Genomic DNA, 57,671 nt, shown 5'->3' with positions numbered 1-57,671 from the left:
AGAGTGTCAAAAGCTTTTTCCTGTATTTGCAAACGAAAATCAGGTGGTAGAGGATGAGAAACTTGCCATGGTTTTGTGTGTCATAATCCATGAGGAACGAGCACTCACTCTCTTCATCTTGTCAAACTTCGGAATGGGTTTTAAATCTACTTTGTTGCCAGAAACATCCATCAAGATGGCATAACCGGTGGACATTCTTCCCTTAATAAAGTAGTCCTGACCTTCGTAATGCACTTTGTCGAACTTCCGAAATCCTCTGATCTTGCCGGTATTGATTCGCTGCTCACTGCGAACTCCCTTCGTTTGCTGATAATCACCATCAGCCACACAACGCTTGGAAAGCACCATGCTCGTGCGAAAGATGGGGGTGATCCCTCGTGTCGCAATCATTGTTGCATCAAAGACATGTTCTTTGGGCAGTCCTGCGAGCAGACGATGTTCCTTCGTGACGAATCCAAACGTTTCTTCTGCCTCTATACACTTGAACAATTGCACGCGAATGCTATTCATCTGAGTCGCATGAAGCAAATTCCCTTTGCGCTTGCCGGTGCGCCTGAGCGTGATGGTTCCGGCATGGAGTCCATCATGGCAAGTTTTGCACAAGGTTAACAAATTGGTTTCCTCATCGCTTCCCTGTTCACGCCGGAAAATGATATGATGCACCTCCAATCGGTTGTCCTTTGATTTGCCTTGACAGTGCTGGCAGGCGTAGCCATCTCGCGTGAGTACATAGGCTTTTGTATTCGCATACCCGTAGTTAATCCCTTTTTGGTACAGTTTTTTGTTTTGAAGCACGTCAGGATTTTTGAGGGCATGTGGATCGAAAGTCCCTGTTTCCACCACAACGGAGGTAATAGGTAGCAATGACTTCACAAAGCGTATTTCTCGCAGATGTGCCTCGATCTTGCTTCTCATGGTCGGCGAGAAACGCCCCGTTTTGATCGAGTTCTTTCGGTTCAACCAGCGAGCAAGACGATATCTCGTTTTTCGATTGCGACGATTTCGACGAGAGGTCGCTCGTTCCTTCATCGTTTTGGCAATATCATTGCGGATTTCTACTTCTGAGAGATACAGAACATTTCCACACTCATCAGAAACGGCTGAGCCTATCGTCGCACTACCGGTATCGACGCCAAGCGTTAACGGTTGCATGTGGGCATCCTCTGGTTGTGCGTAGAGTTTGATGGTAAAAGGAGTCCGACGCACCACCTTTGCTTTTCCATCCTTGAGTAGTAAACGAGCAATCGCACAGCTACAGGGCATGAGCGGTTCCCTATCTGGTGAAAGCACATAGACAACGTTCATAAAGAATTCCTTTCGGAAAAATGCTCCGGCAAGCGCCGGGTGGTGCGTATCTCTTCGCTGTGACCACGAAAAGAATCCGACGTCATCTCGACAAAGTTCAAAAGGCTTGTTGAGCCTGGATCACCGGACCTTTCCTCAGTCCTACTTAAACCCAGGCGACAGAGCAGCGGTCTGATGCGTCAACCGCAGGTGTCCTGGCCTCTCGAACGCTGTTCCCATTTCTGAAACCAGTCTGGTGAACTCAGGCTTCCAAAGAAGCCACGAGGTCTTCAGCCTCGTGGTAGTTCACTTGCTGTATCCCGTTAATTCAATATAGCCCTGGCCTGAGACGGCCTGGGCGTTCAACTGGCCCTGGATATCAACGGCTCCCTCCCAATAGACGTTTCCGGTGGATGCCAGAGCAACGAGCTCCTGATCTTTGAGTAATGGTTGGATCAGGAGGCTCCCTTTGACGTGGCTATCATTGAGCTCTAATCGCCATCCCGATGGATAGGTAATACCAGTTTTGGGGCTCGTCCAATGATCGAGAGCTGTTGAATGAAGAGCTTCTTCTGGTAGCACAATGCCTTGAGAGGCTGGATCAATATATTCAGCATAGGTTGAAATGACTTTTCCAGTGGCATCGTGAATAAAGTATAACATGAGCTCAACATTATTCGTCAACTGGAGGCTATACCAATCCCAACCACCAATTCCGGTCGCCAGAAAATCTCCCCACTGATGATCCATCCAGGCTATTCCACCTGTAATCTGTAATGTCTGCTGATGATCTTGCAGGGTTCCGGCAATGGCCATCCGCGAGCGGGAATAATAATAGGAGAAGCCGCCAGTGCCATAGGTTATCAGACCATTTCCATTATGTTGCACGACCGGTTTCTGACCCGTAAGCGTCAGGTTGATGGCATAATCCTGCATGGTGGCTTTAAGCTGATCTTGACCATTCAACCCATGGATCTGCCAATCGCCCACCTGTTCGTCGATCCCATTGACGGATCTTCCATCAGGCAGCGCCTTTGAGAGTGCGGCTATACGGCGCTGATCATAGTGGAACTCATTTCGATTCAGATCACTGATCGCAAAGTGGGAGGCGTAGTAGGGTGGAAGATCGCCACGCAATGCTTGAAAGATGACGAACTCAAAACCATAATGAGCTGTCTTCCCTGTCGCATCTACGGCATCCAGATGTCCAGTATAGTACCACCATTCGGTCAGGTTTCCATGCCCTCCTTCATCCTGCGGAAAATGGATTGGTGGAAGCTGTGCCGGGGTGGTTGTTGCTTTGACCTCAGGGAGCTGCTCAGAGGTTGATACAATACCAGGAAAACTGCACGATGAGAGCCCTAAAGTGAGAAACAGGCACAGACTTATCAGCCAGGCATGAGCGCGATGGAAAGTTCTCATCGTTTTCCTCCCATCTGCACATCTGATGCATCCTGTGTAGAAACCTCCGAACGTTCTGGAGCTGCGGAAAATTCTGCAAGTCCATGAGGATGTCGCTGAATACCTGAAAAGGGGAGCCACCAGTTCCAATCCCCCAATAAACGCATTGTCGCAGGCACCAGCAGGCCGCGCACAAGGGTTGCATCAATAATCACAGCCAGGGCCATGCCTAACCCCAATGCCTTTACAATCAACATATCCGCAGTCGCAAAACAGGCACAGACGACAATCACAATGACAGCCGCGCTGGTGATAATACCACCACTACGCTGAAGGCCAATCGCAACTGATCGCGTATTATCTCCTGTCTGCCAGAAGGCTTCTTGAATACGCGACAAGAGAAAGACTTCATAATCCATGGAGAGACCAAACAGGGAACAAAAGAGCAGGATAGGGCTCGAGGCTTCAACAAATCCTAGTGGAGTAAAGCCCAGCAATTGATGCAGGAAACCTTGCTGGAAGATGACGACCAGCGCTCCATAGCTTGCCAGAATTGAGAGCGTATTCATAATAATGGCCTTTAAGGGGAGGACCAGAGAACGGAAGAGGAGGAAGAGCACAATATACGTTGTCAGGGATACGATCAGGAGCGCCAGAGGAAAATCTGTGTAGAGAGAGTTCACATAATCGATATTTCCGGCTGTGCCACCATCAACGAGAACAGAGATGCCATGGCCTGGATCAGTATTGCGAATGGCCTGGACTAAGGTCTGTGAGTGGGGGTCAACCATTCCATATTTACTGACTACTTCCACAAACAGTGTATTGCCAGCCACAGATGACTTCAAGAAGGCGCTGAGATAGGGATCACTGATAAATTGTGGATGACTATACAAGGACTGATACTGCTCCAGGGTAAAGCGTGGATCTGCACTGACGATGCTATCGACACGCTCAACATAGGGATGAGCCTTAATGCGCTGGACATAGTCATAGAGATATTTGATATTCTCTGCGCTAAGAGCATCTCCTTTTGTCTGCACTGCCATGATAATAGGTGTCGTCTCACGCTGGTTAAAGCGCTCTTGTAAGACGGTATAGGCCTGCCGTGAGGGGACATTCGCAGGCAGAATCGAGGCGTCAGGGGCTGAGAAACGTACCCAGAGAAAAGGGAGCCCGAAGCCAATTAAGAGCAGTAAGACGGGAAAGAAGACGCGCAATGGGTAACGCATCACTACGTGAGAGAGCCGGTACCAGAAACCATGATGCAATTCATCCTCATTGACAACGCTAAGCCCATTCACGGACTTGTTTTTACTGAAACGAGGGAACCGGACCGGAAGGGCATTGACTTTCAGACCGATCATTGCCAGCAATGCCGGTAACAGTGTCAAGGCTGCGATAACAGCCAGCAGCACGACCATTATTCCCCCTATGCCCACTGAGTGGAGCATATTAATGTGAAAAAAGGTCAGACCAAAGAGGCCTATTGAGACGGTTAAGCCTGAAAAAGCCACAGCCCGTCCAGCGGTCGCTACCGTGACGGCTACGGCCTCATCAATACTCCGCCCATGTGCAACCTCTTCACGAAAACGACTGACCATAAAGAGCGAGTAATCCACTCCTAATCCTAATCCAAACAGGGTTGTAATATTCAGGACGAAGATGGATAGCTCGGTAACGTGCCCCAGGGCAAAAACTAAGGCCAGCGCCACGACGACCGCACACCCTCCTACGACTGCTGGTAGAATGGCCGCAATCACTGAACGAAAGACGAAGAGCAGCGCAAAAATTGCAAAGGGGAAGGCCAGGAACTCTGCTCGGCGCAGATCACTTTCGCTGACTGCCTGGATATCTTCATAAAAGACGGGACCACCGCCCACCATGCTCTGTACATCGGGCATCTTATGCAGACGACGTTGAAATTCGGGCAGCACCAGGGACGACGAATTCGGATCTGAGGTCAGAGCAACATTTACATAGGCTGCGTGAAGATCTGTTGAGATCTGGCGTGGGTTATCGGTAAACGAGGTGATCTGCCCTACCTCTTTCCAACCACGCAGACCTGCGAGTGCCGCCTGGGTCTGCTGCAAAAATTGTGGATCTTCAACGGTATATTTCTTGCTCTCAAAAATAATCTGTACAATATTGGTATTGACATGCAATTTCTCGGATAAGACATTAATTGCCTGTTGCGACTCAGCATCGGGACTCACAAAACCGCCCGAACGTAGGACCTGACTGGCCTGAGGAGCAAAAGGCAGGGCAATCACCGCCGCCACCATCCACAACCCCACAATCAACCAGCGATGGCGGGTGGCAAATCTGCCAAGATGGTAAAACATAACACAGAAGACCTTTCTTTAAATACTGTAGACAGCACACAACCAGAAAGCATAGGTCAGACTCTCAACTTCTTTCTTCTCAATCTTCATGTCTAGGACGACAGCCTCTACCTCAAGGGGTCATTCTCTCCCAGGATCTGGAAGTAGAGCCAGTAAGTGCTTCTGAATAGTTCGCTGGAGTTTCAGTGAACGTTTTCAATACAACGAACGCGCACAAAAATTCACCTATAAAAACACAAAAATCTCTCTATAATACATAGGAGTATTTTTCACTTGATGCAACCTTTGATTGGACTCCGGTCAAAGACGATACCAGGGCTTTGCAGATGAAAGCTATAGAGTCGACGCATCACGACAGTTGTTGTATGATAAAGCCAACCGTCAGGCGTATACTTTTTAGCATGCCCTGTACCATCTCACCACACCTGCTTTGCAGTGTTCCTGCTGCCCCTGGTTGGCACTTATCCTGCTGGATATGAGGCTTTTACGCAGCAGATCTACGTCCTTTCATCAAACGAAGGAGTTTTCTCATGGCTAAACAAACAGCCAGAACAACGACAAAAAAAGAGCAACCCATCACTCAGGTGCCGATTAAAGTCATCAGTGTGAATCGCCAGGCTTATCATGATTATGAGGTTGAGCGCACCATTGAAGCGGGCATCTCGCTTGTGGGAACGGAGATTAAATCAATTCGTGAAGGCCGAGTACAGTTGCGCGGAGCCTATGCTCTCGCTCGCAAAGGCGAGATCTGGCTCGAAAATGCCCATATCTCTCCCTATGAGCATGGCAATCGCTTCAACCACGAGCCGATGCGCAATCGAAAATTGCTTTTGCATAAGAAAGAGATCGATCAATTGCTCACGAAGGTTGCTACGAAGGGCCTTACCTTAATTCCTCTGAAGCTCTATCTCAAAGGCGGGAAAGCTAAGATCGAGCTCGGGCTCTGCCGTGGTAAGAAGCTCTATGATAAGCGTGCCTCGATCGCCGAACGAGATGTCAAACGCGATATTGAGCGGATCGTTCGCGGCAGATAAATACCCATGCCCCATCAACCATGAACAGATGATGGTTTTCAGAAGAATCAGTACGAAACAGGCAGGTCAGGAGTACGATGAGCACGATTAGAGGAATACATCACGTTCAGATTACCATTCCACGCGGAAGTGAGGAGCTCGCTCGCACCTTCTATTGTGAGCTCCTTGGTCTGCAAGAGGTTGAAAAGCCAGTATCACTGCAAGGGCGCGGTGGCTTCTGGCTGCAAAGCGGGAGCCAGCAGATTCATGTAGGAACAGAGGATGGAGTCGAAAGACTTGCAACAAAGGCGCATATTGCCTATGCAGTTGACGATATCGAAACATGGAAACAGAGACTGGCTGAGCAGGGTTTTGCGATTCTGGATGGCATTCCGATTCCTGGTTATACACGCTTTGAGACTCGTGATCCCTTCGGCAATCGGATGGAATTCATTCAGGCTCTTTAAAGCTAAAGATCAAGCTTCGTTCCTTATATTCCTGGTCGCTACATTCCTGGTCGCTCTTGATCTCAGCTATTCTTCTTCAAGAAGATGTTCAGGATGTTGACTCTCTGCACTATCCAGAGCGTATAGAGTCAACAAGGCGATAGCTGCCCCCACAAGTATGAGCAGGACAGCGACCAGTAAAAGGATAATTAACACGATGTGCAAACAAATATCTCCCCAACATGAAAGATGAAACCCATAAAGCGATCCTTCTCATTCTCAATTCTTAGAGCATAACTATGTTATAGGACCGTATCTCCATAAAAATGGTAACAGAATAGGCCTCTTTTCTAACTATTTGTCTGCATATTTGCATACGCTAACTTCAGAGCCACAGGAGTAGAGAGAGCAGCTATTGAGGAAATAAATGATGGCTATTGACTAATTCATTCGCTTGATTATAAAGATAGACATGAAAGGGCAAAACAACTTTCTGCTCTGTCAGAAACAAAACCAACCCATCTTTGACCCTATCTTCCATCACTACACCATTGGCAGAGACCAGGCGAAGACGCTGAACGGTCTGCTGGCTATCATCTAAGACATACCCCCCAGCGAAAAACTGATTGGGCCATCCACTACCAGTCAGATTTGCCCATGGCTGCTTTCTTTCAATCGTTCTTTGTGGTTGAGAGAGTCCTAGACTGTCTTGAATGTGCCACTTACCGTTCACATCTTTTGTGAGGTCACAAAGAAAGCATGCCTCATAGAATTCATTTTCTTGCATGGTGACAGCAAAAACTTGACGCTTAGCTTGATGTTGATCTTTGAGAAAATGAAACGTTTTTCGAGCTTTACTTGCAGTAGAATCTACAGACCTGCTGCCATCTGATCCATTTGGGGCGATTCGAACAGCGCTCAGATGCGCAATAATCTCTTCCTTCGGATCGGTATGTGCCATATTTTCCTTTCATTGTCATCACTATTTTCGTGACTGATCTTACATACATATACGTTTGCCATCAGGCAAATACGTAAAAGGAACTACTCATTAGTATACATTATACTAGCAGTAGTTCCTTTGTGAAATGTTACTAATATTTAGAAAGTGACTACTTTATATTCTTCGGTACATTCTGTGCCAGTTGTAAAAACAACACAAATTTCTGATCGAAACCGCCAAACCTGATTTTTCCCTGTAGTTTTGTAAAATGTACCACAGAATAAATCAGTAGTATAATCCATACTACATTGAGAATATGAGGCTTTGTTATCCCAACTTCCCCAACACACTCCCCATGCCCAAGCAGTACAATAATCTGCATAACTATTTACCGTTACTTCTAGAGGTTCGCTACAAATAACTTCAGTATTTCCCTCTAGCATGGTAGGATTATTTTGATCTGCATTAAGGCTAGCTGAACATACTGCAATGAGATCATTAGGAGAATATTTACCTGTGGTATATTTTTCTAGTGGTGAAATTTTTGCATATGTTTTATTGGGTTGCGAAACATCTGGAGAAGTAACTGATTGAGCGAAAGTGGAAATTGAAAAAGTAAAAAAAAGAACGATAGCCAACACAGAAGCGACAAATAATTTCTTACTTAGCATGGAATTTTTCTCCTAATCCGTTATTCTCTACATTAACACTGTAGGACCCCAACTAAGATGGTATTGGTTAATCCTAAAGATGAAAACATTACAATGTGTCTAGTACCTTGTTCCTTTCTTTTGAAATGCCTATATAGGCAGATGACCAAGATACAAGGGGTATTTATAACCCACTTAGCCTTTTCATATGGCCAGTAACAGAGTACTAGTTACATAATTTAATTTTGTTCTTCCATTTTTGAGCTCTTCGCTACTTCATGGAGCTCTACTATTGACATAGAATTTACATTTTTCGCTTATTTTAAGTATACATGAATGTATACACAAAAATGAATATCATTTTTATCATTTTTAATATCATTTCTTTATGCACCTAGTAAGTAAATTATTTAAAAAATCATTTTTACAAACTCAAAGATTCAAACATAAAAAAAAGAGTAAAAGCTTATAAATCTATAATAGGCCTTTACTCTTATCGTTAGGGAGACACTATCAAACAAATAGGCAACTTCTTATGCTAACAGCTCTTCACATTCGAAGTGCTTCTTCATCTGAGCCACCGGCTCACGAATGATTTTTTCATACAGACCATATTGACGAGCCGAATAGATGCCAGTCTGCCGGCGTACAACGGAATCACCTTGAAGATTTGTTGTCTCAATGACCAGATCGACCATCTGTCTATTCGATGATGAAAAACGTTCTTGCTGCTGTGCATTATGCTCAAAGAGCAGTCTCCAGAAAGTATGGGTCAGCAGATACCCCTGATGCTCAAAGAGGTCAATAATCGACTGATCCTGTACAGGAAGCGCGATACTTAAAACTACACGGAGCCGATCCGAAAACTCTTCCAGAATCTGACGGGCTCGCTCCTCAATTAACCAGATCAACAATGTTTCAATACCACGGTGTCTATAGGCGGGGTGTACACGTAAAAAAATTTCAAATTCCAGTGTCTGTCCATCAAGTTTGCTATGAATATCCGCATAGCTAATAATGTCATTGGTATGAGTGATGATTGTCCAGGCATCTGTCGCCAATTGAAAACCCGGAGCAAACCAACGTCGATTTATATCTTCCTCTACCACCTCTGCCAGACCAGTCAGAGGGAGATCACAGCGAGCCACCAGAGCAGTGACGGATGAAAGATCGTCCAGTACCGGAGGGCGGGTCGATAGATTACTCAGGCGTATAATCATCACAATGTGCTCCATTCTTGCAAGAGAGATCCCTCTCCCTTTGAATTTATAGCAGAATGAGCCGGGCAGTCTTAAAGCTGACTTTAGACGTTGAGGGTCAGAATTCGTAACTCTTTCCCCGCGCGCAGCTCCTTCTCGTAACGATGTATTTGTCGGTCAACATGCATTCCAGCACGAGTATACAAATGGGTCGCATCCGTCAGACTTAAGGCATCCACGCTCAGATACACCTGCTTGATGCCACGTCGATAAAATTCTTCGAAGGCATGGTGGAGCAAGGAGAGGCCAACCTTGTTGCGCCGCCAGGGCCTGCGAACACCCAGAACACGGACCCAACCACCATTCTCTTTCCCATCTTTACAGAGCGCGATGCCAGCAATCTCATCCCCGGCCATTGCTAAAAACCAGAATGAGGAATCAACTCCTGGTTGTGGAAGGGAGTGGTTAGACCACTCTTCATATGTAGCTGGCAGGTGGCCCCAGTGATCCCGGAAGATCTCTTCATCAGCCTCATAGACGGCACGCTCCATTCCAGGCTGCATACGCTGGACATGAAGACCTTCGGCCCACTGCGCCTGCGGAGGTGCTTCATGAAGCTCAATGTTCATCCGCCAGAAGCTGCGTACATGTAAGAATCCCTGGTGCTCGAAAAAGGCCATTGAGTCATGATCGTGATCACTACATCCAGCTATCAGGCTCACACGCACCTCTGGATCAGCCTCTCGAATATATGCCTGTGCTCTCTGTTCACTATGCTCTAACAGATGCTCCTCTATACCCTGCCAGCGATAGGATGGTGACACATAACAATGAAAGAAGAGAATCGCATGCTTGCGATGTTCTATACGAGCATAAGCAACCAGTTTACCGGTGGACTCAGAGACAGCCCAGGTCTCAGTCTCGGGATCAAAATCAGACCTGCTCCAGAGCGCCTGCATACTTTCCAGGGTTGTCTCTGCTTGCCCATCAAACTCAGCCTCGCAGAAACGAACCAGCTCAACAATGGCTGGTAGATCGGCAACGCCGGCAGGGCGCACCATCAAATCTTGTGGATAAGTGACTCTTTGCATTGTGCACATATCTTTCTAGCTATCGAGATAGCACATTCTTTTCATACAGCATAAAAAAAAGGTGGCCAATAACTGTCTAATGATGACAAAGATCTATACTTCAAGCATCTCGGTACTGAGCTCTATGCCAGCCCGAAGCTCTTTGATATAACGATTGGTGACTCGGAAGACATGCATACCGGCCTTCTCGTACAGCCTCGTGGCACCCGTTAGACTCTCCGCATCAACGTATAGATACACGTCTTTGATGCCACGACGATAGAATTCGCCAAACGCATGGTGAAGGAGAGCCAGAGCCAGACCATGACGACGCCACGGACGCCGAATTGCCAGTTCATTCACCCAACCATTGCCCTCATCAAGACTACACAGGGCAAGACCAGCGATCTCCTCACCAGATGTCGGCAGATACCATAACGTTGGATCAAACGTTGGATTCTTCGTCAGCCAATGCTGCCATTGCTCAAAAGACTGAGGCAGATGCCCCCAGTGGTCTTGAAAAGCCTCTTCAGCAACATCAAAAACGATCCGCTCCATCTCCCAGGTAAAAGGCCGCAGCTCCATATTGGGAGGCCATTGTGGGGCTGGTGGGGCCTCATTAAGCTCGATCTTCATGCGCCAGAAATGTCGCGTGAGATTATATCCGTGACGTATCAACAATTGCTGCTTCGCAACATGGTTCTCGTTAGCTCCGATCCGAAGGGTAACCCTTGCTTCAGGAGGCGCCAGAGCGACCATCTGTTGAGCCCGCTCTTCGATCAGACTCATTAAATAGCTCCCCAGACCTCGCCGCTCATATTCTGGATGCACAAAACCGACCGCAAAAAGTTGCACATAAGCTTCTTGCTCCAGACTGGCAACTGCAATGACCTTTCCCTCTGGAGCCAGGATCACCCAACAATCATGAGTAAGATCAAAGTCAGGACTACTCCATTCACGCTCCATAACTTGAACGGTAACCTCTGAGCGTCCAAACAACTGGTGATCACAGGCACGCATTACTTCACAAACCTCTTCCAGATCACTCCAACGAGCCGCTCGTGTCGTAAAACCATCTGGCAAGACAGGCTGTGTCATCATAAAACCTCTCCTCTTTCTGGCAGACACTGTGTTCATGATCTATCTACATCGTAATGACTATACGACCTTTCGGATATGCTCACAGTGTCCACCGAAACGTTTAGCAGTTAACCGTTTCTCTTGAGCTTCCCGGTACGTTTCGCATAGCGCTCAGCTACACCAAAGATGTAGATGCCCAGAGGCAGGCTCACAATACCTGCAATAATCAAAGGCCAGATATCGTTCCAGATGGTTATCGACCAGATCGGTGCCCCATCCATCAGACCAGCACGCAGACCATTTAAGACATAGGTCGCAGGTGAGAAGATCGATAGGACCTGCATCCAACCAGGCAAGACAGTGACGCTGTAGTAGACACCGGAGACGACCAGTAAGATCGCTCGCACGATATAGGACATCTGCGTGCCACGCTCGGTAAACAGAAGCGGTAACACTGATGCACCGATGCCCAATCCAATAAATGAGAGGCTTCCCAGAATCAGCATAAAGGCCGCAGTCAGATAGTTCGCATTACTCAGATCAAGATGAAAGAACAGGCTCACAACAAAGAGCTGAATACAGGTAAAGAGCAGTCCATGGACGATTGCAAACCAGCAGCTTCCCACCAGATGGGTAAAGCGTGAGATCGGTGCCATAAACGTGTGCTCAATCGTGCCTTCCCAGCGCTCCATCGTGATCATATCCGTCACCCCTTCAAAGGTGACGCTAAGATACGACCAGACTGATGTGCCGATCAGCAGCGTGAGAATAAGACGATTGGTCGACTCTGGACTGAGTTTGACATTAGCGATGCCGCCTGCACCTTCGCCGATAAAGGTAACAGACATCGAGTTCACAATATTATAGAAAAGCCAGACAATCTCCCAGGCCCAGTAGCGCTTGGTAAGATTCCAGTTGCGCTCAAAAAACGCATAGGCAGCCCGACCCTGATGAATCATTGATGACATAAGTGCTTCTTCCCCTTTTACTCTTCTTCACGTTGCGCTTCAAGCGCCTCAAATGCTTTTTCCCACGAGCCATAGAGCTTGATATCTTCCTCTGTAATCGTATGGGCAGCGGTATAGTGCATAAAGACTTCGTTCAATGAGACCAGCTCGCGGCGTCCCATCAGATTGGTCACAGTCCGGCGCAGCTCTTCGGTCGTGCCCAATGCAACCATGCGCCCCTTGTCGATAATCGCAACCCGATCACAGAGCGCCTCAGCCTCTTCCATATCATGGGTCGTAATCAAGATGGTGGCGTCATGCTTATCGCGCAGATCATGAACAAAGGTCTGTACATCTAGCTTGGAACGTGGATCCAGTCCTGTAGTAGGCTCATCCAGCAGGAGTACGATAGGAGAAGTGAGAAACGCCCGCGCAATCGCAACTTTCTGCTGCATACCACGCGACATATCTTCCAGAGGCGCATTAATGCGATTGGCCTTAATCCCCAGACGCGTCAACAGATCTTTAATCATTGTGCGCGCCTCTGAGCCAGACATATTGTAGAGCCGGGCCGCATACAGCAGGTTCTCCATCGGAGAGAGCTTCTTGAAAAATGAGGCTTCTACGCTCACACGATTGATTAGACGCTGGACAACGCGCTCGTCTTTGACGACATCGTAGCCAAAGATGCTAATTCGACCACGATCAGGAATAAGCAAAGTTGAAAGCATGCGAATTAACGTTGATTTGCCCGAACCGTTCGCACCTAAGATTCCCACAATCTCTCGGTGCTTGATCGTTAGACTAATATCGTCAACTGCTCGTACCTCGCGCACGACCTCCAGTTCGGCGGACTTTGTCTTAGCGCGCCGAAATAATGGCTGTGATTTCTTAAAAATCTTTGAGACCCCATCGATCACCACCGCATCTTTTGATGTATCTATCACCACGTTCTTTAACAAACGAGAATGGATTGTCTGCTCTTGAATAGCCAAGGGATTTCTCCTTTATCATCTTCAAACGGCTACTACTGCTTTTTCATAATTCACAGTGTACAAATCGCCTTTAAATTACCAGTCACTCACAATACACGAAATACATTTTTAATTCTTCAATTTCCGCCCTCTCAGGAAAGAGCAACCTCAGACCTGACCCTCATTACCACCTTGCTTTTCACAGATCATCACTTTTACCAGAACATCAAAGCCTCCCGATACCATAACAACAGCACAGTTACACAAAGCCAGCATAAAAAAGTGCAATAAAAAACCGTGGAACTGGATTTTCTATGCCCAGTGCCCACGGTCGGAGGGTTGTTACTTACCGCTTTTTCTCATTTTAATGGCGGTCTCCCCCTGGAAATGGGCACACTGCTCCCCTGGGCCACAGTCTTGGGACGAGCTGTGAGGATAACATAAGAGCCAGGATCTTTATAGGTGATGGGCATGACAAAACGAGCGCAATCAGCAAAAAACGCATGATCGCCCAGGCAATACAGGCTTGCAGTAGCTGTATGATCTGTCATAGTCGCCATCTCCTTTCAAGAAGTGTGTGCTAATAAATGTTTTTTCTTAGAGGCAACACAGTTCTGATGACAAGTTCATCGAGAGGATTGTGTCGTCAATCCCTAACATTTCCAAGTATACGGAATACATTAGTGGTCTGTCAAGGGCATTATAACTATAAATGCCCCAGTTTTTCTGTACAAAGAAAGTTCTACTGCTGTTGCGACTTTAAGAAGGCTCTAAACTTTCCTTGCTGAATAATTTCGACCAGCTCTATGTGGCGCTGAACTGCTTCTTCAGGGCGATCAAAGCTAAACTCGCAATAGGGTAGGCGTACAAGAGTTAGATAGCCATTCTGTTGTGGAAAGACAGCAGAGACAAAACCGCGCCCCATATGATTGTCATCAAACGAAGCAACGATATAACGTTTCCCTTTAGGATCAATGGCCACATGACGAGCCAGGTCCAGGGTCTGCAAAACCACCGCAGGAGCTCCAGGGATCTCAACGGTGTTACGAATCTGAGTTGTCGCAACGGACAATTGCTCCATCTCGGCGACATCATTTACGGACATAACATTCTCCTACCTTACCATACCATGAAAAAACAGCACAATTGACTGCACAACCGCAGTGCGCTAAATGGCACAGATATGAACTTTAAAGTTTGCAGACCACAGTTGCAAAACACAGCAGGCTGCAAACTATAGTGTACGAGAGTCGACCGGATTGGTCAAGAAGTCCAGCTAAAGTTCCACCTGTGAAAATTCCTTTTAAAGTTCCTTTTAAAGCTCTTTACGCAGCCATTTTCGCACGCGATGGCGACGCCGATACTGTTTCCAATAACGCTGTATCCGGGCTGGCACCCATCCCAGGAAAGAGGGGTGTCGCAGAACTGAGACAACGAGTTTCAGGCGTAAACGACGCCAGATGCTCTGTAACTCTGCCAGTTCACCGCTGCGAAGTGGATGCTCTGGACTCTGTGGATCGGCCCAGCGCTCTCGCACATAGATGTCTCCCAGACGCTCTAACGCAGTAATATCAGCCGTACGTGCAAACGATGGTCTGATGCGCTCCACATATTCGTAGGGTGTCAGAGAGGGCTGCAATTGTATACCAGCCCAACTTGCCAGTAGACAGATGCGACCATAAATCTGAGTCGACAGGCTATAGCGGCGGAAGAGCCGTCTCCACCAGATGCCAAAAGCAATACAGAGGAATAAGGTCAATAGAATCAGGCTTCCTAAGGTAATGCTTATGCTCGGTCCCTGGAAAAAAAGGGGCTGGGAAGAGCTGCTCGTAGAACCTCCTGGATCAGTCTGATCTGGATCTTTCTTATGCTTTGTGCGCTGGTCAGGCGGCACCACGCCCGTTGGAAGGGTCTGGTTTGATGAGGTCCCATTCGCTCCAGGTGTGTTCAGGCCAGTAGGGCGTACAAATGAGTTGAAGCTTGCCGATGGCTCAAAATTTATCCATCCATAGCCTGCAAAGTCGATCTGTACCCAGGAATGTGCCTGTTTACCACGCACTGTATACTGGCCAGTACTCTCATTGTATTCCCCCGGCGCATACCCCGCAACCACGCGTGCTGGCATTCCTAATGAACGAGCCATAAGCACCATCGCCGATGAAAAATAGTTACAGAAGCCATCTTTTTGACTATTGTCAAACAAAAACCAGGCCACCGGGTCGCCCTGTCTGGGTGGATGAATATCCACACTATAGCTATAATTCTTTTTGAGATACGACTCTAAGGCCTGCGCCTGATCATACATGCTGGTAGCGTTGGCATCTGTTACAATCTGATGAGCCAGTGCACTGATACGCTTCATATCGTCATTGCTGGGCATCTGAGTAAAATCACGCACCAGACCATCTTCATAGGCGTTTACAGCGATCAAATCGTCAGGACGGTTAGGATTAGGGGTATAATTTGGTGCATTCTTAGGAAATGGGACGCCCTCCAATGTTGTATCATTGACGTCGGAGATAGCTGAATTGACAGTGTAGCTCACGCCAGCGCGAATCGTCCCATTTTTCCCTACCCAGGCCACAATACCATGATCACCATTGTAGACCGAGGCCGGAATGCTTACTGAGGTCATCTCAGAGGGGCCAAGAATGTAGGGATTCTGTTCAGCTGGTGGATTCACCATGGTGATTCGTTCTTTCACCGATTGAGTCGAGAAGGAGCTGGGCGGCAAAAAGGCATTGGCTTCCAGGGGAAATGGATTCGTTGCCCCCAGAACCCAGCCATTTGTTGTATAGGTCTCATAGCTCACAAGCTCAAGATAGAGAGCTGCACTATCCTTACTGTTAGTCTGCATGGTCAGCACTACTTCATCATTGAGGTTGGGATTGCCACCCAGTGACAATTGAGCCCGAAAGCTGCCATGGTTTGAAGTTGCGACTCCACCACCACTCGGAGAGAACGCTCGATTCCAGGTATTCTGCAACTGTAAGAAGGGATTCTGCGGCACATTCCAGATCTGGCTCGCAACTGGATTGGCATAGCTTCCAGGCAGAACCCAGGAAAAGATGAGAATACCAACCGAGACCAGAGCCCCTGCCTGCATAATATCCCACTTGAGATCATCGTCAAAGCGGAGCCCCTGCCTTTTCCAGCGCGCAATCGATTCATAGAGGTTAAACCGCAACAATAACAACAGCGATGAGATCAGGAAGAGGATAAGAAAGAAGATCCCTCCAGCATCGGTCATATTATTCAGGTTGATCAGGAGCACAACTGCATTGGCTGCAACCATAAGCAAGGGGCTTCTCATACAATAGACCAGCCAGACACTTATGACCGCCAGGGCAAAGCCAAGAGATAAGATAAAAAAGAGGAACATGGTATCATCATTCCCCGTTCCACCCGAGCGAATTGTGTTGAGCCAATCCTGAAAGCGTGCAAAAAACTCAGTGAAGTTCCCTTGATCGTAAAGCAAGACCGTTTGCCAAAACGCCAGAAGCAGACCAACGATAATCACTACACTAAAAACAAGCAGCCGTGGAAACCGCTGCTGCTTTGCTGCGACAAAACTAGCAATCAGACCAAGAGCAGTCGTCTGGGAGAGCACATCTAAATTACTAATCCAGCCAGCCGCCTGTACTGACCACGTTGTGCTATAAAGAACGGCAGCCAGTAAGAAAAAGAGCAGCCACCCCTCTGCCGGGTTTAAGAGCAATTCAACTGTCCGTGGAGAACGTCCCTTCTTCTTTGGATCGGGAGGCGTCTCCGAAATGAGATGGGAGAGCCGTTCAAACGTCGTATCGCTCATCGCGTCTACCTTCCTTTGACAAAACGCGTGTCGGATCCACTTTCTAGTATCTGAGCAATTGGATCGTTACAATGGATGCGCATCACCGGAATACCTGCGCCTTCCAGTAAAGCCAGAGTATCCTCATCCGAAGACTCCCCTTCAAATGAGGCGGCATCCAGGCCCACCACAGCAACCTGTACTCCTCGCCGTTGAAGATGACGAATACTCTCATGCCAATCGCTCGTCTGTGAGGCCGTAATCACAATCGCCACCGTATTGCGGCGAAAATGGAGGGCATCCACAGCCAGAGCCTCTTTTAACGCTGGTCCCTGCCCTGCTGTCACCACAGCAAGAAGCTCAAGCATACGCTCGATCTGTCGATCACCACGATCGAGGGCGAGAATCTCGCGCTTCTCTCCGTTGACAATCATGCCTAGTGAAAGATCATGACGTAGCAGATAGTTTGCAATCGTTGCAGCAATCGTTACTGCATATTCTTCAGTCGAATCCTCTCCTTCTCCCACTTGCACCTCACCCTGAAGATCCAAAAAGAGCCAGGCATCAACTGCGGGATCAAGATCAAATTCTTTGACCATCAACTTGTTGTAATGAGCACTGCTACGCCAATGAATACGGCTTAAGGCATCGCCATTGACATAGTCACGAATCGTAGTTGCATTGGTCGTCGTCTGAAGCGCTCGCTGCGCGCTACGGCCTCGTCCAGGCAACCCACCTGTGAAAAGTGCAAAATCCGTAATCGGGTGGACGCGTGGCAGAACCAGGAGATCGCCCGCTGGTGCCAGAAAACGATGCTTGCGGAAGAGTCCAAAGGGATCTCCACTCGTGGCAATGACAGGGCCCATTTGAAAACGTCCACGCTGTCGACAGGTGCTACGCGCCCGCCACATCGCTCGTTTCCGCCCGCCCATACTGGCAACATAGCCCGCTCGATGTCCTGGTAGCGTCGAACCATCGGCAATCTGCACCCATAGTTTTGGCAAGCGGCTCAGATTGTCTAACGTGAGCCGCTCATCAAAGACCTCGCCAACCTGCACACGTTCCCCATTGAAGGTGCGTTGGAATACCATTTTACGCAGGCTATATTGCGCCCACAGCCAGGAGAGGACAAAGAGAATGAGTAGTACATAGGTCAGAATATAGAGAACCTTCCATGCACTACTAATGGCAAAAAAAGCCAGGATGCAAATCAGAAGAATAGCTTGCCAGGGACGCATAGCTAGCGCCCCCTTCCGCCACCAACCCATGCATTGGGAACAGGAACTGACTGTAGAATCTCATCAAGAATGGCGGTTGAGGTAATTGAGCGCACACGAGCCGCTGGTGTAACGATGATACGATGAGCCAGCGTTGGTTTGGCCAGCAATTTGATATCATCTGGAATCACATACCCACGTCCGCGCATAGCCGCCAGAGCCTGTGACGCACGAAAGAGCGCCAACGAGCCACGTGGACTTGCGCCAAGGTAAATATTTTGATGGCTACGCGTTGCATTGGCAATGCCAACGATATATTCACGAATCGAGGGGTCAACATGAACGTTACGCACCTGTTGCTGAATGGTGATCAGCTCCTCAGCGGTCATAATCTGGGCCAGATCTTCGAGAGGGTGATGATGTTGATGGCTATCGAGAATATTCATCTCGTCCCTGGGTTGGGGATAACCCAGGCGAATATTCATCATAAAGCGATCAAGCTGAGCCTCAGGCAGCGGAAAGGTTCCTTCATACTCAATGGGGTTCTGAGTCGCCATAACCATAAAGGGAGAAGGCAATTGATAGGTGATGCCATCAACAGTCACCTGCGCCTCTTCCATCGCTTCCAACAATGCCGACTGAGTCTTTGGAGTCGCTCGGTTCACTTCGTCTGCTAACACAATCTGCGACATAATCGGACCAGACCGAAACTCAAAATTGCCCGATTTCTGGTTATAAATAGAGACGCCTGTAACATCACTCGGTAGAAGGTCTGGAGTAAACTGAATACGCTTAAACGAACATCCGATGGAGCGGGCAATAGCTTTTGTTAAAACGGTTTTCCCGACACCCGGTACATCTTCGATCAGCACATGTCCATTACAAATAACGGCGATCAGACTGAAGGCAACGGGCTCCGCTTTGCCTACTATGACACGCTCCACATTCTCTACCACGCGCTGAACAGCTGTAGCTAAGTCTTGTATTGATTGCATGTATCATCTCCCCAATGAGGTTCAATCGAGGCGTATGTCTCGATAAAATCAGAGCAACCAGCCTCTCCTCAAATACAACTCCACTACGCAACGTTTACTCTCAGGGCGTTCAAGGAGCACAGGTATAGATGGGAGAGCAAATGGTAATTTTCTCTGAAAAGAAATACGCTACGTGTGTTGGTTTTGTTGCATTCGTTACCCTAATAGTACCACTTTTCAAGTAAATAAGCCATCTACAAAGTCCTGTTTGAAGCCTTTGCTACACAACCACGTCCTCCCATCTCTCACAGAGGGGCTATTCCGAATGGCCCGATATATGCTATCATGAGGAGCATGAGTCAGAGCGACCACACACCCACTCAAGAATTGTTAGCTCTCGTTACTGGCTACGTCCAGGGCGTTGGCTTCCGTTATTTTGCAGTCCAGAGTGCTTTGAGCCTGGGGCTGCACGGATTCGCACGCAATGAGAGCAACGGCGACGTTACCATAGTCGCTCAAGGGGCACGACCTGCCCTCGAACATCTGCTTGTCCTGCTGCGGCAGGGTCCACCAGCGGCAGAGGTCGAGGAAGTACACACGACATGGCGAGAACCAACCGAACATTTCAGTGGCTTTCACGTCCGCTGGTAGCTGGGTAAGTTAGAGAAGAGGACCATACATGATTGATCGCGAGACGGTAACAAACGTAGCCAGGCTCGCCAGATTGGGTCTGAGCGAAGAAGAGATTGATACCTTTGGCAGCCAACTTTCCGCCATTCTGGGGCATATCCACATTTTACAAGAGGCCGATGTGAGCGGAGTCTCCCCCACTGCCCATGCCTCACGACAGACCAATGTTATGCGTGAGGATATTGCCAAACCTTCTTATACACCTGAAGAGTTGCTGGCCAATGCTCCAGACCAGGAAGACAACTGCTTGCGGGTCAATGCGGTACTGGAGGACGCATAAATACACATGACTGAACTCTATCATTTAAGTATTACTGAGGCCGGCGAGCTCTTACGCCAGAAGAAGATCTCTTCCGTTGAGCTCACACAGGCCCATTTAGAGCGCATTCGCGCCGTTGAGCCCAAAGTGAAAGCTTTTACGCTGGTAACCGATGAGCTGGCTCTGGAACAGGCTCGAGAGGCCGATAAACGCTTTGCTCGCGGCGAGAATCTCCATCCGCTGACTGGCATCCCTCTTGCCATTAAAGATGTTATTGCGACGAAGGGGATTGCCACAACCTGCGGCTCACGCATGCTGGAGAATTTTAAGCCCCCTTTCGATGCCACGGTGATGGAGAAGTTGCATGACGCTGGCATTGTGATGGTTGGAAAGACAAATATGGATGAGTTTGCAATGGGCTCTTCCACCGAACATTCAGCCTTCTTTCCTACCAAAAATCCCTGGGATCTCGATCGAGCTCCTGGTGGCAGTAGTGGTGGCTCAGCTGCTGCCGTGGCCGCTGGGATGGCCATGGGCTCTTATGGCAGTGATACAGGTGGCTCGATTCGCCAGCCTGCCTCGCTCTGTAATCTCGTTGGACTCAAACCAACCTATGGCCGTGTCTCACGCTTTGGCCTGGTAGCCTTTGCCTCTTCGCTGGATCAGATTGGACCCTTTGCACGCAATGCCCGCGATGCTGCTCTCCTGCTACAGGCTATTGCCGGGCATGATGAGCGCGATGCTACGAGCTCTCCACAGTCCGTTCAGGATTACACTGGCGCGCTCACTGGAGATCTGAAAGGGATGCGCATCGGTGTGCCAGAGGAGTATTGGGTCGAGGGCACACAGCCTGGAGTCGTTAGCGCAGTGAAGGCCAATATTGAGCGCCTGCGCGAACTTGGTGCTGAGATCAGTCCTGTCTCACTTCCACATACCAAATATGGCGTTGCAGCCTACTATATCATTGCTCCTGCTGAGGCCAGCGCAAATCTCTCTCGCTATGATGGCGTAAAATATGGTTTCTCGTATCGCGATACCAGCGAGATGTGGGAGGCAATGGAGAAAACACGGGAATACGGCTTTGGACCTGAGGTGAAACGCCGCATTATGCTGGGGACCTATGCCCTCTCCGCTGGCTACTACGATGCCTACTATAAACAGGCTGAGAAGGTCAGGACGCTGATCACGCAGGACTTTTCCAGGGCCTTTGAGCAATTTGATGCCCTTGTAAGCCCGGCCTCTCCTACGGTCGCCTTCAAATTGGGTGAGATCTCCGATCCTTATCAGATGTATCTTCAGGACGTTTTCACTATCCCAGCCAACCTGGCAGGTATCTGTGGCGTCTCGATCCCAGGCGGCTTTAGCGAAGGTCTGCCCGTTGGCCTGCAATTGCTCGGCAATGTCTTCAAGGAAGACACCCTTCTAAAGATTGCCAGTGCCTTCGAGGCTGTCACCGATTATCATAAGCAATGGCCCGCAGAGCTCTAAATGGACGTTCATACAAAGGGTTCATCACCCGGCATGAAAACTCCGTTTTCGGAAGAAACATCTGCTGTTGTAATGGGGAGTAGCGTCTCTCGAACGTCTCTGGCCTGCACATATTAAAGTATCCTGGTAGCCCCTAGCAGCGTTCGCGGTCGGATCTGAAATGGTTCTTTCATTTGATCAAGATTCGATCGCGAAGCCTGGGGGCGTCGAAGAGGTAGTGCTACTTCTTGCCCATTTTCTCATTTTTCGCTTACCTCATGCTTAGATTTCTCCCCAATTGATGGGATATTTCTCTTATCACACAACAATAATTCGCCTTTTGACGATAGAATATTTATACTAATCTTAGACTCTTACACAGTATAGTCTTTTTGCTCCATACTTCTCATACAAAAATTACTATTCTCTTCAAAAATACGGAAGAAAAAAAATATGAAACGTCGGATCATAGGGATCATCTGCCTGCTTTGTGCTCTTAGCCTGCTCATCCTGATTCCCTTACTGGCTTTTACCTCATCAGGGGAAGGGTTTTTAACGTCTGCGGGCATCCTTGATCCGACCCCCACGCCAACACCGATCCCTTATCCAACGTTACCGCCTGCAACCCCTATTCCTCCCATCACTCCCCAGCCCATCTTAACGGTGCAAGGAGCTCCACCACCTCTCGCTGCCAGAATGAGCTATCTCATTGATGCCGATACAGGCCACGTATTGGCGGATACAAATGGAGAGAGGCCAGTCCCCATGGCCAGCACGACCAAGATCATCACTGCCCTGATTGCAATTCAGAGCGGCAAGCTTGATCAGATGATTACTGTCAAACAGGATGCGATTGATCGCGTTGGTTATCATAGTGATGGTAGCACCGATGGTAGCAGCGCCTATCTGAAAGTTGGTGAGCAGATCAAACTGAAAGATCTCCTCTATGGCTTGATGCTCCCCTCAGGAGACGATGCGGCAGTCGCAATCGCAGATGCCCTGGGGGGCTCTACAGAGACCTTTGTCCAGCGCATGAATCTTTTTACTTTTCGTCTCGGCCTCTTCCAGACGCATTATGTCAATCCTGATGGACTTACCCAGGATGAACTAAATGGACAGCACTACACAACAGCAGCCGATCTCACCCGGCTCGCCACGTATGCCATGAAGATTCCGTTCTTTGCTCAGATCGTACAGACTCCCAGCTATAGTACAGCCAATCATGTCTGGACAAATACCAATCTGCTCCTCAGTACATACCCTGGCATGAATGGCATCAAGACCGGCCATACCGATGCTGCTGGCTGGTGCCTGGTCTTCTCCGCCACCCGCAATGGACACCATCTTATTGGAGCCATTCTGGATAGCTCCAGTCAGGTAACGCGTGACTCCGATACGAAAGCCCTGCTCGATTGGGGTTTTAATCTCCCTGTGCGTCCCCCCAATTAGCACAACTTCCTACCTTCTTATGAGCTAGATGCCTATAGGGGCATGATACACCCCATTTCCTCGCCTGGATACTTGCTAAATATAAATTGTTGAGCTATAATCACTGCTACATTGATGAATCTAGATTTGCCAGAAAAGTCCCTAAACATCTGGATTCTGTTCCCAATAGAAACTTTTTTTCTTCAACAAAGGCGTTGGAGGGTAGGAAAACAGGCGTTCAACTCCGATCGAGCAAAGGCCTGTTTTGAGGACTGCGAGGTTCTTACTTTGGCACGAAACAATGTTGCACTCACTCAGCGCTCAACACTGAGTATCGCGCTCTGGCATCCAACAGTAGTGATTGCCGTCAGTTATTTTGCTCTTCTGATCGCGATGATGGGCATACGTGGCTATAGTGTTCTAGACTTTGTTCATCTCGGCACAGTCTGGTCGCAACACAAGCCTGATGGAACATGGGGCTATGATGGCCAATTCTACTATCAATTAGCACATGATCCCCTCAACGCCTGGCAATTTATGGACAATGCTCCCTATCGTTATCAGCGCATTCTCTATCCACTGCTGGTCTCTCTACTCAGTCTGAAGTTCGATCCTCTGATCCCTTATGTACTCCTCACCGTTAACTGGCTCGCCATCGTGCTAAGCGTCGATCTTCTGGCTCGCCTCCTGGTGAAACGAGGTCTCTCTCAGTGGTACAGTCTTGCAGCAGGCCTTTATTTCGGACAAGCGGCTGGCCTGACATTTGATACAGCAGAGCCACTGGTCTATTTTTTTATCTGTGCAGGTGTCTGGCTACTTGATGAAGAACGGTTCATGTGGGCTGCTGTAATGATGGGACTGGCGGCGCTCACACGTGAGACGGCAATCCTCTTTCCTGCCGGATATCTCTTTGGTTTTGTGCTTCAACGACAGTGGCGTAAAGCTCTGCTGTTTTGTGCGGCTGGTATCCTGCCTTTGTGTGTCTGGTTAGGGCTACTTTATCTCTTTTTTGGCCGCACCGGGCTCACGTTCTCTCCACCTTTTGAGCATCTTCCTTTTGCTGGTCTGTTTGCCTTTGTACAATCTCCACATAAGTTCTGGTTCCTTTTTCTCCTCTTATTTCTGCCTGGCGTATTAAGCGGCTGTATGATTGTACGTGAGCTCTTCCATCGGGGTTGGTGGCAAGCCGGACCATTGAGCATCTGGATCATGAATCTGCTGATGATGGTCTTTCTGTCACGCTACTCCTATATGGAACTTATCTCTGCGGGACGAATCGGCACCAGTCTTGTCTTTGCAGGATTGCTTTATGCCTTGCAGGTGAAAGATCAACGCATCTTATTCGGTCTGCAAAGCTATGCGTTGACGTTCCTTGTCTTTGTAGTTGGCATCATGCTTCCCTTAAGCTCTTTTATTGGGTGAAGGTTTTACAAAGACCAGCAGCATCAATCACTGCCGCTGATGAGTACTGCTTTTTGCATACAATGCAGCTTTATCTCTGATTAGAATCGCTGTCGTGCACTATTTAGTGCTCAGATTAGTGCTCAGAGAGCAACAAAAAATGAGACCTTCTCACGAGAAGAAGGTCTCATCAGATTCAGCAAATTGAGGCATTATTTTTTGCTGAACGCTGCATCAAAGGCAATTGTGGAGGGGCGGAAATCAGTACGACGCACAAAAGCTGCTGCATCAGTCGCACCCCACTCGCGATCCATGCCAGAATCTTCCCATTCGACCGAGAGCGGTCCCTGATAGCCAATGTGATTAAGAGCTCGAATGATGGACTCAAAATCGACATCGCCATGACCTGGCGAGACAAAATCCCAACCACGACGATTATCACCAAAATTGAGGTGGGAAGCCAGGATACTGGTCCGGCCATTCAGCTTCCGCTTAGAATCCTTCACATGAACATGATAGATACGGTCGCTAAAATCCTCAATAAAGGTCGCAGGATCAAGGAATTGAGGAATCAGATGGCTGGGATCAAAATTAATGCCAAATCCTGGTCGATTGCCAATGGCATCCAATGTCTTACGCGTTGTCACGAAATCATAGGCCAGTTCAGTTGGATGGACCTCAAGTGCAAACTTGACCCCCTCCTGCTCAAACACATCAATGATTGGATTCCAGCGCTCGGCAAATTCAACATACGCCTGATCAATCACTGCAAAGTCGTTAGGTGGAAAAGAGTAGAGCAAGTGCCAGATATTCGATCCCACAAAACCAGTTACGGTCTGCACACCAAACTTAGCCGCCGCTCGAGCGGTATCCTTCATCTCTTCGGCTGCACGTTTGCGAACGCCTTCTGGCTCACCATCGCCCCAGATCGAAGCCGGGAGGATGTTCTTATGACGAGCGTCAATATTATCGCAGACTGCCTGACCAACCAGATGAGCACCAATGGCATAGCTTTTCAGACCATTTTTCTCAAGAAGTGCATGCTTAGCCTCTAAATATCCGGGCTCATGAAGAGCCTTTTGCACATCAAAATGATCGCCACCAACGCCAAGTTCAAGGCCATCAAAGCCCATCTTCTTCGCCAGAGGAGCGAGTTCTACCAGTGGTAGGTCTCCCCATTGACCAGTGAAAAGTGTGATAGGTCGTGCCATTACGTCCTCCTTACAGTTTTTCAAACGTACACATCTTTAGCATGCCTCCAGGAGAGTATACGATGGCAGACCCCCTCTTCAGGAACAGGTCAAACACAATCCAGGCCATAGTATCCACATTGCTGCCAGGAACCACCGTCTCCACTCAGTTGTAGGATCACTGCATGCGCTTCAGTATATCACAGAAAAGTAGCACAAGATCTCGCAGCATTGGCATACCCTGACTACCAATAAATACGTACTGGTAAGGAGACCATAAACATGATAAAATAACCACACCTGCTTGTACCATAGAATTTGAATAGAGTATGCTAAATGCGTTACGCAATTTTTACCGATATCCACGCTAATCTAGAGGCATTGGAAGCTGTGCTGGCCAAAATTGACGAGCTATCGCAGCAAGAGCCAGTCGATCAGATCTGGTTTCTCGGCGACCTCGTTGGTTACGGACCCAACCCCAATGAATGTATCGAGAAGCTACGAGAACGTACGGATGTTATTATCGCAGGCAATCATGACTGGGCAGCAGTCGGCAAGATTGATCTCGAAGATTTCAGTGAAGCTGCCCGCATCTCAGCCCTCTGGACCAGAGAGCAGCTTACGGAGGAACATCGTACCTTTCTTGCAAATCTCCCTGAACGGTTGGAGAAAGATGAATGCCTGCTGGTCCATGGAAGCCCCTATGGGCCTCTCTGGGAATACCTGACATCCGAAGTACTTGCGGAACGAAGTTTTCAATACTTTTCCAGCCGCTTCTGCTTCGTTGGGCATACCCATGTCCCGGTCATCTTCCAGCAGCCCGATTCATTTGCCAATACACCAACCCAACCGTTGGATGTTGAGGCTATCGATGTCATTGCAACTCATGGTACAGAAGAGGCAAACAGAACAGCGGCTCTCGAGCAAGGCGCATCCGTGAAGAGTGTCCCGGACGAGCAGGAGACCCAGACAGCCCCTGCGGATGAGACCGTTGAACAAAGCACAAGTCAGACCAGTATCAATGATACAGAGAGCGTTCATACCGCTCCAGAAGCGCTGCAAGAGATTGCAGATCGCGTTGATGTCGAAAACGCTCGTCAACAACATCTGGCCGATGACGCGCCCGAGCTCGTTGTCCCTGAACTCGCTGAAGCAATCGCTCAGGCAGAAAATGAAGAGGATGAGACAGCAGAGGTTATTGCCGTTCACCCCATCCCTGCTGCTGCCGATGTTGAAAGGTCAGACCAGGAGACGCCAGTTCCAGCAGATGAGCTTTCTGCCGAAGAAAAATCCGCTGAAGAGCTCCTTAATGAAGAGATTGAAGAGCTATTGGCGCTGTTGGGTCTTAGCCAGAGTATGGTAGAAGTCACAAATGAGATGCTTGTTCCACCTGAAGGAGCATGGAAGGCTCCTGAAGGCTATCGTGCCATTATCAATCCGGGCGGCGTTGGGCAGCCACGCGATGGAGATGCACGTGCAGCATTCATGATCTATGATACAGAAAAAGGCTTTACCTTCTATCGCGTCTCTTATTCTTTTGAGAAGACTCAGGAGAAGATTATCGAGGCCAAGTTACCCAATTATCTTGCCACACGTCTGGCTTATGGCCGCTAGCAGTCTGGCCTACGGCTTCTAGCAAGATAGCACAACACCTGAGTACCAAACAATAAGCAACAAAGAGCGCAGAGGAGAACTGCGCTCTTAAGATAGTTCCTAAAATCTAGCGAATCCTTGATTTGTTCGGTTATGGAGCTACCAGCGGGCTTCACTTCGGTGGAACAGGAGTTCGAGAGGTGTATCACACCCTGGGGTGTTTGTTCCAGCTCCAGGCTCTGTGGTGCTGCATTAAGGAGAAGCGAAAGCAGACGTGTGCTGCACGTGACAACCCTCTTGAACGCCGCGAGGAGCATTTACTCCGAAAGGAGCGCTTACAGCATGACCCAGTTGGTGTATGTCATCAATCAAAATGGACACCCCTTGATGCCTTGCAAGCCATCAAAGGCACGCAAGCTGTTGCGGGATGGTCGAGCCAACGTGAAGCACCGTGCGCCCTTTACCATTCAACTGCGCTGGGACTGCGAAGAGCAGGTCCAGGACGTGGTGGTTGGCATTGATAAGGGCAGTTCAACGACGGGCTTTGCCTGTGTGGGCCGAGGAGAAATCCTGCTGTCAGGAGAGATCCTGCATCGCAAGGATGTCAAAGAAAAGCTCGACGCACGGCGTGCGCATCGGCGCAGTCGCCGGAACCGCCGCTGGTATCGTCCCTGTCGAATATTGAACCGGGCATCCAGCAAGCGCAGTGGCAGGCTGCCGCCTTCCATCAAGACCAACGTGGAAGAGGTGATCCGGGTGGTACGACGGCTGCCCTTGCCCATCACTCGGATCGTCATTGAGGATGTCCAGGTGGATATTGCCCGGCTCAATGATCCGACGGTACAAGGCAGTCGCTATCAAGATTCCAAACGCCTGGATGAGAACCTGCGCATCGCGTGCTTGCTGCGAGATCGCTACCAGTGCCAACACTGCGGCAAACGGGAGGTGCGTCTGGAAGCCCATCATGTGCAGTATCGTCAGCATGGGGGAAAAGACACACTGAGCAATCTGTTGACCCTGTGCGAGTCGTGTCATCATGGGGTGCATGCGGGGAAAATCACGCTCGAAGTTTCAGGTGTGAGCGGCCATCTTGATCACATCGCGCAACGGTCCATGCAAGGCAAAACGTATCTGTACACCACACTTGGAAGCGCGCTTCCGCTCTCAACGCTCTTTGGGTATCAAACGGCCACCTGGAGAAAGCAGCAGGAATTGCCGAAGGAACACGACAGTGACGCCCTGTGCATCGCGACCTACGACACCGGAGAACTGGTTCCCTGGCAACGAGAGCGATTTTATCGCATTGGGTTCCGCCCTCGTCAAACACGACGGCAGTACCACGATTTGCCGCGCAAGGGGCAAGGGCGTGTGCGCTATCAACTCAACACGGAACTGGAGGGCTTTCGCAAAGGGGATGTCGTCCGAGTCAAAGGAACATGGATCAAACAGATCAACTCGATTTATTCGACGGGATATCTCGCCTTTTCCCGTAAGAAGGGGGAGCCTGCGAACGCTCGTCCCAAGGATTGCGTGTTGCTGGAACGTGGCACCACGATACTCTGGCAAAGACCGCAAAGATAATCAAACACTGTCATTGATTCACAATGGTTTCAAAGAACGTTTCGAATACCTGAAGAAGATAGCTGGAAAAGAACATGAAATTGATTATTGGTCTGGGCAATCCAGGCTCTGAATATGAGCGAACGCGCCACAATGCCGGTTTTCGCATCGTTGATGAACTTGCTAAGAGGCATGGCTGGCGCTGGGAACGCAACGGGCGAGCCATGATAGCCAATGGTCATCTGGGCACCGAAAAGGTCGTTCTGGTAAAACCTATTACATTTATGAATAAAAGTGGAGAGGCGGTTGGGGAATTGCTGCGCTGGTACAAAGTGCAGCCCGAAGATGCGCTTGTGATCTATGATGATTTAGATCTACCAGTTGGAAAGATTCGCGTACGGCGCAGTGGCAGTGCAGGTGGCCACAATGGTATTAAAAGTATTATCAGCCATCTTCATACCAATACCTTTCCACATCTACGCGTTGGTATTGGACGGCCTGCGAACCCTAAATTTCAGACCGTAGATTATGTCCTGGGTGCTCCAGGAGGCGATGAGCAGATACAACTAGAGCTTGGTGAGAGCGCCGCTGTTGATGCCATTCCTCTCATACTTGAGCAAGGCATCGACGCAGCTATGAATATTCTCAATGTTGATCCCGAGGCGAAAAAGAAGGCCGAGGAGAGACGACGCCAGCAACAAGAGCGCCGCGAACAAGAAAAGTTGCGGAAAGCTGCTGAAAATGAAAAAAGTGCCGAAGTTGACAGCACACCTGCGTAACTCATTCAGGTCTCAGTCACACGCTCAGGTCCCAAAGAGAAAGAGCTCAACTTCGCCAGCAAACCAGGAAGAGAAATCTTTGTAGTAATCACTGGCCTGACGCGTCTCATGATTCCAAAAAATAACGGGATACTCGCCACTGACTTTGCGACGGGATCGATCAAAGCACCACTCGTCATAGGTCTGAGCAAAAGGAACCAGAACCGTCTCATCAGATAAAAACGTGTTCTCACCATTCTCCCAATCACGAATCCGTTCATAGTCATAGATACCCTGGAAGGCACGCCATAATGACGCTATCTCGTGATAACCTTCACAATCCGACCACTTATTGAAAAGCACAGACTTCCAATTCGCCAGACCTGGCCCTGCCCCACAGATCCATGGAATTCGATGTACTCCTGTTGCAAAACCATTCGTTACCAGCAGAAAACGTCGATAACTGGGGGGAAGGGTCAGGCGAAGGGCTGCCTCGGCCTGTGCAATATCCTGTAAAGAGGCTGGCGTATGAAGAACAATCTGCTTAGGGGCTTTCTCTGCCTGGAGCGCTTTGACCTGAAAGAGATAGCCCCAACGTTGAGAGGGATACCAGGGAGTAGGCGGCCAGCAGAGAATAGCCACATCCACCACTCGCTGAATAAGGGCGCGCAATGGCTCCAACAGAGAGCCAGATCCAAGCTCTTTCTTGACGCCTGCATGGACCACCGAGGCACTTTGAATAAGGATCTGCCATGGCTCACCTGATCCTTTCAGCCAGAGCCGTATAAAGCTGGCCACAGCAGGAGGCAGAGGCTCGCCAACGACAAGAGCTCTCACAAGCTTTTCGGCCTCTGGCTCCGCCAGTGAGACTGCCTGGACACCTTGTGCACGATAAGATTGGAGAATCTTTCGCCACTGATCGTTTTCATCCATGAATGTGCCTCTATTCGCATACAATTGTCTGTTCGCAAAAAATAGGGAATGAGAGCAAGGAGGTCCTTCGCTTCCCATCTGAAAGAACACTGGCAGCAATTTTTGCTATAAAAAAATTATACCCTTATTTGCTCCAAAAACCAGCTTATTGCAGGGCTTTTTAAGGACATCATCCAGGACAAATACACACTATGCACAGCAAATACAGGTTAAATATTTTGGTAAAGGCTTAGATAGGCATTGCACAGACTGAAATGGTAAGGTATGATAACAGGGTATGGAAAAAGGACAATGCACTACACCCCTCTCCACCAGGAATAGGATAGAGGGTGTGTAGTTCACTGTGTCTGTTGGAGGATGTTGTGATTTTACAGGGATTACTTTCATTACTAGCCCAGCGGCCCGAATATCGCCGCCTCATCGATAAATTACAAAAATCTGAGGGCATCCCCGCCTTGACTGGTATTACCGAAGCGGCGCGCCCTTTTGTGATTTCAACCCTTGCCGCAACCTTGAAACAGCCCATTCTGCTGGTAGTCAACGACGAAAATGAGGCTCAGCAGATCGCAGAGACGCTCAAAGCGTTTACTGCCAGTCCCAGTGATATTTTCTGCCTCCCAGATCGCGATGCTATGCCCTATGAACGGCTCATCGCAGATGGTCAGACAACCCAACAACGGATGCAGGCGTTAATCGCAATGGTTGAACGTGAGCGCACTGTCCTCGTCGTCTGCTCTGCTCTTGCACTTACACAGTTTGTTATCCCGCCGCAAGAACTGGCAGCCAGTCTCTTCCGCCTCCAGACGGGTCAGGAAGTGGACCTGACCAGCATGTTAGAGCACCTCTATAACCTTGGCTACGAGCCTGTGACAGAGGTCGAAGAGCCTGGACAATTCAGTCATCGCGGAGGTATTGTCGATCTCTTTCCACCTACTCTGCCCCGGCCAGTTCGCGTCGAGTTCTTTGGTGATGAGATTGAGTCTATCCGTACATTTGATCAGGAGACACAGCGCTCGCTTAATACGATTGAGGTCTGCATCTTAGGTCCTGCCCGTGAGGCACTCCCCGCTCGCGGACCAGAGGCTGAAAAAGAACTTGCTCGATTGGAGAGCAAGATTCTCCATCGCGATGCAGAGGAGCGTTGGAAACAAGACCTCGAACTGCTACGCCAGCGCCGTTCTTTTACAGATATTGCCTTCTATCTCCCCTATCTCCATGAGCAAGCGACTATCCTTGACTATCTTCCTAAACACGGCCTCCTGATCATTGATAATCCAGCCAGTGTCCAGCATCATATTCAGGAGATCAATGCCCAGGCGTTGGAGATCAAAGAGCGCCTTGAACGAGAGCGTGAAAATCCTGCCCATCTACGCCAGGCCTTTTATACCTGGGAACAGATTGAACCGCAGCTACAGCAGCGTCGTCAGGTGCGCTTTGCAGATATCCTCTCGACCGCCGAAGGCGATTTCGAAGCCCACCAGCACGGGGGCACAGAGAATCTCATTCCCGTCTGTAGCAGCGCCAATTCGTATGGCGGTCGGCTCCGCGCATTTGTACAGGATTGCCGTAAGACTCTTGATAAACGCGATCGTGTGATCATTGTGACAATGCAGGCCAGGCGCATGGCCGAAGTATTAAGCGATGAGAGTATCTTACAGGATGCGACTATTCATGTCAGCCCTGGCACCAATATCAATCAGATACCTGAAGCAGGCACTCTGACCTTGATCCAGGGTCAGATGTCGGAAGGCTGGCAATCGCGTTCACTGGCTTTATATGTCTATACCGATACAGAGATCTTTGGCTGGTCAAAACGGCGTGGTGTTCAGCGTCGCAAACCAGTTACCCCGGCCTCGTTTCTCGCCGAAGTCAATCCTGGAGATTATGTAGTTCACCAGGAACATGGTATTGGCCGTTTTGAAGGGCTCGTCAAAATGAACCTGACCGGCGTTGAGCGCGAATACCTGCTCATCCATTATGCTGGTACCGATAAATTGTATATTCCAACCGATCAGCTTGATCGCGTCACGCGCTTTATCGGCATGGGTGATGCCGTTCCTGGATTAAGTAAGCTAGGTACGACTGAATGGACAAGAGCCAAGTCGAAGGTTAAGGAGAATGTGCAAGAGATCGCACAGGAGCTCCTCAAACTCTATAGCCAGCGAGAAGCGGCACCGGGCCACGCCTTCCCACCTGATTCAGAGCAGCCCTGGCTCCAGGAGTTAGAGGATGCCTTCCCTTACCAGGAGACTCCCGATCAAGAGCGCGCCATCGAAGAGGTCAAAGCAGACATGGAGCGACCACGACCAATGGATCGCTTAGTCTGTGGCGATGTCGGCTATGGCAAGACCGAGGTAGCTCTACGAGCAGCGTTCAAATCGGTCCTGGATCAACGGCAGGTAGCCATCCTTGTCCCGACAACAGTCCTGGCCCTCCAGCATTACAACAATTTTAAAGAGCGTCTCAAAGCCTATCCAGTGCGCGTAGAACTACTCAGCCGTTTTCGCTCCGAAAAAGAACAGAAAAAAGTCTTAGAGGATCTTGCTCTGGGCAAGGTCGATATTATTATTGGGACACACAGACTACTCCAGAAAGATGTGGTCTTCCTCAATCTTGGTCTTCTGATTGTAGACGAAGAACAGCGCTTTGGTGTCGTTCATAAAGAGCGGCTCAAACAGATGCGAGCCGAGATTGATGTGCTCACGATGACCGCCACACCTATTCCTCGTACCTTGCATATGTCGCTGGTCAACCTGCGCGATATGAGCATTATTGAGACCCCGCCACAAGAACGGCTTCCCATTCGTACCACTATTCGTGAATACGACGATCATTTGATACGTGAAGCCATCTTGCGCGAGATGGATCGCGGAGGCCAGGTCTTCTTCGTGCACAATCGCGTACAAGGCATTCAGATCATAGCCCAAAAACTTCAGAAGCTCATCCCAGAGGCGCGCATCATCGTTGGACATGGACAGATGAATGAAGATCAACTTGAACGCGTGATGGTGGGTTTCTCCAATGGCGACTATGATGTCCTCATCTCGACGACCATTATTGAGAATGGGCTGGATATCCCCAACGCCAATACGATTATCGTGAACAATGCCGCCTATTTTGGCCTGTCACAGCTCTATCAGTTGCGCGGTCGCGTAGGCCGGGCAACCCATCAAGCCTACGCCTACTTCTTCTATGGCAAAGACGCAAAGCTCACGCCCATCCAAGAAAAGCGCTTACGTGCGATCTTCGAGGCCACTGAACTGGGAGCTGGCTTCCGCATTGCGATGAAAGATCTGGAGATTCGCGGAGCAGGCAGTCTGCTGGGAGCTGAACAATCAGGCTTCATGAACTCGGTCGGCTTTGACCTGTACTGTAAGCTTCTCTCGGATGCGGTACAGGAACTTCAGGGCAAACAGACGGAGGTCAGCGCCGCAACGGCTACTGTCGATCTGCCAATTGATGCCTACCTGCCTGATGAATATATTGGAGACCGCACACTCAAGGTCAACTTCTATCAGCGGTTAGCAACCCTTTCACAAGTAGAGCAGGTGGAAGCCATGACAGCCGAAATGAGCGATCGCTTTGGACCATTACCTCAACCTGCACAGAACCTTTTAACGCTCATCCGTATGAAGGTCGAAGCTGCTCAGCTTGGCTTTGAGTCAATTGCATTAAAAGATAATGAGCTGATCTTAATTGCCAAACGGAGCGTAGTCCCCAATCGCATCGTGCTTTATCGTCGCTTCAAAAACGAGGCTCGTGTTCAACAAGGAACGATTCGGATTCCTAAGCGTCTGCTTGGCACCAATTGGCTTCCCCAACTGCGGGAGCTCCTTCCCAGTATTACTGCCCCAGCTTCCTCTACCGCATCGTAACAGCTTGCGGGAACAGGCTCGCCTTTTAAACTGTCAAAAATGGGGCTCCAGCATCCAGTAGCGATACATTGCTACTGGATGCTGGAGCCTCCTTTCTGACAATCGCTTAGCCTCTATCTTTTGGTATGCATCAGGTGGAACATTAAAGCCTGCTTATAATCCAGTACACTCACAACGCCAGTCTTCATCACTTGATTGGAGAGATTAAGCAGAGTGGAGACAACCTGTAAACGAGTCTCGTCGAGCCGGGACTGCTGGCGCAACAGATCGAGTAATTGCGCGGGCGCCTGATTCGTCGTTTCCAGCCCTGCCGTCAAAGCCTCAACCCGCAGCCAGAGCACTAATTGATGTCGAAGCTGCTCAAAGATCGCCATATCATCTTCACCTACCGTCAGCATTTCGCGCTGCCCGGCAGCCGTGGTCGCTGTCGTCACATTCGCGGTAGCCGCCTGCACATTGGATATATTGGGAGAAGTGCCATGACTTACCGATGGAGAAGGCGACTCTGGTGTGGATGGCCTTACAGAAGGTCGCTGTGGCAACACCCCTGAGGGGGCTTGAGTTGGTGAGACGATTGGCTGAGGTGCAGATTCTGTGCGTCGTGCCGTTAGAGCAGGGTCAGCCAGACGCGCCGATGGCTGCTCAGCAGGCCGTGGTGGTACAGAATCAGTGCGACGAGCCAATGGTTCAACCGGTTGCACTGGCTGTAGCGGCACCTCGTATCTGCGCGCTGGCTCACTGGGCTGAGCCGCAGGAGCAGTCTGAGGTGCGCCCGAGGCTGCACTACGTCCATTAACTGTAGCTGGTGCGACGCCAGGGCGCGGATTCACTGGTGCAGTTGGCAAAGTTGGTTGCTGAACAAGTTTCTCATAGCTTTGCTGTGCAGGTGTAGGCTGTGGCCGTGTTGGACGTCGTGGCACTCCATTGCCCAGAGGACCCGTCGGGCTGGCTGTACGGGTATCATTTGCAGCTCCCGTCCGGATCTCACCGCGCCACTCCTGTAACTGCTGCTGCAAAGCCATCGTTGATGCAGAGATCTGCTCCCAGCTGGGTTCTGGCCGATTGCTGATACTCGTAGTGGACCAGGTAACTACTGGTCGCGGGCTCCCAAAGGGAGGAGCCATCTGCTTCTGGCCCGACAAATGATTACGCAGTCGTTGCGAAACAGAGGTGGCACAAGAGCCAATCTGTGTTCGAATATCAGACATACGTCTCCGGCCCTGGTTCCCGAAGAAACTGCGGTTGCGCTGCACAAATTGAATAAAGAGAAGCTCTATCTGATTCTGCAAATCGGCAGACATCAGATCCACACGATTCCAGGCCGTAAAATCAAACGAACTCAGATACAGCCAGACTTCTTGTCGTTTAACACGATCCACCGGGCGCATCTGCAACGAATCAGTGCGATAATCAAAAAAGCGTGGATAACAAAAATGGGTAATCAGCGTCTCAGCTAACTCCGCTTTTAAGCGTGCAATTTCAGCGGGCGGAAGTTGACCTAAATAAATGCCCATCCTACATCTCTCTTTCGTTCTACTGCTAACATGCCATTTTGAGCGGGCAGTACTTCCACTCACTATGTTTCTCTTTACTGGCATCAGTTGCAGCGCTTATGTACGATGACTCGAAGCAAATGTACCAGGTGCATTCACCAGCGGTAAAGGAAGCCAAGCCAGTACATCCTTTATTGTACTCGATGATTATACCAGAGGTAAAAGGGCCGTGGACATATGTCCTAGCCCTTTTGGAGATGTACTGGTGTACAGAAGAAAATCAGACCAATCTGCCTGTACAAAAGGATCAGTTGTAAAGGCCTCGGGAGCCGCTTGAGCATGGTGCCGCCCCTGGGATTGAGAGGGGACAGAGACCGATCCAATATGCAAGGTTGGCAACAAATCGGGCTCAAAAGCTACCGTTGGAGGAGCCAGGCCATGTTGAAGCAAAAGATATCCATCATCAGCATCCAATATCCCATACTGACCACTCTCCCACACTTGTTTAATCTCTGCCATATACTGATCCTGCTGAAAGTAAGGATAAATGTCTCCTGAGATATCCAGCAAAATATACTCAGCCTCTGTATCTCCATACGGAAAAAGATAGATCTGCTCACGCTGACTCAAATGAGGGACAAGATGAGTCTGAGCCGAGATAGAAGCGTTCGGTGGAACAAGATCAATAAAAGTCTGAGCCTTCTGAATATGAGCTGAAGAGACCGGCCACTGAAAATCCAACGTATAGGGCATCTGCCCATGAAAATAATAGTCAGCACGCAAAACGCTGATGGTCATCCCCACTAAGAGCACCAGCAGCAGACCCGTTCGAGCTACTGAAGAAGGGAGAGGTTTTACGCTCCGGTGAAAAGAGAAGAGCTGGTAACGCTTCCCTGCATGATATCCCCACTGCACCAGATAACGCCCTATAAATAGAAGAAGAACCAGCCCTTCTATACTTGCAAACAGAATAATAGGAACCAGTTCTGCACTATACTGAAAAAGCCCACTATACATTAATGGATCAGAGCTCAACATATTCAATGCTAACGTAGGCAAAGCCAGGACTAACACCCATGGAGCACAGAACGGAAGAGCAAACCACCAGCGTCCAAACGAGAGATGTCCGATCGGAGCAAACAGAATCATCAGATATTTAAAGTGCTCTGGCTCAAAGACATATTGGTGCAAAAAAGAGCGGGGATGGAGAATGATAGTCCCCAAAAAATGCTTAGGGCTCCCTAATTGCGCATACCTAGAAATGAGGAGATGATGTCCGGTTGGACTGAAGTGAGGTATGATCACGAAAAATGCGAGGAGAAACCAGAGCAGACCCACTCCCGACAGGCAGAGACCAACCTTTAGCCGTTGCTGAAAGACGCAGATCCAGAGTCCCAACATGCCGACAACCAGAGGCATCTCTTCTTTACAACCCATCGCCAGCACAGCAAAGACAATCATCCAGGACGTTTGTCGTGTATACATAAAATAGAGCAAGAACAGCAAGAAGGAAGCCGTAAAAGTCACGGCGTGGAAATCAAAGACTGTCGCTTGCTGTTGCGCTGGATAGAGCAGATAAAGGAGAGCAAAGCCGACACCAGCCAGTTCGCTACGCAAGCGTAACCGCGCCAACCAGAAGGCTGCGAATGCCCCACTCCCGACAATCAATGTTTGAAGCACCAGCAGCGTTCGTGGATCAGGCAGAAGGACATAGATAAGCGCCACTGGAAAAAGAATGGGCTCAAAATGGATGGCAAACCGCGAAACACCCTGGGTAGAGACACAGTTCGTATCAAACACAATATTGCAGATTGTTTGATGGAGGAGCTGGCCATGACCCAGACTCCAGATCGCCTGATTCATAATTCCAAAATCTTCAGCATTGGTCTGAAAGGTCTGATGTTTAGCGACGAGATAGCTAATAAAGTAGAGACAAAACGATAGGACTGCAATTGTTACACATCCCATCGCCAGCCAGAACTTTCGCGTATGTGGCAATGGCTCTGGGAGAGCATACCAGTTCCGAAACCACCCTGGTATGCCCTTGCATACCTGCTCCAAAATACGTTTCACTTAGACCCCACTTTCCTCACTTACCACCAACGAAACGTTTTCATGCTCTGGTGTAGTCTGTAGAGATTGCATCATCTCTTCACGCTGAATTGCCCGCACCTGCTGACCTCCACTCGCATACGCGACGCCCACACAAAGGAGCTCAGCCAATGTTGAGACAATGCGGGAGAGGATTGCTATAATACCAGCGATCGCGACAGGCAACGGGAGTGATAGGGCAAGCAGCCCACCCATTGCGAACTCCCGTGCGCCCAATCCACTTGGAGTAATGATACTGAGAAAACCCACATCCCAGGCCAGAGCATTAATGCCAATACAGATCGGCAATGCAGCCAGAGGAGCCTCCGGCCAGAGAGCCACTAACAAGAAATAGAAGGCCACACCAGCAATGCACCAGCTCACACACCAGTACGCTGTAAAGACCAGAATATCTCGATAACGCACATTCAGCACAACTGGTGAACGCCTGAGAAGGCGAAGCGCCTGATTCAACAGCCAGCTAAGAATGCGCGGATGCAAGACTATAAGCAGACCAAAGAAGATGATCCCACCCAGACCCGCCAGAACAGGCGTATTCTGGTTATGCAGTAGCTGCTTCAACGCTTCGACATTGCCCCAAAAGAACAGGCTTACGGCAAAGATAAAGGCTGCTGCTGCCAGCTTCGTAATCAGCTCAATCGTCATACTTGCCAAGGCCACTGGCCTTGGCACTCCATATTTGCCAACCCATAAAATGCGGGTCAACACATGCCAGACATTACCTGGAATATAACGCACAAACTCAGATGCTAGATAGACCCGTAAACACGGTCGCAGATCCAATTGATACCCCAGCCGTCCCAATACCTGTCGCCAGATCAACCCAAACGAGAGCTCCTGCAACATAAAGCCCAGAAATGCCAGCACTACATACCAGGGCTGAAGATGGAATTCATATGAAACCAATTTCTGCCATTGCGACTGAATCGAATAGATAATGAACGCCAGTACAATCAGCGGAATACCTACACGGAGCAGAAGCTTCCCATACTTTTTCAGATGACTCTTCTGCATTAATCCAATTCCTGCTTAATACTATACTCTTCGCTGCGCTGAAATGCATAATAGTGAATCATCTCACTCTGCAAACCAGTCAAGAAAAACTGCAAGCCAAAGATCATCAACAAAATACCGAAAAATAATAACGGCTGATTATGAATTGGCTCTTTAATAACATGCAACAGATGTGTGCGAACCACCACCCAGGCATCCACAAGAATACCAATGAGAAGTGTCCAGAAGCCCAGCGGCCCAAAGAGGCGCAAAGGGCGGCGCAAAAATGTCGTCAGGAACAGCACATTCAAGAGATCGATCAGCCCCTGCGCAAAGCGTCGTGCTCCAAATTTGGAGACCCCAAACTGCCGTGGATGATGGCGTACCTTGATCTCAGTAACTTTAAAGCCACGCCACTGAGCCATGACCGGAATAAAGCGATGGAAATCACCATACAATTTGAGATGAGGATCTTCAATAACCTCACGCCGATAGGCTTTGAAGCCATTGTTGATATCGTGAAGATTTACGCCCGTCGCACGGCTTACCAATCGATTAAACACGCGAGAGGGAAAGGTCTTGCCAATGGGATCAAGGCGAGGAAATTTCCATCCAGAGACCAGATCATACCCTTCATCCAACTTCTCCAGAAAGCGCGGAATCTCCTGTGGATCATCCTGCAAATCGCCGTCCATCGTAAAAATAATCTCGCCGCGACAGCGACTAAAACCAGCAACCAGAGCAGGAGTCTTCCCAAAATTACGTCGAAAACGAATCACTCGTACGGTGCCGCGATGGGCCTCATAGAGCGCCTTCAACTCTCGAAAGGTCTGATCTGTGCTTCCATCATCGATAAAAATAATCTCGTAGGTCTTACCTATTTGCATAAGCTGCTGCGACAACCGTTCAAAAAGGAGGGGGACGTTCTGCTCCTCGTTCATGACTGGAATCACAAGCGAGATCGCAACAGCCTGCTCAGATGGCTCTAGCTCGACTGCCTCCAGATCTTTAACTTGTAACGGTATGTTTGAATGTTGCATGCCTTCTGTTCTCCACTGATGAGATGGTACCATCCACACTCTGGCACTGACAGGCGTTAATGTGAGCATAGCCAAACAAGGACCGACCTAGATGGGATACCATTGATAATTTCTTGTATTTAGAACGGATAAATAGTTGGATGGGACACAAACTAGTAAACTCGATGGATACAACTATGATGTGATCACCTGAAAGTCCCAGTCGAGTCGTTTTTTACGAAAGATAAGAGAAAAGATCAGGCCGATCGGTAGTCAGCGAATCAACTCCTGCACGAGCCAGGCGCTCAAGATCAGCGGCTTTATTCACGGTCCAGAGAGCCAATTTCAGTCCGCGCTGATGAATCAGATTGACCATGGGGTCTGCGAACAGTCGTTGATCCAGACTCACCCACTGGCACCCTCGTGAGAGAACCTCGTCACACAGCTCGCGCACAGATTGCTCATTCTTTGGGGTCCAGAGGTCATGCGAGACCAAAGCCCCCACCTGTAAATCAGACTCGATGGAGCGCAATTCCGTCAAAACGGGCCAGTCAAAGGAGATAAAGAGGACCTGGGATAGCATTTTTGCCGCCCACACCTCACGCACCACCGCCTCAGCAATCTTAGGATAGCGGCCATACACGCCATCGCGCTTGCTTAGTTTAATCTCGATATAGACGCGTAAGCGACCTTTAACGAGGGCTAATACCTCAGCCAGAGTTGGAATCTGTTCAGGCTGCGGCCACCCCCCTGGAAAAGAGGCAGCAGCATTCAAAGAGCGCAGATCGGCAAAATCAACATCCAGAATATTCCCCGTACCGTTCGTCAGACGATCCAGGGTATTGTCATGGAAGACCACCAGTTGTCCATCGCGGCTCAACTGCACATCCAATTCAATCGCATCGACGGGCAGGGTTAACGCATTACGAAAGGCTGCCAGCGTATTCTCCGGAGCCAGTTGAGCGCCCCCACGATGCGCCACGCGCTGCACTTGATTCATTCATCACCCGCCTACTTCAAGAAAGATCGTAACATAAATTTACCTCTAAAACATTATACAAAGGCAACCCCTTCATTGCAACAAACGACAGAGTCCGCCGCTGGACTGATAGGGATCGAGGGACGAAAAACCTTGCGTTTTGTCAAGATTCATGGTACAATTTGCTGGTATCATCGAAGTTGTGGGTGGAACCACTCAACTCAACTGATATATCCAATCTGGGGATGTCGGGTTTCGACAGACGATCAGATTGTTGAATTGCAGGTCGAGGTGTCGGTACGCACTCTCGTTAAACAACCGACAAAACATAGTTGCCAAAACAAGCAACAACAACTTCGCTCTCGCTGCCTAATAACCAGTGACGCGACATCCGCCCAACTTTTTCTCGTGGGGTTGGGGTACGGGTGCCATAAAACGCGAGATGCTCTTACACTGAACGCCCTCTAGGTGTAAGCTAAGACCAGCGGGCCAGCGCACCAGGAATTTTGTCGATGGGAGTCCGGGGCGTAATGAAACACATCGACTAAACCTGTAGTACATTCTCCAGTGGGATCGCCTGGACAGGGAGTTCAACTCTCCCTCATCTCCACCACAGAACAAGGCTAGAAGTCGGGACGTCAGCCCGCTTCTAGCCTTGTTTTATGCCTACTGCAAAGTCAGTCCAATAACAGGGAACCAACCCGTTTGACAGTTTATTGACAGTTTATCGCCAATTTGACAGTTAAAGTCTGTCCTTATCTTGGATAGTTGCTCTCCAGCTATTTTCAACAGGTTATTCTTAATATTAATCAAAGAATAGTATTGTGAGGAGAAGAAACTTGGACATATTTTCCGTCGCACAAGAAGAAAATGTCAAAGTTCGGAGCTTGAAAGCCGTACGAGTTGAAGGAAACATACAAATAGAAAAAAGCATCTCTGACATTGTTCGAGATTTAAGAAAAGTAGAAGAATCAATTAATATGATATTTACGGAAGAATCTAGCGAGTTAAATAAGCATAGCCAATCAACTGGATTAGAAAATGTATTAAATGAAGATATAGAATGGAAGTTTCTTTTTCTCAAAGATATTGTTAAAAGATTAGAATATAGTAGGAGCATTAAAGCAAATAAAATCCCCGCCGCAGAGGGGAACTGGGGAATACTAAAAACAAGTGCAATTTCAAAAGGAATTTTTAATCCAAAAGAAAATAAAGAGATCATTAATCATGAACCAATTAACAACCATTACGAAGTCAGGAATGAGGATCTTTTGTTCAACAGAGCAAATAGTGAAGAGATAATAGGGGCTTCGGTTCTTGTAAGAAATACGCCACCCCACTTGATTATAAGTGACAAAATATGGCGCGTTATCTTTAAAGCTGAATATACTAACGCGTGCTACTTGTATCTAGTACTTAACACTCCGACAATTAGAGCACAACTACGCTCACATGCTCATGGTATTTTAAGCATGCGTAATATTACTCAGCATAACTTTTTAAATCTATATATCCCATTGCCATTAATTACCACACAAGAGGCATTAAAAGAAAAATTTAATAAATTTTGGGATGTTGCATTTAAGTATCAACAAGCCCTTCCTCCAAGTAATAACTTTCTTTTCCTACTTCTAGAAAATCTTTTTGAGGGTAAGATTACGATGCAATGGTGGAATGAAAATTCAAAAGGGGAAGTATAACACTCAAGGTCATACTTCCTCTTCATTTATAACTTAGCTAATTCATAAACAATTCTTCTAATTTTTTAAAAACCTGCTTGAAATAATCAGGTATACCGAGTCTTTCATCTCGGATGTATTTAACTGCAGTTTCAGCTAAAGTCCGTTTACTGAACCACTCTTTTTTCTTCTTGCTAGAGGAAACTGCCGTTCCCTGCTCAATTAAAGAGTTGACAGTTGCAACCCAACCAAAGGCTTTTGCGCTTCCTAAAAGACGATTCTGCTCTTTTTCGAACATTTCGAACGTTATAGGTAGAAAATCAAATCCATCTTTTCCTATATAAGCTTCATTGAAAGCGTGCAAAAGCACTTTTGAATTCAAAAGATCTTCAAATTCATATTCCTTAAGCCCATTCAGAGGAGGTTTCAAATTCTTAATATTAGGCATAAATATTTCTTCGACTCTATTTTCTTCCCCCTCCAACTTTTTTTTCATCTGAAGGCCTTCACTGTCATTATCAAGCATAACGACAGTTGGATTGCCTGTTTTTTGCAAAATGGATGCAATATGAGGAAGATTTCCACCGTTGCCATGACAAACAAAAACTCTATCTATATCAAACGTTATTTCTTGCCGATTTAACAATACCTCGCCAATAGCAGGTAGCATTATGGCTTCAGTCGGCCCCTCTACCAGTAAGTTTACTTCACCCATCATTAATGCATCGCTTAATCTCACATCTAAAGTATCTGTAACTTCTCGCCAATTCGTTCTGTAATCACAAAAAATTGCGGCAGTAGCACCAGCTTTTTTTAAGGTCTTGTTCTTATCATCTTTTTCCTCGGCCATAGACGTTCGACGTAAAACGACAACATTTTCTGGCTCCGCTCGATCAACCAACACAGGAGAATGAGTTGTAATGAGCATTTGATGCTTTGAACTCATCCACTTTAAGTAGTTCAAAAATGCTCGTTGAGCACCAGGATGTAAATGTACTTCTGGTTCTTCAATGGCAATTATCATTGGCTTACTACCAAATTTTTGCTTATGATATTCTTGTAAAACTGCTATAGACAACACCATAGCAGTAATAGAGATCAAAGCCGAGCCATGGCTCTCTAGTGGAAGTCTAAAGCGAGCTTGAGTTGCTTCTAGATGAGTCAACTCACGTACAATCAATAAATTCTTTTCTTCGTTACCGCGAAATTTTATGTCAAAACGTATTAAAGGAAAATCTGAAGGAAACGCTATGCTGAGTGGTGCGTAAACTTGCTCATCAAAGAACTTCACATATGCAGTCATAGCATTCGGGGTCGATGCATACTTTCTCATTAATCCATCTAGATCATACTCTTTACTCAAAGACGAAGGCATCCAATCTTTAATCAAGGTGAAAATATTATGTTCGTCCTCCCCACTCAATGCCTCCTGTAATACACCAGTACGAGGGCGCAGATAGTAAAAAGAGGGAACACTTTGCTTCTCGTCAAGCGTTATAGGCCTCCAATCAGATCCATCCAAAAAAAGTAATTCGGAAATAGCATCTGCATCTTTCATAATTTGAACGCGGCGACATATATTAAAACCAACATCTCCATAAATAGATATTTCTCTAGGATAGCGTGTCGATTTTGTCTGTTTATTTACTGTACTCCAATCGTATTTGGAAGCCGCTAAAGTAGCTCTATCTTCTAGAAGTAAATGCATTGCCCTGAGAACATTGGACTTTCCAGCGTCATTTCTTCCAATAAGAATGGTAAAACTTTGCAATGGCAGCTCAAAATCATACAAAGATCGATAATTTGGAACTCTAAAATGTTTGAGAGACAAAGCAGACTCCTTTGCATAAGAAAAACTAAAAACCTTTTATGCAAATAGTATAATGCAAAATAACACTTATCACACCATTTTATGACAAAAATACTAATGCCACTTTTATATTTTATTTCAGCACAGCACCCTGGCAGTCACCTATCTAAAAGAGTACAACTGCTCACTGTTACTTTGTCTTTATTCGGCTCTCACTCAACTCCAACACGCAACAGGGCAAGAAGCTGGTTTATGAACGTACTTCTTGCCCTGTTTTATACCTTCTACACAGTCAGTCTAATAACAAAGAACTAACCAATTTGACAATTAAAGTCTAGCCTTAGTTTGGAGCGTCGCTCTGCCTATCTGGTTTAAAATTTTCATCCCATTTATTCGCCTTTGCAGACGATATACACAACACCTGTTCTCTCTGACACCGTTTGAACCGTGAGCAATACCACAATGGTCGCACTTCCAGCCCGCCAGCTCCAACTCCTTGTACTGCCAGACTATCTCCTCCCATTGAGCTGGATACATCCAACGATTTTTCATGCACTATCGAACAGTTGGAACCATATAATAAAGAGCAGGAGGTGGAGAATGCCAAGAATACAAGCACCCAAAGGATACTACACAGCAACCGAAGTCAAACAGATCCTGAACATCAGTGATTCAATGATCAGGCGGCACGTAGAGAAAGGTCTCATCACCTATACGACGCCCCCGAATAGGAAGCAAGGCTTTTACCTCAAGAAGGACGTAGATAAACTACGCAATGACCTGGAGACTTTCCTTAACCTGGAAGACGAGATAGAAACAACCGTCTTCACAACAGCCACACAGGCAGACATACCTGCCTGTGTCGCCCTGAACAGAGAGCTGTTCACAGCGAGCGTGGATACAGACGACAACACACTCATTCAGAAATGGACCAGTTGGATACGTAAAAACCCCGAAGTTGTTCATGTGCTAAAGGCGAACAATGAAGTACTCGGTATCGCCACTATCATACCGTTCCGACCGGGTTCGACAAAGTATGAGAAAGTTATGCATAGCGATACTTCAATTCTTTTAGGTGATGTAGACATTGAAGAGGAAGACATCGAAGAATACAGAGCAGGCCACAAAGTACAGCTCTACATAGCAGAAATCGGGATCAAGCCCAGCCTGGACAAAGAGCTACGCCGCCGCTATGGAGCAAAGCTTATCTCTAGCTTTATGAATACCATTGTCGACCTTGGAACAAGAGGAGTGATCATTGACAGTATGACTTCAGTTGGAGCCACCAAGAGCGGCATCAAATTACTACAACACTTTGGCTTCAGTGAAGTCCTGTTTCCACGAACAGACACCCAAATGTTTAGCATCGACATGAAGCAATCAGGAGCCCCAATCATCCAGGCTTATAGAGAAGCACTTCACAACTTCAACCATGAACAAAACTAATCGCAAACCATAAAAAAACGTCCACCTGCATCAACCTAAGAGCAATGGACGTTTTCTATTTGTCTTCATTCTTCCGTAGTCAGATACACTCTATAATAGATGTCTGCAACTGTAATAGAAAGATCAATCACTTCCAGCGCCACTACATCATCCTTACTCGTATAGATAATATAGTTCCAGCTTGAAGCATCTACTCTATGATAATGACCAATGCGCATACGCTTCGAGTCAATTAAAAGGATATCTTGAATAGTTGGATAAAGTTGGTAAGCATCCAGTTTCTCTAGCTTATCACGACTCTGCGTACCTGGCGAAAGTACTTCTATCACAATTGTCGGTGATTCAATGGACTTTGTGCGTGACCAATCGGCTGGATCACATGTCACAGTCAAATCAGGATAATACACACGACTTTCCGACAAAGACACAGCAGCGTCAGAACCAAATGCGAGGCATTCGCGATCAAGCAAAGCAGTACTAATAATACGCGACAGATTCATAGCAATATGAGAATGCGGCAGTGTACCACCAGTCATCATGCGAACGAAACCATCAACATACTCATACTTATGATCTGGAAAGGTTTCAACAAGCTTCCAGTACTCTTCTAATGTATAAGGCTGCTCAGGATTCTGCATCTTCCACCTTCTTTTTAGTATGAGCCAGCACTCACAAAAAACAAAACTTCAATCTTATAAACCATACACGAAATAAACAGAATAATCAATAAAAGAAAGCAAACTTCATCAGATTCATGCAAGCAAAAACACTAAAAAATCCAATTAAACTACCACAAACTTTTTTTGGGTACAGCTACACTATCTGGTGGATAAGCTCAAATAACTATGCAAAAATGAGCTCAAACGAGGGATATTCCACCACTTAATGTTGCTGTATCTTTTTTTGGTAAAACCACATTATCTGGTGAAGGTTCCCCCTATTTGAGCTCAATTGTGAGTGTTTGATTGAACACTTCACCAGATAATGTGGCTCTACCCATTTTTTGAAAAATACCACAAATTATTATAAAATTAAATAAGCTCTTTTTAATGTTTTTCACTATCACATCAGGAGTCCAGCATGAATGAAATTTTAAAAGCTGTTCCATACAAAATGGAAACACCCTCTCATTCCATCAACAATAGTCATTCTTTCTGGTCATGATGGAAAAGATGCAAAACCTTATCAAGAAAAAGATGTGTGCGCATTTATTCAGCTGATTAAAGAAGCAGGTGGAGACTAGAGCCATGAAAAAGCCACAGATTCAGTACTCGATGCTTATTGAATGGTCAGAAGAGGACAAAGCGTATCTTGTAATCCTACCAGAATGGGCACCACAAGTTATAATGCCAGTAACACATGGAGATACGTATATTGAAGCCGTCAAAAATGGACAAGAAGTTCTTGAATTGCTAATAAACGACGCCGTCAAATGTGGAGAAACGCTCCCACAACCAAAAATACATGCTGCATAATGGGGGCATATCCCATTTAGGCCTCTTTTTATGGCAAAAAGTGACATCCACTTTGACATCTTCGAACATCACCACATATGGTTGCAGGCCGCCAGGAATAGACAAAAATGAGATGATAGATTGAGCTCAAAAAGTCAACAAATGGCCTGAGAATACACCTCAGAAAGACAATAATAGAGGGTTCAACTCCCCTTCATCTCCACCACAGAAGAAGGCTAGAAGTCGGGACGTCAACCCGCTTCTAGCCGCGTTTTATGCCTCTTAATATCTACGCAATTACATTATAAATGATAGTGGTAAGAGCAAAATCAAATTTCCCAACCATCCTCTCTCACAAAAGTAGTTTCAGGATTGAATAGTTATAATGAAAGAGCTTGAAACATTTATTCAGGTCTTGCCGGGCTTTTTAGATGCGCTGAACCGGTAGACGCCTCTCGCTTTTACCAGCTTCCCACTCTTCTCTCATTCTTGCAAGGACACTTGTTTCGTTGGTTACAAATCAGGGGCCTCTTTCTGGTCCTGGCTGCTCAATGTCAGATGATTTACTTTGTGGCAAACGTCGATTGCAGGTGCTTACCGTTGACGATCACAACGACACCGAGCAGGAGCAGTCCGCAGACGCCCTGTTCGATCTTCATCCACAGAGGGAAAAGGCCGGGAAGCGCGATGATGACCACAATGGCAACGAACATGATGGCTGAAACCAGCCGCAGCCGGAAGTAACCTTGCTTAGAGCCGCGAACCATCTGGGTAACGAAAAAGGTCGTGAGCAAGGCGCTGGCAGCGACAATGGTTCCACGAATCCAGACCGCCGGAATCACAATTGCAGTGTTGTTGCGCAGCAAGATAATGGCCACAAGGGTGAGGATGCTAAGGCCGAGATAGCAACCAACAAGGAGCTTGACACGGCGGAACGCTGTCTGAGTCTGTGGATGATTCAGGCGTTCTTCGGCAATGATACGGGTTGTCATAATATGATCCTTTCTTGAGCAAGAAAATGGTTCTTATGCTTTTGTCTTCGGCTCGCTCATGTGGCGAACTTGATAAGCCAAGTATAGCTAAAAGAAGCTGGCTCCCACCTGGCCCATCAGTCATGCATTGGAGGCCTATTTTCTGGCTCTTTCTGCTATGACCAGCGTCATATATCTCCCTGGAAGACCCATGACCGGAGACACTGGTGAGGAGAGCATATATGAGGTATAGTACAGAAAAACATCTCTTTCACGAGAAGCAAGGTACAAGCATGACAGGGAAGCAAGCAGATAGCGTCGATACATACCTTACCCCAGCAACGAGCTGGTTTCTTCGTTGGTCCGCCTACTGTGTTGCAGGTGTAGCCTATCTTTTTGGCCTCTTTCTAGTGCAGCGCACGCTGCTCAGCTTGCTGCTGCTGACAGGGATCTATGGTGTCTGGCTCGTGATCTATCATCTTGGAAGACTACGAGCCCATCCCGGCTGGTTTCTAGCATTGTTCTGCGTGGCTTGTCTCTCTCTCTTCATTCCCTTGCCAGGTACGAACGCCTCCTGGCTTCCGATCCTGCCAACGATAACGGCTTGCCTGATGATGGCAACCAGACCGCGTATATTCGGTCTCCTGCTGGCTGCCCTCCTCTGGCTGAGTACCAGCCTCATGCTCGGTCTCCTCACCCAGCAGTGGGATGCTGGGGGTCAGATGATCCTGCTGATCTCGTTTAGCGCCACCTGTGGATGCACCGCGACAATCATTAGACTGGCACTGGTCCAGCGGCAACTCCAGGAATATATCGCCCAGGTGGAAGAACTCTCCGTCATCCGCGAGCGCAATCGCATTGCCCGCGAGATCCATGACACTCTGGGCCACTCGCTGACCTTACTTGCGGTCCAGCTAGAAACGGCCACACAGTTTGAAGCGCGCGGTGACCCCCATCTGCGTGAGGAGATCCTGGAAGCGCGCCAGGTGGCTAAAGCCTGCCTGGCAGATGTGCGTCATTCCGTCGAGGCACTCCAGCCTGACGAAGCCTCCAGCGAGTCATTGCAGGAGCAGTTGCGCAGGCTGGCAGTGGCCTGCGAAGCCATCAACAGAGAGCCCCAGATCACGCTCGATCTGGAAAAGGTGCTCCCCCCGTTGCATCCAGATGTGAGTCTGACACTCTACCGCTGTGCGCAGGAGGCGTTGACCAATATTCGGAAACATGCGCATGCGACAAAAGTGCTGCTACGCCTCTCCAGGACCGATGAGCAGGTAGAATTGACGGTGCTGGACAACGGTCAGGGGAAGCTTCCGGATGACGAGCACAGTAAGTCTGGCTTTGGGCTGCGAGGCATGCGTGAGCGTGTTGCGCTTCGAGGTGGAACGCTGCGAGCTGGCCCAGAACCCCAGAGCGGATGGCGCGTAGAAGTGATGATTCCGCTCACACAGCAGGGACACTCGAAGCGGAACGCTATGTATGTCCGCAAAATGTGGGAGAACGTCAAGCGATGACAGAACAGATACGTGTGATGATTGTCGATGATCAGCGCCTGTTGTGCGAGGGCTTTCGGAAGCTGATTGAGTTGGAACCAGACCTGACAGTGGTTGGCACGGCTGGTGATGGCGAGGAGGCGCTGGGAATGGTCGAACGCCTCCAGACCGAGCGTATGGCCCCCGATGTGGTGCTGATGGATATATCCATGCCACGTCTGGATGGCATTGCTGCAACGAGGGCCCTCAAAGAGCGATGGCCAGAGATCCGCGTCATCATCCTGACAACGTTCGATGATCGAGCGCTGATTCAAGCTGGTCTGCAAGCGGGCGCTCTGGGCTATATCCTCAAAGACATCACCGCCGAGCAACTCGCTGCAACTATCCGCGTCGTAGCGCAGGGTCAAGTCCTCTTGCATCCAGAGGTTGCTCAAAAAGTCCTGGCCTCTTTCTCTTCTGCACCAGATTTGCCCGCTGTGGCCGCTCCAGTCTCCCCTCCGTTCGATAGCAAGCGAGAGATGGAGCAGTTAACCGAGCGAGAGCGGGAGATCCTGACCTTACTGGCGCGCGGGGCTTCTAATCGCGAGATCAGCGAGGAGCTCTACATCGCGAGTGGCACCGTCAAGAATCACCTCAGCAACATCCTGAGTAAGCTGGGGGTACGCGACCGGACGCAGGCAGCCCTCAAAGCCAGAGAGTTTGGCTTGCTATAAAAAGCACGAGGGCCAGAACAGCATCACGCTCTAACAGAACTGCGGCAAAGCTCTACTATTCAAGCACAGATTCCATAATCTCCAGATGAATCCAATGAGTAGCATAAGAACGGAAGGATACCTGCGTCTTTATGCCAAACTTGTGGATAGCATACATGAGACCTTTATTGCCTGCATCAAGCAGCTTCCTCACGTCTTTTCCAGGTGCGAAGTACTCCTTTGCTGCAGAGAGGACCAGGTGCTGGCTCGCTATGAAGAGTCGAAAATAGGCGATTTTACCCTCCTCAACAACGTCGCTATCGGGATGTTCACGCAAAGACTGGGCACGTTTCTTTTCCTTCTCACCACGCCTTACCATCGAAGCGAGTTGGCGTTCTTCCTCAAGGCTGAGCTCGAGGTACAGTGTGATGAGATCTTCCTCCAGACGTAAGGCACTCTCATTTGCGTCCTCATCAATAGGCTGCATCTGCCCCAAACGTCGTTCAACTCCTAATGATTGAAGCATCCCAAAGGTAATCCCATACTCGTTTTCTGCGCTCTGTAAAGCATGCAGAATATGCTGTGGAGAGATTGCCATTTTTTTGCTCTCTCTTGCAATCTCTCCTGCTTGCTCAAGAATGTGTCGTGCCTGGGGAGTCAGGGGGGTCCCAGATTCAGGGTCACCCTGATCTGTTCCAATAAGGAAAATCAATCCCGCTCGCACGTGTTCATATGTTGTTCCCTGCTCAATTAATGAGGCGGCGGCACTGCCTTGAGCAAGAATGCCTAGCAAAAGATGCTCAGTGCCAATATAATGGTGCTTCAAAGAGATCGCTTCCTCTTTTGCCAGATCAAGCACGCGTTGACTTTGTTCAGTATAAGTAAGAACTTTTTCATCCATGTGTGAAAGCTTCCTTTCCTCTGTTTCAATGAGAGCTGCCTGACGTAAGGCACGCAGTTGCACGACCCGCACATGCCCTGCACGTAAGCCGAGTTCTTGCCCAACCTCTTCTGTAGTGTAGCCCTGTAAGTACCGTAAGCGAAGGACCTCGCGCTCACGCGCCGGCAAGAATGAAAGCAAGCGCTGCACTTGTTTCTGTGCTTGTTCATTCTCCAACGACGCAAAAGGAAGAGCGGCATCGCTTTCGATCATCTCTAAAGGAAGAGAGGGGCGTTTGCGTTGTTCTTGCCAGTAATCCGCAAGCGTGGTGCGAGCGGTGGCGTAAAGCCAACTACGAACTTGCCGTACGCCTCGATTTACCAATAACCAGCGAAATGCCTTGAGAAAGACGGTACTGGTCAGATCATCAGCAACATCAGATTGTCTCACCTTATTGAAGAGAAAGGAATGAATCTCGGTATAGTGCTCGCGAAAAATGGTTTCTATGAGAACACGTCTCTGTTCATCCTGTTCTGAGAATGATCGTCCCATTGCTACTTTGCCATCCCTCCCTATGAGAACTATTATTCATTACATAACAGAGAACGGTCTCGCGTTACAAATGCTTTTTCCCCGCTTTCACTGACGCCCTCCATCTGCTTTCCCTGCTTCTAAGCAACCCGTTATTAAACATATTTTTCTACTTATGATCTTTTACTTATGATCCTTATTAAGGGAACTATCAATACCCGTTCTTTTTGCAATACGGTCTGCCTCTATCTTTAAAAACTTCAGCATCGCTTGTATCTGAACAGGTGAGAGTGATGTAATGGCGTTAACCGCTGGCTCCAACCATTGCTTTTCTCTCGATCCCGGCATCTCGTAACGTTTTCTAAACTCAAGATAGGTGCTTGTCCTAAACACTTCACCTTCACGCTCAATGATTGATTCAGCTAATGCTATACGATCGTATTGGTACAGGTCGATATATTGTACATTTCTATCCAATCTATGTACTCTCAGAAAGGTGCCTAGCTCAGGATAAAGACCATCAAGTTGCGTATAAACAGCATCCAACAAAAAGATTCTTTCAAGCGCTAAAACCTTCCCAAATGCGTAGAGCGTGGTAACTTCAAAATATTCATCAGACATAACGCGCCCACCAGCACTAAATGCGACATTATTCAGACGATAATAGAACATCTCTATTGCATCTTGAAGTTGAAAAAGATAGCGTTGCAAGATAATTTCACGTTTAGCGAGCTTCTCTTTTCTTTGTGTCAGCCAATAATCAGCGAACACTGCGCCAACTGATCCAATAACTGAACCAATTAAAGCTGCAATAATTGTTGTTACGAAATCAGGCATAGTTTCTTCCTATGGATGTCATAAAAGCAAATTTACATAAATCTATACTTTTAGTATACACTATTGTACGCTAAAAGGAGATCTCACTAGTCTGAGCTTACTTCCTCTGGTTCTTGAGGGACATGTTCAGGAAAAAATTCGAGGAGGCGTTGATCCAGGTTATGTATGATCTCCTTGTTCTCTCTTTACATATTCCTATAGAGGGATGACGGGATCCGTGAAGAACGAATATCAGGCTGAGAAAAGGTGTCAGAACAACTGCGAATACCAGGCCAGGATCGAAACAACCTTCATGATACTGGGCAAGAACGGCAAGATGTGCAAAGAATAGTTGATGGTGCCCCCACAAGGCATGGTTGCTTATCGTGAAAGGTGCCAGCGGATATACTGCCAGACAGCCAGAATAGCACAGAAGCCAAGAACGATTAAGAGGATCAGGCTGGCCAGACCCTGCACTGCCGTAGCTTTATGGATGACCATCCCGCTATCCGCTCCAAAGAAGCCAGCCAGCATAAAGGCTCCGAATGGCGTCAGGATGGTGTTGCTCAAGGTGGGAATGCCTTTTCCAGGCTCAAGTGCATTCCCCCAGAACCAGTAGCAGACAAACAGCAACTGATAGAGCGGAACCCAGACGACAAAGGGTACTGCAATGGAAAAACCAGCAACAAAGAGTGCACCAGGCACCACAACCGCTAGAAACATAGCCAGGGCAACTGGCCATTGCGTCAATGCCTGTGCAAATCCCTCTATTGGTGCCCAGTGATACGTGATAAATGCCATACCTCCCAGATAGACCAGGAAGAACGGAATTAATGTAGCCAGTATACTGCCCAGGTATTTCCCCACTAAGCGTCCCCCCAGTGAGCCCTCTACTGTATACAGAAGCTCATCGACGCGAGTGCTCTTATCGCGCCGCAGTCGATCAGCCAGGAGCACACCTACAGCGATTGGCAGCAAGAGATTTACCACTACGGTCCAGTCGGCAAAGCTATCGGTTGCGGACCGGTTGCCCTGCCAGTGCGACCAGTTTCCCTGACCAGCCAGCGCATACACGAAGATCGCAAAAAAGAAAAAGGTGACCCACATGACACGGCGGCGAATCTGCATCGCGAACTCGAACTGCAATGCGCCCACAAAAGTTGATGCGAGAGTATCCACGATCTCTTTCCTTCTATTAATGCTCTGTTTAACACAAAAAATGCTTCTTTATATCAGACATATGGCGAATATAGCCACCTTGATCGGTTAAAAAACAGATTTTGCACTGGCACCGTTTGGGGCATGCATTAACCAGACATAGCCATCCTCCAGGTTCGGTTGTACCGCTTCAATCCTGAGCTTGGAGTCGCGCCGCAGATCAGACACATCCCCAACCACGCGATACTGCATGGTTCCACCCAGGTTCAATGTTGACACGACAGTAAAGTCCCCCTGTGGCTTCACACCCTGGGTCGTAATCAGCCATACACGATTAATGGTCTCCTTTAGCATCTCAGCAATTGATCCCTGGAAAATGGTCTGACCACTTTTAATTACTGCCAGGTTCTGGCAGGTCTGGGCAATATCTTCCACAATATGGGTCGAAAGCAGCACGGTGCGATTACCACCAGCAAGATCAGAGAGCAGGTTACGAAAACGGATGCGCTCCTCAGGATCCAGTCCAGCTGTTGGCTCATCGACGATAAGTAGCTGCGGATCATTGAGTAAAGCCTGAGCAATGCCAACGCGGCGCTTCATACCGCCAGAGAAGGTCTTGATTTTACGTCTGGCGACATCAGCCAGGGCAACCATTTCCAGTAGTTCTGTGACGCGCTTATGGCGTTGAGTGCGCTGATTCAGCCCTTTAAGGATACCGATATAATCGAGGAACTCATAGGCGCTGAGATCTGGGTACATACCCAGATCCTGTGGCAGGTAGCCCAGGATCTTCTTCACCTCATTACGTCCACGCTCGGTGGTCGCATCAAAGGGGCCGATCTGTAGCGTGCCGTTCGTAGGACGTAAAATACCAGCCATGATACGCATCGTCGTCGTTTTTCCAGCTCCATTAGGCCCGAGCAGACCAAACATGCCGTCTGGGATCGTTAAACTGATATCATTTAGAGCATGCACGTTGCCTCGGTAGACCTTATTCATATGGTCGATAATGATCTTCATCTTGTTCTCCTTCACAATCATTTATGCAGTACGCTGCATGTCAGCGCCTGAAATTGAGAATATTCCTACCACCAGTTCTTCGTGTTTAGCGCAACTTTGGCTGCCAGCGCGCATACACGATAAGTATGCACATCACAACGACAGGACAAACGAGCAGCACAACAAGGCTTGCATGCCCTTCAACTACACTCGCCTGATTGACTGCAAATGCTGGAACACCAAACAATCCTGCGCTGATATAACTGCCAATGGGGGTCAGTATGGTCCCACTTAAGGTGGGAATAGGGAAAGGCGTATGTGGATATGGCGGGAAAATGTTGCCCCAGAACCAGTATCCAACGAACAGAAATTGATACACTGGGAGAGGAATGCAAACAGGAATGGCCATGGAGAATGCACCAACAAACAAGACTTCTGGTACGACCAGGGCGACGAACATCTCTAAGGCCAGGCCAGGCACCTGCACCTGGCGTGCATGCAGCAAAATCAGCGCAATGCCCAGACTATAAAACAGGAAAATTGGCACCAGCGTAGCCAGACAACATCCCAGGTATTTTCCAAACAGGCGTGCTCCATACGCTGGTACAACTGTCTCAAACAGTTCAGTCACCTTGATACGTTGATCCCGAATGAAGCGGTCCGCGAGAAAAAAACTAAACACAATCGGGAAAAAGGTATTCAACAACATGAGCCAATGACTTATTACTACCGTTAATGGAGTCTCCAATGAGAATGTCAGCAGATCATGCATGGTTAGAGTGAGTACTAATGAGCAGAGCAAAAAGGTTAACCATAAAGCTGGCCGACGCACTTGCATGCGAAACTCATACAGGAACGTTCCTAGAAAAACTGAGAACCCATTCATACCTTTATTCTTCTCCACTACCTGAGGCAGGCAGCAACCTTTCAACGCTATATAAGCGCCACCAGGCAATTATAAGCAAGAGTAACGCTATACCAAGCAACCACAGGCGATTTGAAAGCCAGAAATTCAGGGTCAGAAGCGTAAGCGGTGTCAATGTCGTCGCAAAAATGAAGATGGGACGCAACCAATTTGTACTAAGAAAGAGCCCGTAGACAATGTTTTCACCCACCCAGAGTGCACCCAGAACGGAGACGCTGGCTACACGGCTCCTGAACACGAGAGACAACACCAGGCTCAGCGCTATCATCCAGACTAGAGGCGCCAGCCAGGTCAGTTGCCCCAGAATAATGCGAGCGCCCACCGACCAGGACTGCACTTCCTGCGGTTGCCGGAGTGGATTCAAACTATACACAACAATACTTAAGAGACAGGAGATGATAGCAGTCCAGAATGTAACCAGTCCAATACGACGCCAGATCGTACGCCGATAGAGTGTTGGCAAGGTCAATTGTAATTCAATCGCTGAATCATGCATACAGATGGTAGCTACGATAATACCAGCCAGTAAAGGTAAAAACATTTCTAGACTGGCAATGAGCAGCGTCATCGTCTTGACATTCGTCATTCGCAACACAAATGGGCTCATAGACATGAAAATCACCAGCACAATGGGTGTCACTATCACCCACTTACCCATCAATTGCAGCTCATAACGCAAACGATCATTCAATACACAATCCTCAACTTTCCAGATAGTCATCCTACTCGCCTCCCTGTTCAGACAGGCGTAGTAACCCCTCAGCAGATTGCAGCTGGCATGCACCAATTCCAAACATCAGCACAGCCGTCCCTATCATGGTCAGACGATTGACAAACCATAAAGGTGTTTGTAATAACAGTGTTGTCATGAAGAGAAACAATGGGCACAGCCAGGCATTGCCTGCCAAAAAACCAGAGGCAAATACATCCAGTAACCAGATACCGCTTAACAGGACGCTACCCGAAGCCCGACTCCTCATCAACAAGGCCAGCACCTGTCCACCCGCCATAAACCAGAGCAAAGGGGCGATCCAGGTTAACTGCCAGAGCCACAGGCGCAATGCGAGGGGGTAGACCTGGAAAGGTGCCAGAAAAGCGTTTTGCCAGAAGGCAGTGATAACGCTGGTAAGCAGGGCAGCGTAGCCAATACAGGCAAAGACCAGTATGAATCGATGCATCATCGTCCTGCGATAACTGGTTGGTAAGGTGAGTTGCAGTTCCATCAGTCCATCAAAACTGCTCATACTGATCACCTGCAATCCTGCTAGTAGTGGTAAAAACATCTCTAGTGCTGCCGTGATACCAATGATGATAAAGTGTGTGTCAGCGTGCAAGAACAATAATCCCACTCCGAGACAACACAGGGCAGTACCGGGAAAACCCGCGACGCTCCAACCAATAAGGCGCATTTCGTAATACATTCGCTCAAAAAACATAAGGCTCTCTTCGAACTTTCCTCTATACTATCTCGGGACCAGACCTGGGGTGGCGCGACACATAAAAAAGTGCAAATAGAAAACAGGCACACGCAAGCAACAGAGTAATTGTATTGGTTTGCCAGAGATAGTTATGCTCTACTAAGACTGTCGAAGCAGAAAAACGTATTTGCAGCATTTGCCCAACTTCTATCAGCAGTACTGCACATAATGCGTAGAGCGATCCAAGTATGACGGTAACGGCCATAGCAAGGGCTGAGAGTAATAAGATTGGCCCTAACCAGATCTGCGTCATCTCGAT

At 48.2% G+C, this 57,671-nt stretch carries 51 protein-coding genes and 1 other RNA gene (2 of these 52 cut by a window edge); 17 read left to right on the top strand and 35 right to left on the bottom strand.

What is annotated here, in order from left to right:
* The 4 genes from tnpA to EL628_RS08490 form a co-directional block, all read right to left on the bottom strand.
* A protein-coding gene (gene tnpA / locus EL628_RS08505) for an IS200/IS605 family transposase (RefSeq protein ID WP_126579525.1) crosses the window boundary here: on the bottom strand, positions 1-91 show its 5' end (the start). Its footprint begins 305 nt before the window's first position; the window shows 91 of its 396 coding nt (coding positions 1-91); the start codon lies at positions 89-91; its stop codon lies beyond the left edge, outside the window.
* Positions 40-1,305 (bottom strand): RNA-guided endonuclease IscB, encoded by a 1,266-nt coding sequence (gene iscB, locus EL628_RS08500; RefSeq protein ID WP_126579524.1) that lies wholly within the window; start codon positions 1,303-1,305, stop codon positions 40-42. The genes tnpA and iscB (EL628_RS08500) overlap by 52 nt, the downstream gene beginning before the upstream one ends.
* A gap of 285 nt (positions 1,306-1,590) precedes the next feature.
* A complete protein-coding gene (locus EL628_RS08495; protein ID WP_126579523.1) occupies positions 1,591-2,706 on the bottom strand; it encodes a lipocalin-like domain-containing protein in 1,116 nt (371 codons plus the stop codon).
* A complete protein-coding gene (locus EL628_RS08490) occupies positions 2,703-5,030 on the bottom strand; it encodes an MMPL family transporter (RefSeq protein WP_126579522.1) in 2,328 nt (775 codons plus the stop codon). The genes EL628_RS08495 and EL628_RS08490 overlap by 4 nt, the downstream gene beginning before the upstream one ends.
* A 530-nt stretch (positions 5,031-5,560) precedes the next feature.
* Here EL628_RS08490 and smpB point away from each other — a divergent pair.
* Positions 5,561-6,064: an SsrA-binding protein SmpB gene (gene smpB, locus EL628_RS08485; protein WP_126579521.1), complete on the top strand. Its 504-nt coding sequence runs from the start codon at positions 5,561-5,563 to the stop codon at positions 6,062-6,064.
* A 77-nt stretch (positions 6,065-6,141) separates the two neighbouring features.
* Complete coding sequence (locus tag EL628_RS08480; protein ID WP_126579520.1) at positions 6,142-6,510, top strand: VOC family protein; 369 nt, start codon at positions 6,142-6,144, stop codon at positions 6,508-6,510.
* Between the two features lie 66 nt (positions 6,511-6,576).
* On the opposite strand, the gene EL628_RS29750 is transcribed toward EL628_RS08480, so the two are convergent.
* The 13 genes from EL628_RS29750 to EL628_RS08420 all read right to left on the bottom strand — a co-directional run bounded on the left by EL628_RS29750 (position 6,577) and on the right by EL628_RS08420 (position 19,354).
* Complete coding sequence (locus EL628_RS29750; RefSeq protein ID WP_161975357.1) at positions 6,577-6,714, bottom strand: hypothetical protein; 138 nt, start codon at positions 6,712-6,714, stop codon at positions 6,577-6,579.
* Between the two features lie 187 nt (positions 6,715-6,901).
* A complete protein-coding gene (locus EL628_RS08475) occupies positions 6,902-7,450 on the bottom strand; it encodes a hypothetical protein (RefSeq protein WP_126579519.1) in 549 nt (182 codons plus the stop codon).
* Positions 7,451-7,590: 140 nt separating this feature from the next.
* On the bottom strand, positions 7,591-8,103 hold the full coding sequence (locus EL628_RS08470) for a hypothetical protein (RefSeq protein ID WP_126579518.1): 513 nt from the start codon (positions 8,101-8,103) through the stop codon (positions 7,591-7,593).
* Positions 8,104-8,615: 512 nt separating this feature from the next.
* Positions 8,616-9,302 carry a GNAT family N-acetyltransferase gene (locus EL628_RS08465; protein WP_245994221.1) on the bottom strand — a complete coding sequence of 229 codons (687 nt, stop codon included), beginning with the start codon at positions 9,300-9,302 and terminating at the stop codon, positions 8,616-8,618.
* Between the two features lie 83 nt (positions 9,303-9,385).
* Entirely contained in the window at positions 9,386-10,372 is a 987-nt protein-coding gene (locus EL628_RS08460) for a GNAT family N-acetyltransferase (RefSeq protein ID WP_161975355.1), read from the bottom strand.
* Positions 10,373-10,465: 93 nt separating this feature from the next.
* Positions 10,466-11,452: a GNAT family N-acetyltransferase gene (locus EL628_RS08455; RefSeq protein ID WP_161975354.1), complete on the bottom strand. Its 987-nt coding sequence runs from the start codon at positions 11,450-11,452 to the stop codon at positions 10,466-10,468.
* Between the two features lie 107 nt (positions 11,453-11,559).
* The gene (locus tag EL628_RS08450) at positions 11,560-12,399 is read right to left on the bottom strand and encodes an ABC transporter permease (RefSeq protein WP_126579514.1); all 840 of its coding nucleotides are present in this window, start codon (positions 12,397-12,399) and stop codon (positions 11,560-11,562) included.
* Between the two features lie 17 nt (positions 12,400-12,416).
* The gene (locus EL628_RS08445; RefSeq protein ID WP_245994032.1) at positions 12,417-13,373 is read right to left on the bottom strand and encodes an ABC transporter ATP-binding protein; all 957 of its coding nucleotides are present in this window, start codon (positions 13,371-13,373) and stop codon (positions 12,417-12,419) included.
* Positions 13,374-13,711: 338 nt separating this feature from the next.
* Entirely contained in the window at positions 13,712-13,903 is a 192-nt protein-coding gene (locus tag EL628_RS08440; RefSeq protein WP_126579513.1) for a hypothetical protein, read from the bottom strand.
* A 191-nt stretch (positions 13,904-14,094) separates the two neighbouring features.
* On the bottom strand, positions 14,095-14,457 hold the full coding sequence (locus EL628_RS08435) for a hypothetical protein (RefSeq protein WP_126579512.1): 363 nt from the start codon (positions 14,455-14,457) through the stop codon (positions 14,095-14,097).
* Positions 14,458-14,667: 210 nt separating this feature from the next.
* The gene (locus tag EL628_RS08430) at positions 14,668-17,163 is read right to left on the bottom strand and encodes a DUF4129 domain-containing transglutaminase family protein (protein WP_126579511.1); all 2,496 of its coding nucleotides are present in this window, start codon (positions 17,161-17,163) and stop codon (positions 14,668-14,670) included.
* A 5-nt stretch (positions 17,164-17,168) separates the two neighbouring features.
* The gene (locus EL628_RS08425) at positions 17,169-18,380 is read right to left on the bottom strand and encodes a DUF58 domain-containing protein (protein ID WP_161975353.1); all 1,212 of its coding nucleotides are present in this window, start codon (positions 18,378-18,380) and stop codon (positions 17,169-17,171) included.
* A gap of 2 nt (positions 18,381-18,382) precedes the next feature.
* Positions 18,383-19,354 (bottom strand): AAA family ATPase, encoded by a 972-nt coding sequence (locus tag EL628_RS08420; protein ID WP_126579509.1) that lies wholly within the window; start codon positions 19,352-19,354, stop codon positions 18,383-18,385.
* A gap of 333 nt (positions 19,355-19,687) precedes the next feature.
* Between EL628_RS08420 and EL628_RS08415 the strand changes: the two genes are divergently transcribed.
* From EL628_RS08415 to EL628_RS08395, 5 genes are all read left to right on the top strand, one after another.
* On the top strand, positions 19,688-19,984 hold the full coding sequence (locus EL628_RS08415) for an acylphosphatase (RefSeq protein WP_126579508.1): 297 nt from the start codon (positions 19,688-19,690) through the stop codon (positions 19,982-19,984).
* A 28-nt stretch (positions 19,985-20,012) separates the two neighbouring features.
* Positions 20,013-20,303 (top strand): Asp-tRNA(Asn)/Glu-tRNA(Gln) amidotransferase subunit GatC, encoded by a 291-nt coding sequence (gene gatC / locus EL628_RS08410; RefSeq protein WP_126579507.1) that lies wholly within the window; start codon positions 20,013-20,015, stop codon positions 20,301-20,303.
* 6 nt (positions 20,304-20,309) lie between these two features.
* Positions 20,310-21,770, top strand: a complete 1,461-nt coding sequence (gene gatA, locus EL628_RS08405) for an Asp-tRNA(Asn)/Glu-tRNA(Gln) amidotransferase subunit GatA (protein ID WP_126579506.1) — start codon at positions 20,310-20,312, stop codon at positions 21,768-21,770.
* Between the two features lie 432 nt (positions 21,771-22,202).
* A complete protein-coding gene (locus EL628_RS08400; RefSeq protein ID WP_126579505.1) occupies positions 22,203-23,198 on the top strand; it encodes a D-alanyl-D-alanine carboxypeptidase family protein in 996 nt (331 codons plus the stop codon).
* A 267-nt stretch (positions 23,199-23,465) separates the two neighbouring features.
* Positions 23,466-24,599, top strand: a complete 1,134-nt coding sequence (locus tag EL628_RS08395) for an AZOBR_p60025 family cell surface glycopolymer formation protein (protein ID WP_126579504.1) — start codon at positions 23,466-23,468, stop codon at positions 24,597-24,599.
* A 191-nt stretch (positions 24,600-24,790) separates the two neighbouring features.
* Here the strand turns inward: EL628_RS08395 and EL628_RS08390 are convergent, their stop codons facing one another.
* Positions 24,791-25,789: a sugar phosphate isomerase/epimerase family protein gene (locus EL628_RS08390; RefSeq protein ID WP_126579503.1), complete on the bottom strand. Its 999-nt coding sequence runs from the start codon at positions 25,787-25,789 to the stop codon at positions 24,791-24,793.
* A gap of 315 nt (positions 25,790-26,104) precedes the next feature.
* Between EL628_RS08390 and EL628_RS08385 the strand changes: the two genes are divergently transcribed.
* The 3 genes from EL628_RS08385 to pth all read left to right on the top strand — a co-directional run bounded on the left by EL628_RS08385 (position 26,105) and on the right by pth (position 29,700).
* Positions 26,105-27,382: a metallophosphoesterase family protein gene (locus EL628_RS08385; protein ID WP_126579502.1), complete on the top strand. Its 1,278-nt coding sequence runs from the start codon at positions 26,105-26,107 to the stop codon at positions 27,380-27,382.
* A 321-nt stretch (positions 27,383-27,703) separates the two neighbouring features.
* Entirely contained in the window at positions 27,704-28,942 is a 1,239-nt protein-coding gene (gene iscB / locus EL628_RS08380; protein WP_161975352.1) for an RNA-guided endonuclease IscB, read from the top strand.
* A 74-nt stretch (positions 28,943-29,016) separates the two neighbouring features.
* Complete coding sequence (gene pth / locus EL628_RS08375) at positions 29,017-29,700, top strand: aminoacyl-tRNA hydrolase (RefSeq protein ID WP_126579500.1); 684 nt, start codon at positions 29,017-29,019, stop codon at positions 29,698-29,700.
* 24 nt (positions 29,701-29,724) lie between these two features.
* Here pth and EL628_RS08370 read toward each other — a convergent pair whose 3' ends face one another.
* Entirely contained in the window at positions 29,725-30,612 is an 888-nt protein-coding gene (locus EL628_RS08370; RefSeq protein ID WP_161975351.1) for an SMI1/KNR4 family protein, read from the bottom strand.
* 329 nt (positions 30,613-30,941) lie between these two features.
* Here EL628_RS08370 and mfd point away from each other — a divergent pair, with 329 nt between their 5' ends.
* Positions 30,942-34,487 carry a transcription-repair coupling factor gene (gene mfd, locus EL628_RS08365; RefSeq protein ID WP_126579498.1) on the top strand — a complete coding sequence of 1,182 codons (3,546 nt, stop codon included), beginning with the start codon at positions 30,942-30,944 and terminating at the stop codon, positions 34,485-34,487.
* 113 nt (positions 34,488-34,600) lie between these two features.
* On the opposite strand, the gene EL628_RS08360 is transcribed toward mfd, so the two are convergent.
* The 5 genes from EL628_RS08360 to EL628_RS08340 all read right to left on the bottom strand — a co-directional run bounded on the left by EL628_RS08360 (position 34,601) and on the right by EL628_RS08340 (position 41,104).
* Positions 34,601-36,001 (bottom strand): hypothetical protein, encoded by a 1,401-nt coding sequence (locus EL628_RS08360; RefSeq protein ID WP_126579497.1) that lies wholly within the window; start codon positions 35,999-36,001, stop codon positions 34,601-34,603.
* A 186-nt stretch (positions 36,002-36,187) separates the two neighbouring features.
* On the bottom strand, positions 36,188-38,053 hold the full coding sequence (locus tag EL628_RS08355; RefSeq protein ID WP_126579496.1) for a DUF2079 domain-containing protein: 1,866 nt from the start codon (positions 38,051-38,053) through the stop codon (positions 36,188-36,190).
* Positions 38,054-39,106 carry a lysylphosphatidylglycerol synthase transmembrane domain-containing protein gene (locus tag EL628_RS08350; protein WP_126579495.1) on the bottom strand — a complete coding sequence of 351 codons (1,053 nt, stop codon included), beginning with the start codon at positions 39,104-39,106 and terminating at the stop codon, positions 38,054-38,056. It lies immediately after the preceding gene.
* Positions 39,106-40,125 carry a glycosyltransferase family 2 protein gene (locus EL628_RS08345; RefSeq protein ID WP_126579494.1) on the bottom strand — a complete coding sequence of 340 codons (1,020 nt, stop codon included), beginning with the start codon at positions 40,123-40,125 and terminating at the stop codon, positions 39,106-39,108. Before EL628_RS08345 ends, EL628_RS08350 begins: the two co-directional genes overlap by 1 nt.
* 214 nt (positions 40,126-40,339) lie before the next feature.
* Complete coding sequence (locus tag EL628_RS08340) at positions 40,340-41,104, bottom strand: glycerophosphodiester phosphodiesterase (RefSeq protein ID WP_126579493.1); 765 nt, start codon at positions 41,102-41,104, stop codon at positions 40,340-40,342.
* 220 nt (positions 41,105-41,324) lie between these two features.
* Here EL628_RS08340 and ssrA point away from each other — a divergent pair.
* Positions 41,325-41,696, top strand: a transfer-messenger RNA (tmRNA) gene (gene ssrA / locus EL628_RS08335).
* 226 nt (positions 41,697-41,922) lie between these two features.
* Positions 41,923-42,783 (top strand): restriction endonuclease subunit S domain-containing protein, encoded by an 861-nt coding sequence (locus EL628_RS08330; RefSeq protein ID WP_126579492.1) that lies wholly within the window; start codon positions 41,923-41,925, stop codon positions 42,781-42,783.
* A 37-nt stretch (positions 42,784-42,820) separates the two neighbouring features.
* Here the strand turns inward: EL628_RS08330 and EL628_RS08325 are convergent, their stop codons facing one another.
* Positions 42,821-44,593, bottom strand: coding sequence for an ATP-dependent nuclease (locus EL628_RS08325; protein ID WP_126579491.1), 1,773 nt, complete (start codon positions 44,591-44,593; stop codon positions 42,821-42,823).
* A gap of 441 nt (positions 44,594-45,034) precedes the next feature.
* On the opposite strand from EL628_RS08325, the gene EL628_RS08320 reads away from it, so the two are divergent.
* Entirely contained in the window at positions 45,035-46,018 is a 984-nt protein-coding gene (locus EL628_RS08320) for a MerR family transcriptional regulator (RefSeq protein WP_126579490.1), read from the top strand.
* A 65-nt stretch (positions 46,019-46,083) separates the two neighbouring features.
* Here the strand turns inward: EL628_RS08320 and EL628_RS08315 are convergent, their stop codons facing one another.
* Complete coding sequence (locus tag EL628_RS08315; RefSeq protein WP_126579489.1) at positions 46,084-46,656, bottom strand: Uma2 family endonuclease; 573 nt, start codon at positions 46,654-46,656, stop codon at positions 46,084-46,086.
* A 609-nt stretch (positions 46,657-47,265) separates the two neighbouring features.
* Between EL628_RS08315 and EL628_RS08310 the strand changes: the two genes are divergently transcribed.
* Positions 47,266-47,493: a type II toxin-antitoxin system HicB family antitoxin gene (locus EL628_RS08310; protein WP_218028890.1), complete on the top strand. Its 228-nt coding sequence runs from the start codon at positions 47,266-47,268 to the stop codon at positions 47,491-47,493.
* 542 nt (positions 47,494-48,035) lie between these two features.
* On the opposite strand, the gene EL628_RS08305 is transcribed toward EL628_RS08310, so the two are convergent.
* A complete protein-coding gene (locus EL628_RS08305) occupies positions 48,036-48,464 on the bottom strand; it encodes a hypothetical protein (RefSeq protein WP_126579488.1) in 429 nt (142 codons plus the stop codon).
* A 221-nt stretch (positions 48,465-48,685) separates the two neighbouring features.
* On the opposite strand from EL628_RS08305, the gene EL628_RS08300 reads away from it, so the two are divergent.
* Together EL628_RS08300 and EL628_RS08295 are read left to right on the top strand one after the other, a co-directional pair.
* Entirely contained in the window at positions 48,686-49,954 is a 1,269-nt protein-coding gene (locus EL628_RS08300; RefSeq protein ID WP_126579487.1) for a sensor histidine kinase, read from the top strand.
* Positions 49,951-50,646: a response regulator gene (locus tag EL628_RS08295; RefSeq protein ID WP_126579486.1), complete on the top strand. Its 696-nt coding sequence runs from the start codon at positions 49,951-49,953 to the stop codon at positions 50,644-50,646. The genes EL628_RS08300 and EL628_RS08295 overlap by 4 nt, the downstream gene beginning before the upstream one ends.
* 55 nt (positions 50,647-50,701) lie before the next feature.
* Here the strand turns inward: EL628_RS08295 and EL628_RS08290 are convergent, their stop codons facing one another.
* From EL628_RS08290 to EL628_RS08255, 8 genes are all read right to left on the bottom strand, one after another.
* Positions 50,702-52,057: an RNA polymerase sigma factor gene (locus EL628_RS08290; protein ID WP_126579485.1), complete on the bottom strand. Its 1,356-nt coding sequence runs from the start codon at positions 52,055-52,057 to the stop codon at positions 50,702-50,704.
* Between the two features lie 162 nt (positions 52,058-52,219).
* On the bottom strand, positions 52,220-52,873 hold the full coding sequence (locus tag EL628_RS08285) for a hypothetical protein (protein ID WP_126579484.1): 654 nt from the start codon (positions 52,871-52,873) through the stop codon (positions 52,220-52,222).
* Between the two features lie 360 nt (positions 52,874-53,233).
* Positions 53,234-54,031 carry an ABC transporter permease gene (locus EL628_RS08280; protein WP_126579483.1) on the bottom strand — a complete coding sequence of 266 codons (798 nt, stop codon included), beginning with the start codon at positions 54,029-54,031 and terminating at the stop codon, positions 53,234-53,236.
* An 87-nt stretch (positions 54,032-54,118) separates the two neighbouring features.
* Complete coding sequence (locus tag EL628_RS08275; protein WP_126579482.1) at positions 54,119-55,030, bottom strand: ABC transporter ATP-binding protein; 912 nt, start codon at positions 55,028-55,030, stop codon at positions 54,119-54,121.
* Positions 55,031-55,115: 85 nt separating this feature from the next.
* Positions 55,116-55,895 (bottom strand): hypothetical protein, encoded by a 780-nt coding sequence (locus EL628_RS08270; RefSeq protein WP_126579481.1) that lies wholly within the window; start codon positions 55,893-55,895, stop codon positions 55,116-55,118.
* 4 nt (positions 55,896-55,899) lie between these two features.
* Positions 55,900-56,655 carry a hypothetical protein gene (locus EL628_RS08265; protein WP_126579480.1) on the bottom strand — a complete coding sequence of 252 codons (756 nt, stop codon included), beginning with the start codon at positions 56,653-56,655 and terminating at the stop codon, positions 55,900-55,902.
* Position 56,656: 1 nt separating this feature from the next.
* Positions 56,657-57,370: a hypothetical protein gene (locus EL628_RS08260; protein ID WP_126579479.1), complete on the bottom strand. Its 714-nt coding sequence runs from the start codon at positions 57,368-57,370 to the stop codon at positions 56,657-56,659.
* Positions 57,371-57,392: 22 nt separating this feature from the next.
* A protein-coding gene (locus EL628_RS08255; RefSeq protein ID WP_126579478.1) for a hypothetical protein crosses the window boundary here: on the bottom strand, positions 57,393-57,671 show its 3' portion. 660 nt of this gene lie beyond the right edge of the window; only the last 279 of its 939 coding nucleotides appear in the window; the start codon falls outside the window, past its right edge; it ends in the stop codon at positions 57,393-57,395.

Origin of the sequence: Tengunoibacter tsumagoiensis, assembly GCF_003967535.1 — a bacterium.
Taxonomy (GTDB): domain Bacteria; phylum Chloroflexota; class Ktedonobacteria; order Ktedonobacterales; family Ktedonobacteraceae; genus Tengunoibacter; species Tengunoibacter tsumagoiensis.
The sequence above is the reverse complement of the archived record's forward strand: the minus strand, read 5'-3'. Positions and strand labels throughout refer to the sequence as shown.

What these genes read in the sequence shown, in the direction of transcription:
- iscB (WP_126579524.1), bottom strand. Translation starts at nt 1,305, where the DNA reads ATGAACGTTGTCTATGTGCTTTCACCAGATAGGGAACCGCTCATGCCC.
- EL628_RS08495 (WP_126579523.1), bottom strand. Translation starts at nt 2,706, where the DNA reads ATGAGAACTTTCCATCGCGCTCATGCCTGGCTGATAAGTCTGTGCCTG.
- EL628_RS08490 (WP_126579522.1), bottom strand. Translation starts at nt 5,030, where the DNA reads ATGTTTTACCATCTTGGCAGATTTGCCACCCGCCATCGCTGGTTGATT.
- smpB (WP_126579521.1), top strand. Translation starts at nt 5,561, where the DNA reads ATGGCTAAACAAACAGCCAGAACAACGACAAAAAAAGAGCAACCCATC.
- EL628_RS08480 (WP_126579520.1), top strand. Translation starts at nt 6,142, where the DNA reads ATGAGCACGATTAGAGGAATACATCACGTTCAGATTACCATTCCACGC.
- EL628_RS08475 (WP_126579519.1), bottom strand. Translation starts at nt 7,450, where the DNA reads ATGGCACATACCGATCCGAAGGAAGAGATTATTGCGCATCTGAGCGCT.
- EL628_RS08470 (WP_126579518.1), bottom strand. Translation starts at nt 8,103, where the DNA reads ATGCTAAGTAAGAAATTATTTGTCGCTTCTGTGTTGGCTATCGTTCTT.
- EL628_RS08465 (WP_245994221.1), bottom strand. Translation starts at nt 9,302, where the DNA reads ATGATTATACGCCTGAGTAATCTATCGACCCGCCCTCCGGTACTGGAC.
- EL628_RS08460 (WP_161975355.1), bottom strand. Translation starts at nt 10,372, where the DNA reads ATGCAAAGAGTCACTTATCCACAAGATTTGATGGTGCGCCCTGCCGGC.
- EL628_RS08455 (WP_161975354.1), bottom strand. Translation starts at nt 11,452, where the DNA reads ATGATGACACAGCCTGTCTTGCCAGATGGTTTTACGACACGAGCGGCT.
- EL628_RS08450 (WP_126579514.1), bottom strand. Translation starts at nt 12,399, where the DNA reads ATGTCATCAATGATTCATCAGGGTCGGGCTGCCTATGCGTTTTTTGAG.
- EL628_RS08440 (WP_126579513.1), bottom strand. Translation starts at nt 13,903, where the DNA reads ATGACAGATCATACAGCTACTGCAAGCCTGTATTGCCTGGGCGATCAT.
- EL628_RS08435 (WP_126579512.1), bottom strand. Translation starts at nt 14,457, where the DNA reads ATGTCCGTAAATGATGTCGCCGAGATGGAGCAATTGTCCGTTGCGACA.
- EL628_RS08430 (WP_126579511.1), bottom strand. Translation starts at nt 17,163, where the DNA reads ATGAGCGATACGACGTTTGAACGGCTCTCCCATCTCATTTCGGAGACG.
- EL628_RS08425 (WP_161975353.1), bottom strand. Translation starts at nt 18,380, where the DNA reads ATGCGTCCCTGGCAAGCTATTCTTCTGATTTGCATCCTGGCTTTTTTT.
- EL628_RS08420 (WP_126579509.1), bottom strand. Translation starts at nt 19,354, where the DNA reads ATGCAATCAATACAAGACTTAGCTACAGCTGTTCAGCGCGTGGTAGAG.
- EL628_RS08415 (WP_126579508.1), top strand. Translation starts at nt 19,688, where the DNA reads ATGAGTCAGAGCGACCACACACCCACTCAAGAATTGTTAGCTCTCGTT.
- gatC (WP_126579507.1), top strand. Translation starts at nt 20,013, where the DNA reads ATGATTGATCGCGAGACGGTAACAAACGTAGCCAGGCTCGCCAGATTG.
- gatA (WP_126579506.1), top strand. Translation starts at nt 20,310, where the DNA reads ATGACTGAACTCTATCATTTAAGTATTACTGAGGCCGGCGAGCTCTTA.
- EL628_RS08400 (WP_126579505.1), top strand. Translation starts at nt 22,203, where the DNA reads ATGAAACGTCGGATCATAGGGATCATCTGCCTGCTTTGTGCTCTTAGC.
- EL628_RS08390 (WP_126579503.1), bottom strand. Translation starts at nt 25,789, where the DNA reads ATGGCACGACCTATCACACTTTTCACTGGTCAATGGGGAGACCTACCA.
- EL628_RS08385 (WP_126579502.1), top strand. Translation starts at nt 26,105, where the DNA reads ATGCGTTACGCAATTTTTACCGATATCCACGCTAATCTAGAGGCATTG.
- iscB (WP_161975352.1), top strand. Translation starts at nt 27,704, where the DNA reads ATGACCCAGTTGGTGTATGTCATCAATCAAAATGGACACCCCTTGATG.
- pth (WP_126579500.1), top strand. Translation starts at nt 29,017, where the DNA reads ATGAAATTGATTATTGGTCTGGGCAATCCAGGCTCTGAATATGAGCGA.
- EL628_RS08370 (WP_161975351.1), bottom strand. Translation starts at nt 30,612, where the DNA reads ATGGATGAAAACGATCAGTGGCGAAAGATTCTCCAATCTTATCGTGCA.
- EL628_RS08360 (WP_126579497.1), bottom strand. Translation starts at nt 36,001, where the DNA reads ATGGGCATTTATTTAGGTCAACTTCCGCCCGCTGAAATTGCACGCTTA.
- EL628_RS08350 (WP_126579495.1), bottom strand. Translation starts at nt 39,106, where the DNA reads ATGCAGAAGAGTCATCTGAAAAAGTATGGGAAGCTTCTGCTCCGTGTA.
- EL628_RS08345 (WP_126579494.1), bottom strand. Translation starts at nt 40,125, where the DNA reads ATGCAACATTCAAACATACCGTTACAAGTTAAAGATCTGGAGGCAGTC.
- EL628_RS08340 (WP_126579493.1), bottom strand. Translation starts at nt 41,104, where the DNA reads ATGAATCAAGTGCAGCGCGTGGCGCATCGTGGGGGCGCTCAACTGGCT.
- EL628_RS08320 (WP_126579490.1), top strand. Translation starts at nt 45,035, where the DNA reads ATGGTCGCACTTCCAGCCCGCCAGCTCCAACTCCTTGTACTGCCAGAC.
- EL628_RS08315 (WP_126579489.1), bottom strand. Translation starts at nt 46,656, where the DNA reads ATGCAGAATCCTGAGCAGCCTTATACATTAGAAGAGTACTGGAAGCTT.
- EL628_RS08310 (WP_218028890.1), top strand. Translation starts at nt 47,266, where the DNA reads ATGAAAAAGCCACAGATTCAGTACTCGATGCTTATTGAATGGTCAGAA.
- EL628_RS08305 (WP_126579488.1), bottom strand. Translation starts at nt 48,464, where the DNA reads ATGACAACCCGTATCATTGCCGAAGAACGCCTGAATCATCCACAGACT.
- EL628_RS08300 (WP_126579487.1), top strand. Translation starts at nt 48,686, where the DNA reads ATGAGGTATAGTACAGAAAAACATCTCTTTCACGAGAAGCAAGGTACA.
- EL628_RS08295 (WP_126579486.1), top strand. Translation starts at nt 49,951, where the DNA reads ATGACAGAACAGATACGTGTGATGATTGTCGATGATCAGCGCCTGTTG.
- EL628_RS08290 (WP_126579485.1), bottom strand. Translation starts at nt 52,057, where the DNA reads ATGGGACGATCATTCTCAGAACAGGATGAACAGAGACGTGTTCTCATA.
- EL628_RS08285 (WP_126579484.1), bottom strand. Translation starts at nt 52,873, where the DNA reads ATGCCTGATTTCGTAACAACAATTATTGCAGCTTTAATTGGTTCAGTT.
- EL628_RS08275 (WP_126579482.1), bottom strand. Translation starts at nt 55,030, where the DNA reads ATGAAGATCATTATCGACCATATGAATAAGGTCTACCGAGGCAACGTG.
- EL628_RS08270 (WP_126579481.1), bottom strand. Translation starts at nt 55,895, where the DNA reads ATGAATGGGTTCTCAGTTTTTCTAGGAACGTTCCTGTATGAGTTTCGC.
- EL628_RS08265 (WP_126579480.1), bottom strand. Translation starts at nt 56,655, where the DNA reads ATGACTATCTGGAAAGTTGAGGATTGTGTATTGAATGATCGTTTGCGT.
- EL628_RS08260 (WP_126579479.1), bottom strand. Translation starts at nt 57,370, where the DNA reads ATGTTTTTTGAGCGAATGTATTACGAAATGCGCCTTATTGGTTGGAGC.